46 protein-coding genes and 1 pseudogene (1 of these 47 running past the window's edge) are annotated in these 50,233 nt (G+C 71.8%); 18 read left to right on the top strand and 29 right to left on the bottom strand.

The features are described from left to right. Positions 1–9 precede the first annotated feature (9 nt). Positions 10–219, bottom strand: coding sequence for a hypothetical protein (locus ACGFIW_RS31010; RefSeq protein ID WP_393323303.1), 210 nt, complete (start codon positions 217–219; stop codon positions 10–12). A 509-nt stretch (positions 220–728) separates the two neighbouring features. Here ACGFIW_RS31010 and ACGFIW_RS31005 point away from each other — a divergent pair. Continuing rightward, positions 729–1,505 carry a GntR family transcriptional regulator gene (locus ACGFIW_RS31005; protein WP_393323300.1) on the top strand — a complete coding sequence of 259 codons (777 nt, stop codon included), beginning with the start codon at positions 729–731 and terminating at the stop codon, positions 1,503–1,505. Between the two features lie 49 nt (positions 1,506–1,554). Then, positions 1,555–2,175 (top strand): DUF402 domain-containing protein, encoded by a 621-nt coding sequence (locus ACGFIW_RS31000; protein ID WP_393323297.1) that lies wholly within the window; start codon positions 1,555–1,557, stop codon positions 2,173–2,175. An 88-nt stretch (positions 2,176–2,263) separates the two neighbouring features. Here ACGFIW_RS31000 and ACGFIW_RS30995 read toward each other — a convergent pair whose 3' ends face one another. From ACGFIW_RS30995 to ACGFIW_RS30965, 7 genes are all read right to left on the bottom strand, one after another. Continuing rightward, positions 2,264–3,325, bottom strand: a complete 1,062-nt coding sequence (locus tag ACGFIW_RS30995) for an ABC transporter permease (RefSeq protein ID WP_393323294.1) — start codon at positions 3,323–3,325, stop codon at positions 2,264–2,266. Then, entirely contained in the window at positions 3,322–4,215 is an 894-nt protein-coding gene (locus ACGFIW_RS30990) for an ABC transporter ATP-binding protein (RefSeq protein WP_393323291.1), read from the bottom strand. The genes ACGFIW_RS30995 and ACGFIW_RS30990 overlap by 4 nt, the downstream gene beginning before the upstream one ends. Before the next feature lie 80 nt (positions 4,216–4,295). Beyond that, positions 4,296–5,015, bottom strand: a complete 720-nt coding sequence (locus ACGFIW_RS30985; protein ID WP_393323288.1) for a response regulator — start codon at positions 5,013–5,015, stop codon at positions 4,296–4,298. Next, positions 5,012–6,346, bottom strand: a complete 1,335-nt coding sequence (locus ACGFIW_RS30980; protein WP_393323285.1) for a sensor histidine kinase — start codon at positions 6,344–6,346, stop codon at positions 5,012–5,014. The genes ACGFIW_RS30985 and ACGFIW_RS30980 overlap by 4 nt, the downstream gene beginning before the upstream one ends. 122 nt (positions 6,347–6,468) lie before the next feature. Beyond that, positions 6,469–7,416, bottom strand: coding sequence for a permease prefix domain 1-containing protein (locus tag ACGFIW_RS30975; protein WP_393323282.1), 948 nt, complete (start codon positions 7,414–7,416; stop codon positions 6,469–6,471). After that, positions 7,413–7,754, bottom strand: a complete 342-nt coding sequence (locus ACGFIW_RS30970) for a PadR family transcriptional regulator (protein WP_110564981.1) — start codon at positions 7,752–7,754, stop codon at positions 7,413–7,415. The genes ACGFIW_RS30975 and ACGFIW_RS30970 overlap by 4 nt, the downstream gene beginning before the upstream one ends. Positions 7,755–7,882: 128 nt before the next feature. Next, positions 7,883–8,482, bottom strand: coding sequence for a hypothetical protein (locus ACGFIW_RS30965; protein WP_393323280.1), 600 nt, complete (start codon positions 8,480–8,482; stop codon positions 7,883–7,885). Positions 8,483–8,614: 132 nt separating this feature from the next. Here ACGFIW_RS30965 and ACGFIW_RS30960 point away from each other — a divergent pair, with 132 nt between their 5' ends. Continuing rightward, a complete protein-coding gene (locus ACGFIW_RS30960) occupies positions 8,615–10,198 on the top strand; it encodes a protein kinase (RefSeq protein ID WP_393323277.1) in 1,584 nt (527 codons plus the stop codon). Positions 10,199–10,316: 118 nt separating this feature from the next. Here ACGFIW_RS30960 and ACGFIW_RS30955 read toward each other — a convergent pair whose 3' ends face one another. The 3 genes from ACGFIW_RS30955 to ribA are packed head-to-tail and all read right to left on the bottom strand — an operon-like array spanning position 10,317 to position 12,346. Then, on the bottom strand, positions 10,317–10,988 hold the full coding sequence (locus ACGFIW_RS30955; RefSeq protein WP_393323274.1) for an HAD family hydrolase: 672 nt from the start codon (positions 10,986–10,988) through the stop codon (positions 10,317–10,319). Further along, positions 10,985–11,713 (bottom strand): creatininase family protein, encoded by a 729-nt coding sequence (locus ACGFIW_RS30950; RefSeq protein ID WP_393323272.1) that lies wholly within the window; start codon positions 11,711–11,713, stop codon positions 10,985–10,987. Before ACGFIW_RS30950 ends, ACGFIW_RS30955 begins: the two co-directional genes overlap by 4 nt. 3 nt (positions 11,714–11,716) lie before the next feature. After that, positions 11,717–12,346, bottom strand: coding sequence for a GTP cyclohydrolase II RibA (gene ribA / locus ACGFIW_RS30945; RefSeq protein ID WP_393323269.1), 630 nt, complete (start codon positions 12,344–12,346; stop codon positions 11,717–11,719). A gap of 265 nt (positions 12,347–12,611) precedes the next feature. Between ribA and ACGFIW_RS30940 the strand changes: the two genes are divergently transcribed. Then, on the top strand, positions 12,612–15,245 hold the full coding sequence (locus tag ACGFIW_RS30940; protein ID WP_393323266.1) for a family 78 glycoside hydrolase catalytic domain: 2,634 nt from the start codon (positions 12,612–12,614) through the stop codon (positions 15,243–15,245). On the opposite strand, the gene ACGFIW_RS30935 is transcribed toward ACGFIW_RS30940, so the two are convergent. The 4 genes from ACGFIW_RS30935 to ACGFIW_RS30920 form a co-directional block, all read right to left on the bottom strand. After that, positions 15,227–16,678, bottom strand: a complete 1,452-nt coding sequence (locus ACGFIW_RS30935) for an FAD-dependent monooxygenase (protein WP_393323263.1) — start codon at positions 16,676–16,678, stop codon at positions 15,227–15,229. The two genes, ACGFIW_RS30940 and ACGFIW_RS30935, sit on opposite strands and share 19 nt — an antisense overlap. Before the next feature lie 132 nt (positions 16,679–16,810). Next, positions 16,811–17,374: a hypothetical protein gene (locus ACGFIW_RS30930; protein WP_393323260.1), complete on the bottom strand. Its 564-nt coding sequence runs from the start codon at positions 17,372–17,374 to the stop codon at positions 16,811–16,813. Then, a complete protein-coding gene (locus tag ACGFIW_RS30925; RefSeq protein ID WP_393323258.1) occupies positions 17,371–17,910 on the bottom strand; it encodes an RNA polymerase sigma factor in 540 nt (179 codons plus the stop codon). Before ACGFIW_RS30925 ends, ACGFIW_RS30930 begins: the two co-directional genes overlap by 4 nt. Positions 17,911–18,000: 90 nt before the next feature. Continuing rightward, a complete protein-coding gene (locus ACGFIW_RS30920; protein ID WP_393323255.1) occupies positions 18,001–18,621 on the bottom strand; it encodes an L-threonylcarbamoyladenylate synthase in 621 nt (206 codons plus the stop codon). A gap of 179 nt (positions 18,622–18,800) precedes the next feature. On the opposite strand from ACGFIW_RS30920, the gene dnaE reads away from it, so the two are divergent. Continuing rightward, a complete protein-coding gene (gene dnaE, locus ACGFIW_RS30915; RefSeq protein ID WP_393323251.1) occupies positions 18,801–22,331 on the top strand; it encodes a DNA polymerase III subunit alpha in 3,531 nt (1,176 codons plus the stop codon). 50 nt (positions 22,332–22,381) lie between these two features. Here the strand turns inward: dnaE and abc-f are convergent, their stop codons facing one another. The 3 genes from abc-f to ACGFIW_RS30900 all read right to left on the bottom strand — a co-directional run bounded on the left by abc-f (position 22,382) and on the right by ACGFIW_RS30900 (position 26,561). Beyond that, on the bottom strand, positions 22,382–24,019 hold the full coding sequence (abc-f, locus tag ACGFIW_RS30910) for a ribosomal protection-like ABC-F family protein (RefSeq protein WP_393323249.1): 1,638 nt from the start codon (positions 24,017–24,019) through the stop codon (positions 22,382–22,384). Between the two features lie 269 nt (positions 24,020–24,288). Beyond that, a complete protein-coding gene (locus ACGFIW_RS30905) occupies positions 24,289–24,978 on the bottom strand; it encodes a response regulator (RefSeq protein ID WP_393323247.1) in 690 nt (229 codons plus the stop codon). Next, positions 24,975–26,561, bottom strand: coding sequence for an ATP-binding protein (locus tag ACGFIW_RS30900; protein WP_393323245.1), 1,587 nt, complete (start codon positions 26,559–26,561; stop codon positions 24,975–24,977). Before ACGFIW_RS30900 ends, ACGFIW_RS30905 begins: the two co-directional genes overlap by 4 nt. Positions 26,562–26,661: 100 nt before the next feature. On the opposite strand from ACGFIW_RS30900, the gene ACGFIW_RS30895 reads away from it, so the two are divergent. Both ACGFIW_RS30895 and ACGFIW_RS30890 read left to right on the top strand, forming a co-directional pair. Beyond that, positions 26,662–28,041 (top strand): cation:dicarboxylate symporter family transporter, encoded by a 1,380-nt coding sequence (locus ACGFIW_RS30895; protein ID WP_393323242.1) that lies wholly within the window; start codon positions 26,662–26,664, stop codon positions 28,039–28,041. 9 nt (positions 28,042–28,050) lie between these two features. Then, positions 28,051–28,260: pseudogene (locus ACGFIW_RS30890) on the top strand (TilS substrate-binding domain-containing protein); the annotation flags it as partial. Between the two features lie 271 nt (positions 28,261–28,531). Here the strand turns inward: ACGFIW_RS30890 and ACGFIW_RS30885 are convergent. Further along, a complete protein-coding gene (locus tag ACGFIW_RS30885) occupies positions 28,532–28,954 on the bottom strand; it encodes a hypothetical protein (protein ID WP_393323239.1) in 423 nt (140 codons plus the stop codon). Positions 28,955–29,098: 144 nt separating this feature from the next. Here ACGFIW_RS30885 and ACGFIW_RS30880 point away from each other — a divergent pair, with 144 nt between their 5' ends. Next, on the top strand, positions 29,099–30,925 hold the full coding sequence (locus ACGFIW_RS30880; protein WP_393323237.1) for an RICIN domain-containing protein: 1,827 nt from the start codon (positions 29,099–29,101) through the stop codon (positions 30,923–30,925). A gap of 25 nt (positions 30,926–30,950) precedes the next feature. On the opposite strand, the gene ACGFIW_RS30875 is transcribed toward ACGFIW_RS30880, so the two are convergent. After that, positions 30,951–31,823: a DUF4231 domain-containing protein gene (locus ACGFIW_RS30875; RefSeq protein ID WP_393323234.1), complete on the bottom strand. Its 873-nt coding sequence runs from the start codon at positions 31,821–31,823 to the stop codon at positions 30,951–30,953. A gap of 164 nt (positions 31,824–31,987) precedes the next feature. On the opposite strand from ACGFIW_RS30875, the gene ACGFIW_RS30870 reads away from it, so the two are divergent. Beyond that, the gene (locus tag ACGFIW_RS30870; RefSeq protein ID WP_393323231.1) at positions 31,988–34,156 is read left to right on the top strand and encodes an FUSC family protein; all 2,169 of its coding nucleotides are present in this window, start codon (positions 31,988–31,990) and stop codon (positions 34,154–34,156) included. An 11-nt stretch (positions 34,157–34,167) separates the two neighbouring features. Here the strand turns inward: ACGFIW_RS30870 and ACGFIW_RS30865 are convergent, their stop codons facing one another. Beyond that, the gene (locus ACGFIW_RS30865; RefSeq protein WP_393323228.1) at positions 34,168–34,293 is read right to left on the bottom strand and encodes a hypothetical protein; all 126 of its coding nucleotides are present in this window, start codon (positions 34,291–34,293) and stop codon (positions 34,168–34,170) included. Between the two features lie 153 nt (positions 34,294–34,446). On the opposite strand from ACGFIW_RS30865, the gene ACGFIW_RS30860 reads away from it, so the two are divergent. Then, positions 34,447–35,484, top strand: a complete 1,038-nt coding sequence (locus tag ACGFIW_RS30860; RefSeq protein WP_393323225.1) for an aminotransferase class V-fold PLP-dependent enzyme — start codon at positions 34,447–34,449, stop codon at positions 35,482–35,484. Between the two features lie 38 nt (positions 35,485–35,522). On the opposite strand, the gene ACGFIW_RS30855 is transcribed toward ACGFIW_RS30860, so the two are convergent. Next, positions 35,523–36,038 (bottom strand): peptidoglycan-binding protein, encoded by a 516-nt coding sequence (locus tag ACGFIW_RS30855; protein WP_393323223.1) that lies wholly within the window; start codon positions 36,036–36,038, stop codon positions 35,523–35,525. A gap of 87 nt (positions 36,039–36,125) precedes the next feature. Next, entirely contained in the window at positions 36,126–37,298 is a 1,173-nt protein-coding gene (locus ACGFIW_RS30850; protein WP_393323220.1) for an acyl-CoA dehydrogenase family protein, read from the bottom strand. A gap of 97 nt (positions 37,299–37,395) precedes the next feature. Between ACGFIW_RS30850 and ACGFIW_RS30845 the strand changes: the two genes are divergently transcribed. The 3 genes from ACGFIW_RS30845 (at position 37,396) to ACGFIW_RS30835 (ending at position 40,747) form a co-directional block, all read left to right on the top strand. After that, entirely contained in the window at positions 37,396–38,052 is a 657-nt protein-coding gene (locus tag ACGFIW_RS30845) for a TetR/AcrR family transcriptional regulator C-terminal domain-containing protein (RefSeq protein WP_393323217.1), read from the top strand. A 104-nt stretch (positions 38,053–38,156) separates the two neighbouring features. Then, positions 38,157–39,611, top strand: a complete 1,455-nt coding sequence (locus ACGFIW_RS30840; RefSeq protein ID WP_393323215.1) for an aldehyde dehydrogenase family protein — start codon at positions 38,157–38,159, stop codon at positions 39,609–39,611. Then, positions 39,608–40,747: an alcohol dehydrogenase catalytic domain-containing protein gene (locus ACGFIW_RS30835; protein ID WP_393323212.1), complete on the top strand. Its 1,140-nt coding sequence runs from the start codon at positions 39,608–39,610 to the stop codon at positions 40,745–40,747. Before ACGFIW_RS30840 ends, ACGFIW_RS30835 begins: the two co-directional genes overlap by 4 nt. Before the next feature lie 39 nt (positions 40,748–40,786). On the opposite strand, the gene ACGFIW_RS30830 is transcribed toward ACGFIW_RS30835, so the two are convergent. Together ACGFIW_RS30830 and ACGFIW_RS30825 are read right to left on the bottom strand one after the other, a co-directional pair. Beyond that, positions 40,787–41,524, bottom strand: coding sequence for a phosphotransferase family protein (locus ACGFIW_RS30830; protein ID WP_393323209.1), 738 nt, complete (start codon positions 41,522–41,524; stop codon positions 40,787–40,789). A 121-nt stretch (positions 41,525–41,645) separates the two neighbouring features. After that, complete coding sequence (locus ACGFIW_RS30825) at positions 41,646–41,933, bottom strand: hypothetical protein (protein ID WP_393323206.1); 288 nt, start codon at positions 41,931–41,933, stop codon at positions 41,646–41,648. A gap of 142 nt (positions 41,934–42,075) precedes the next feature. On the opposite strand from ACGFIW_RS30825, the gene ACGFIW_RS30820 reads away from it, so the two are divergent. Next, a complete protein-coding gene (locus ACGFIW_RS30820; RefSeq protein WP_393323204.1) occupies positions 42,076–42,441 on the top strand; it encodes a PadR family transcriptional regulator in 366 nt (121 codons plus the stop codon). After that, positions 42,438–43,814: a permease prefix domain 1-containing protein gene (locus ACGFIW_RS30815; RefSeq protein WP_393323201.1), complete on the top strand. Its 1,377-nt coding sequence runs from the start codon at positions 42,438–42,440 to the stop codon at positions 43,812–43,814. The genes ACGFIW_RS30820 and ACGFIW_RS30815 overlap by 4 nt, the downstream gene beginning before the upstream one ends. Positions 43,815–43,903: 89 nt before the next feature. Here the strand turns inward: ACGFIW_RS30815 and ACGFIW_RS30810 are convergent, their stop codons facing one another. Further along, positions 43,904–44,341: a DUF5980 family protein gene (locus ACGFIW_RS30810; protein ID WP_393323198.1), complete on the bottom strand. Its 438-nt coding sequence runs from the start codon at positions 44,339–44,341 to the stop codon at positions 43,904–43,906. Between the two features lie 197 nt (positions 44,342–44,538). Further along, on the bottom strand, positions 44,539–44,685 hold the full coding sequence (locus tag ACGFIW_RS30805; protein WP_393323195.1) for a hypothetical protein: 147 nt from the start codon (positions 44,683–44,685) through the stop codon (positions 44,539–44,541). Between the two features lie 60 nt (positions 44,686–44,745). Between ACGFIW_RS30805 and ACGFIW_RS30800 the strand changes: the two genes are divergently transcribed. The 3 genes from ACGFIW_RS30800 (at position 44,746) to ACGFIW_RS30790 (ending at position 47,688) form a co-directional block, all read left to right on the top strand. Further along, positions 44,746–45,417 (top strand): transcriptional regulator, encoded by a 672-nt coding sequence (locus ACGFIW_RS30800; protein WP_393323193.1) that lies wholly within the window; start codon positions 44,746–44,748, stop codon positions 45,415–45,417. A gap of 82 nt (positions 45,418–45,499) precedes the next feature. Further along, entirely contained in the window at positions 45,500–47,068 is a 1,569-nt protein-coding gene (locus tag ACGFIW_RS30795; protein WP_393323191.1) for an MFS transporter, read from the top strand. Between the two features lie 11 nt (positions 47,069–47,079). Further along, complete coding sequence (locus tag ACGFIW_RS30790) at positions 47,080–47,688, top strand: TetR/AcrR family transcriptional regulator (protein WP_393323188.1); 609 nt, start codon at positions 47,080–47,082, stop codon at positions 47,686–47,688. A gap of 105 nt (positions 47,689–47,793) precedes the next feature. On the opposite strand, the gene ACGFIW_RS30785 is transcribed toward ACGFIW_RS30790, so the two are convergent. Next, the gene (locus ACGFIW_RS30785; protein ID WP_393323185.1) at positions 47,794–49,713 is read right to left on the bottom strand and encodes a helix-turn-helix domain-containing protein; all 1,920 of its coding nucleotides are present in this window, start codon (positions 49,711–49,713) and stop codon (positions 47,794–47,796) included. A 14-nt stretch (positions 49,714–49,727) separates the two neighbouring features. Then, positions 49,728–50,233, bottom strand: the 3' portion of a protein-coding gene (locus ACGFIW_RS30780) for a 3-hydroxybutyrate dehydrogenase (protein WP_393323182.1). The gene runs 277 nt beyond the window's last position; the window shows 506 of its 783 coding nt (coding positions 278–783); the start codon falls outside the window, past its right edge — the gene reads right to left on this strand; it ends in the stop codon at positions 49,728–49,730.

Below are 50,233 nucleotides of genomic sequence, written 5' to 3'. Positions count from 1 at the left end.
AGACTGCCCTCAGCTTCGATGCCCTACCACGACAGGACATCGGTGCAGGTCTCCCACCTCCACTCGATCGAATAGCGCCTCGTGGCGCACGTAGCAGTCAATCCAGCACCAACCGTCATAGGTGATCCAGTCGAGTTTCCTGATCACTCGGACGGTGATGGGGATCATGAACTGAATGCTTGCAGCCCGGTCGAGCCGTAGCAGGTCACCGGCCTTCATCCGCACTTCCTTGCACGCCAGACCTTCAAAGTCCTGCCTGCTTCGCTCAGCCTGGGGCAGAAGCCGACGGGCAGGCAGCTCGGACAACGTCTGCGGTGGTGAAGGTCAATGATGAACCCCGCCATGATCACGGTGAAAGGCGGTTCGGGCCGATACTCCTCAAGCATCGTGCCGCCCGTCTCGCTGGTTGTGACGCTTGAGCGCTTGTCGTCTGGTGCTGGCCTCATCCGGCTTCTCTGGTGGCGCGGGAGAAACGCACGCTACGGGCTGGTAGGCGGAGCGTTCGACAACGTCGATCGGCTCATCAGGTCTCTGAAACCACTTCCAACGGCGCACGGTTCTGCCTCCCGAGAGTCCTTGGGTGGCCGACACGGAGTGCCTACCCCTAGATCACTCTGCGTGCCGGCCACACCCGCAACCGTAAGCCTGTCTATGCAACCTGTCTAGACGGGTAGTGTTCGTGTCGTGGCAAGCGAGCACTCAAGAAGATCGGGAGTACGGTGACGGGCGTGCCTACCCCGCACGTACCACCCCGCCGATACCGGTTTGTTGCCGACGAGCTGCGCCGCCGCATCGAGGCTGGCGTGATCCCACCTGGCTCTTTGCTGCCCAGTGAATCGACCCTGATGGCTGAGTTCTCAGTCGCACGGGGAACCGTTCGTGAAGCCCTGGCGCTGCTGCGGTCTGAGGGCTTGGTCCTGACCGAGGTGGGACGTGGAACCTACGCCAGGCCGGTGATGCCTGTGCGGAGACTCGCCTCTGAGCGGTACCGCAGGGAGCTTGAGCAGGTTCGTAGTGGTGAGCTCGGTACGTCCTTCACCGCCGATCAGCAGGTCGACTGGGCTGCGTACAGCCTGGACAAGGACTTCCGCGAGGTGCCGGCTACTGAGGCGGTAGCAGAGTTGTTCGGCATAGAGCCAGGCACGATGCTTCTCGAACGTCACCTCCTCTTCCGCACTCATGGTGCGCCGCAACAGATGTCCGTCTCATGCCTGCTGCTCGACATGGTCGCTGGCACCCCGGTTGCCGATCCTGATAACGAGCCATGGCCGGGCGGCAACACGTCGCAGCTCTACAGCCTCGGGCACACCATCACTGGCGTCCGTGAACGTCCACGATGGAGGCTGCCTTCGCCTGATGAGGCCGAAGCCCTACGCATTCCTGCCGGGGTTCACGTAGTAGTGATCACTCGACAGACGTACGTCGGTGAGCGGGTGGTGGAGGTGGCACACATTGTGAGGCGTGCCGACCTGGTCGACTTGGACTACTGGATTGATCTTACTTAAGCTGCCGCGGAGTCGACCAGGCGATCGCGTCGAACGTGGAGGTGGGGAAGTGGCGGCAGACCGGTTCGCACCGGGTGACGTGGTCGTTCGGCGCGAGATCCTGCGCGGCGAGGTGTGGTTCGCCTGCCCGACGATCTGCGTCGAGGACTCGGCCGACCTGCTCGCCCTCTATCTTCCACCGGGGGCCGAGTTCGGCTTCCCGACCTCCGGGGCCTTTCCGTGCGGGCGGCACCCGTGGGAGACCGCCGGGCACCGCTCCTGGTCGGGGCACGGCAAGCTGATGCTGCACCGCCCCGGTGAGGCGCACTCGGTCGACGTGTTCTGGGCCGGCCCCGGGCGCGACTTCGCCGGCTGGTATTTCAACCTCCAGGACCCGTTCCGGCGTACGCCGATCGGGGTGGACACTCTCGACCACGAGCTGGACCTGTGGTGGGGCGCGGACGCCGACACCTACGTCTGGAAGGACGTGGAGATCTTCGCCGAGCGCCTCGTCGAGGGGCGCTACCCGGGCATGGGGGATGCCATCCGGGCCGAGGGTGACCGGATCGCGGCGCTGCTCGACGCGGGGGAGCGCTGGTGGGACCCGGCGTGGGCGACGTGGCAGCCCGACCCGTCCTGGTCGGCACTCGCACTGCCGGCCGGCTGGGACGAGGTGCCACCCACCCGCTGACCGAGGACCAGGTGACGTCGGCCCGCTGAGCCCCGAACGGGCGTCGGCGTCCGGTCCGGACACCGACGCCCGCGGCTGAACCGTCGGCTCAGCCGATCGTCTCCCGCTCCCGCCACGCGGTCCGCAGGGAGGTCCGCCCGTTGGTGCGCAGCAGCGACCCCTCGTACACCCGGGATCCGGCGAGCAGGAACGCACCTGCGGCGAGCAGCAGGATGACAAGCGAGACGAACGGCTCCCAACCGGCCGCGTCACCGGTGAACATCCGCAGTGGCATGGCCGTGGGCGACGAGAACGGCAGGTAGGACAGCACCCGCATCGCGGTGTCGTTGTCGTTCAGGAAGATCACCGCGAAGAACGGGATCATGACGGCGAGTTGCACCGGCGTCGACACGGCGGCGATGTCCTCCTGCCGGTTGGCCAGGGCGCCGGCCGCCGCCCACATCGCCGCGAGCAGGATGAACCCGAGCAGGAAGAACGGCACGAACCAGCCGATCGCCGGGGCGAGCAGGCTGAGCAGGCCGCCGCTGTCGCCGAGTTGGAGCCCGATCACCGCCACCACCGCGATCAACGCGATCTGCGCGAACGCCAGGATGGCGCCGGCCACCACCTTCCCGGCCAGCAGCGCCCGCACCGGCACGGCGGCCACCAGGATCTCCACGATCCGGGTCTGCTTCTCCTCGATGACACTCTGCGCGATCTGCACACCGAACGTCTGCGAGGTGATGAAGAAGACGAACGCGAAGACGAACGGCACCAGGAACGCCACCACGGGGTCGACCGCGTCCGGGTCGAGCAGTTGCACCGAGGGCGCGCTGCTCAACGCCCGGACCACGTCGTCCGGGGCCTCCTCCATGGCGAGCACCTTCGGGCCGGCGACCACCGCGGCGTCCACGTCGTCGTCGCGGACGGCCCGCTCGGCGGCCCGGTCGTCTCCGACCACCCGGACCTCCAGGCCGGCGGCGCGCAGCGGACCGGCGGCGCTCTCGGTCACCGCCACGGTGGACGGCCCGCCGGAGAGCAGCGGCGGCAGGATGGTGCCCGCCGCCGCGATCAGCAGGAAGAAGAGGGTGCCGAACAGGAAGGTGCGGTCGCGCAGCTTGACCCGGATCTCCCGTTCGGCGACCAGCCTCGTGGCCTGGGTGATGTTCACTGGGTGACCTCTCGGAAGATCTCGGTGAGCGAGGGGCTGACCGGGCGGAAGGTGCGGACCGGACCCCGCGCGAGGGCCGCCCGCAGCACGGGTTGTTCGTCGGCGCCGGCCGGCAGGTCGAAGACCACACGCGGCCCGTCCAGCTCGACAAGAGTCACGCCGGGTTCGTCGCGTACCCAGCCGGCGTCGGTCGCCACCACCAGCTCGAAGCGGGGCACGGTGTACGAGTCGCGCAGCTGCTGGCGGCTGCCGGCGGCCCGGATCGCCCCGTCCGCGATGATCACCAGGTCGTCGCAGAGGCGCTCCACGACGTCGAGTTGGTGGCTGGAGAAGAGAACCGGCGCTCCGGCTGCGGCACGTTCCCGCAGTACGGTGACGACGGTGTCGACGGCGAGGGGGTCGAGGCCGGAGAACGGCTCGTCGAGCACCAGCACCTCGGGGTCGTGTACCAGCGCGGCCGCGATCTGCGCGCGTTGCTGGTTGCCCAGCGACAGCGTCTCCAGCAGGTCGTCGCCGCGTTCACCGAGCCCCACGCGGTCCAGCAGCGCGTCGGTGGCCCGCCGCGCGGCGGGGGCGTCCAGACCGTGCAGCCGTCCCAGGTAGGTCACCTGCTCCCGGGTGGTCATCTTCGGGTAGAGGCCGCGCTCCTCCGGCATGTAGCCGAAGCGCCGCCGGTCTTGTCGGGTGAGCGTGGTGCCGCCCCAGCTCACCTCGCCGGCGTCCGGGGCGAGCACACCCAGGATGATGCGCATGGTGGTGGTCTTGCCGGCGCCGTTGGCGCCCACGAAGCCGGTCATCCGACCGGCCGCCACCTCGAAGGACACGTTCTTGAGCACCTGCCGGTCGCCGAAGCTGCGGTCGACGCCGTCGAGGCGAAGCGTTCTGGTCACCCGTCCACGCTAGAACGAACGGCGTGTCCCGCCGTCCGCCCGGTGGGTGAGCGGACGGTCCGTCGCGCGGCGGATGGCGGTCAGCCGCCCGGCCGGACCACCCCGTTCTCGTACGCGAACACCACAGCCTGCACCCGGTCGCGCAGGCCGAGCTTGGCCAGCACCCTGCTCACGTGGGTCTTCACCGTCGCCTCGCCCAGGTGGATGCTCGCGGCGATCTCCGCGTTGCTCGATCCGGCGGCGAGCAGCACCAGCACCTCCCGTTCCCGTGGGGTCAGCCCGGCCAGTGCGGCGTCCGCCTCCGGTCCCCGGTGGGCGGTGCCCGCCGGGTCTCCGGGGCGGGCGAACGTGGAGATCACCCGACGGGTGATCTCCGGGGCGAGCAGGCCGTCGCCCCTGGCCAGCACCCGGATCGCCTCGATCAGTTCCTCCGGTGTGCCGTTCTTCAACAGGAAACCGCTGGCCCCGGCCCGCAGCGCGGCGAACAGGTAGTCGTCGCGGTCGAAGGTCGTGAGGATCAGCACCGCCGGCCCACCGGGCCCGTCGGCGGTGATCTGCCGGGTGGCCTCCAGGCCGTCCATCCCGGGCATCTCCACATCCATGAGTACGACGTCGGGGCGGGTGGCTCGGGTCATGCGGACGGCCCGTTCGCCGTCGGCCGCCTCGCCGACCACCTCGATGTCGTCCTCCACCTCCAGGATGACCCGGAAGCCGGTGCGGACGAGGTGCTGGTCGTCGGCGAGTAGCACCCGGACGGTCCGACCCGTGGCCGACGTCTCGTGGGCTGGCGCGGCGCTCATGCCGAGCGGTTGGTGTAGGCGGCCGGCTGTCGCTCGTCGCTCGGCTCCCGCTGCGTGCGGACCGGCGGGTCGGCCGGGGCGAGTGGAAAGCGGGCGCGGACCCGCCATCCGCCGCTGACACGCGGCCCGGCCTCCAGGTCGCCGTCGTGCGCGGTGACCCGTTCGCGCATCCCGATCAGGCCCAGTCCGACGGCGTCGGCTCGACCGCCGGTTCGTCCGTCGTCGGTCACGTCGACCTCCACCTCCCGAGCCAGGTAGCGGACCCGCACGTCCAGCAGGTCCGCCCCGGCGTGCTTCAACGTGTTGGTCACCGCCTCCTGCGTCACTCGGTAGGCCGCCTGCGAGACGGATTCGGGCAGCGTGACCGGGTCGCCGTACACCCCGAGGGTTGCCGTCAGGCCCGCGGCCCGGGCCCGTTCGACCAGCTCGCCGATCCGGTCGATGTCGCCGGCGGCCGGCGGCGCGGCGTCGGCCGTGCCGGAGGTCCGCAGCACGCCCAGCATCCGGCGTAGCTCGTCGACAGCGGTGCGGGCGCTGTGCTCGATGGCGGTGAGCGCGGCGCGGGCCTTGCCGGGGTCGCGGTCGAACACCCGGCGGCAGGCCGACGCCTGGACCCCCATCACCGACACGTGGTGGGCGACGACGTCGTGCAGCTCCCGGGCGATCCGGACCCGTTCGCCGAGCACCGCCCGTTCCCGGGACTCGGCCTGCGACCGACGCAGGTCCTCGGCCTGGGCACGCAGCTCGTGTTCGCGGCGCGCGGCCACCCAGGCGGTCTCGCCGAAGAAGTAGGCGAAGCCGAGCGTCAGCACGTTGACCAGCACACCGTTGACCATCGCGGCGAGCACGGGTGGCACCGGACCGACCGCGTCGTCGAACGCGTCGGGAGGAATGTGGTCGATCGTCACGGCGTAGTAGACCCCCAGCCAGGCGAACATCGCGACGATCACGCCGATCCGCAGCCGCTGCGCCAGCCGATGATCCTGCCCCCAGGCGCCCGCGGTGTAGAGGACGCAGAACAACGCCCAGGCGGAGAACTGGGTCTCCGGCGCCGATCGTGCCTGCGCGGCGACGAACACCACCGCGACGATCAGCAGGGTCGCGGCCGGCCAGCGCCGCCGCCAGATCAGCGGCAGCGTCACCGCGACGGTCCAGAAGAGCTGCTCGGGCCCGGACGGCGGCGGGCCCAGCAGGAACGCCCCGGCGCTGCGGGCCAGGGTGAGGCTCACCAGTGCCAGCCCGGTCACCCCCAGGCCGATCCACAGGTCGTTGCGGCGCTGCTCCGCCGTCGGACCCGGACGGCGCCACTCCTCCGGCTGCCCCACGGTCATCCCCGAACGATGCCACGCCACCCGGCACGGCCGTCGGGCGGGCGGACCGGTGCCGGCCGGATCCGGCCCACGGGCGGCGGCCCGACGCGGGACACGCGTCGGGCCGCCGGGTGGGTTCTCGCTCACGCCGGCTGACGGCGGGTCTTGATCGCGGTGTCGATCAGGTCCCAGACCACGACCACGGCCGCGCCCAGCGCGATGGCCAGGCCGAGGGCGTCGCGGTTGTCCGCCTCGGCCAGCCAGTTCAGGCGCACGCCCAGGGCCGGGTTGAGCAGCCGGTCGGTGAGCGCCAGCCACACCAGCGGCACCGCGAACGCCAGGTTGAGCAGCGCCTTGGTGCCGAACAGGGCCCAGGTCCAGCGCCCGATCCGGTACTTGACGACCTCGAAGATCACGCTGGCGACCAGCACGACGATCAGCGCCGGCAGCCAGAAACCCCACAGGGCCGGGTCGAGGATCGGGATGTTGTCGCCGTCGGTGGCGTGCACCCAGGACTGGAAGTGCTGTAGGACGAGGTATCCGATGGTCGCCACCGACATGACCACCGACGCGATGGTGTCGGCGAGCGGAATGCCCCGGCGCACCGGAGCGTCGGGCAGATCGTCGAGGCTCCACTCCGGCACGTCCACACCTGACTGGGAGCGCTCGATGAGGACGAAGACCAGGGTGAGCCAGAAGCAGATGTGCACCGTCACGTGCAGGGCGACGACGAGGCCGGGCCCGATGGCGCCGAAACCCTTGCCGCTGGCGGCTTCGACGACGGTGACGATCGTGCCGGCGAGCGCGGGGATGAAGCTGAGCAGCAGCTTCAACAGCCGCAGCCAGAGCAGGTAGTAGGTCGGCCCGATGAGCTGTAGCTGGCGGTCGGCGTACCGGGCGGCCAGCACGTCCGGGTTGCCCAGCTCGGTGAGCACCTCCCGCTCGGCGGTGGCGGGGTCCGCGCCACCGTCGGTCCGGCCCTCGATCATGTCGTCGATGGAGGCCCTCAGCTCGGTGGCGATCTCGTCGCGACGCGGGGCGGGCACCGAGCGCAGGGTGGCGGCGAGGTAGCGGTTGGTCAGGGTGTTCATCGGTCCACTCCTTGGATCAGCCCGGTGATGGAGGTCTGCACGGCGGCGAGGTCGTCGAGAAGCCGGCTCAGCATCGACTCGCCCTCGTCGCTGGTCCGGTAGAACTTGCGCGGCCGGCTCTCCTCGGTGTTCCACTCGCTGGTCAGCAGCCCCTGGTCCTCCAGGCGGCGCAGCAGCGGGTAGAGCGTGTTGGCGTCCACCGGAAAGCCGTGGTCGGTGAGCCGTTGCAGCAGTGCGTAGCCGTAGTCCGGTCGACGCAGCGCGACCAGGCTGGCCACCACGACGGTGCCTCGACGCAACTCCTGTAGGTGCGTCCGTAGAACGTCCTCGCTAACCATGTGTCACACCATAGTGTGTGCCACACAGTGTTGTCGAGCGCGACATCATCGTGCCGCTCACAGATCCGTGCGCCGGACAGCATGCGGGGCGCCCGGCACGAACCGGACGCCCCGCCGCCTGACCCCGATCAGCAGGCCGAACCCTGGCGGAAGTTCCGCTCGACGAAGTCGGCCGGCCCGACCTGGAAGTAGCCCACGCCCGGACGGATCGGATGCCCGGTGAACAGCTCGACCCGCGAGCCGACCCGCACGAGGTACGCCTCGGCGTCCCCCGCGTCGTTGCGGACCAGCGAGCCCCGCCGGCCGTAGATCGCCTCCAACTCGTCGAACGACATCCCGACCGTGGCACCGGCGGGGGAGCGCGGCGGTGCGGTGGCCGTACCGACCTCCACCAGTCGCCCGTCGCGGAAGGCCAGCAGGAGCACGCCGGCCCAGGAACCGGTCACGCCCGCGTGCACCACCCCGCCGCAGCCCGGCGCGGTCCAGTCGATGTGTCCGTTCGTGGTGAGCGTGCGCAGGCTGGCGCCGATCCGGTAGACGCCGGCGCCGGCGACGCTGAGCACCTGCGGGTGGCTGTGCCCGAACGCGGCGGCGAGCGGGCCGCGCGCCGAGGCAGGTGCCGTGCCGCCGGCCCGGGGTGCCGCCGCCGCCGGACCGGCGACGGCCACCGGGGCCAGCGTGCCGAACGCCAACGCGGCGGTGGTGAGGAGGATCGTGGGACGGTTCATGGTGGCTCCTTCGGTGATGGGTCTCCTGCCCTGTTAGTCACCGCGCCGGGGCCAACGGTTCGTCGGGTTCCCGACCGACCGGTCTACTGTGCAGAGAGACGCCGACCGACCGTGCCCGCCGGGGGTGACACGGTGACCGCTCCGCTGCGAATCGGGCCGTACACCATCGAACGTCTGCTGGGCGTCGGCTCGTTCGCGACCGTCTGGCTGGGCTACGACCCGGCGCTCGACGCGCACGTGGCGATCAAGGTGCTGGCCGAGAACTGGAGCCACGACCTGCGGGTCCGGGAACGCTTCCGCGACGAGGCCCGCCTGCTGCGGCGGCTGGAGCACGAGCGGTTGGTGCGGGTACACGCCGTCGGTGAGCTGCCCGACGGCCGACCGTACGCGGTCCTGGCCTGGGCGGACGGGGGGAGCCTGCGGGACCGCCTGGCCACCGGTGAGATTCCCGTGCCGGTGGCGTTGCGGCTGCTCGGCGAGATCTGCGCCGGGGTCGCCGTGCTGCACCGGCACGGCGTCGTGCACCGTGACCTCACCCCGGGCAACATCCTGTTCCGCTCCGCCGGGCCGGACGACCCGGACGCCGAACGGGTGCTGATCGCCGACCTCGGTCTCGCCAAGGCGCTCGCCGCCGCCTCCGGGCTGACCGCCCGAGCGGGTACCCCGGGCTACATGGCCCCCGAGCAGGACGACCCGGGCGCGGTGGTGGACACCCGCGCCGACGTGTACGGGCTCGGCCGGCTCGGCCTCCGGCTGCTCGCCGCCGACCCGCTGGGCGCGGGTCCGGCCCGGCCCGACCGGCTGGGTGCGGGTCCGGCCCGGCCCGACCGGCTGGGTGCGGGTCCGGCCCGGCCTGACCCGCTGGGTGCGGGTCCGGCCCGCCCGGACCCGCCGCGGCACGTCCCGGAGGTCCGCCTGCGGGAGGACGTGCCACCGGCGGTCGCGGCGGTGCTCGTCCGAGCCACCGCCCACCACCCGGCCGACCGCTACGCCGACGCCGCGACCCTGCACGCCGCGTTGAGGCGCGCGAGCCGTGCGGCGGGGCGACCGGTCGCGGCGACCGACGGGAGCGGGCCGGCGCGGCGGCCGGTCGTGTCGAAACGCGCGAGCGACCCGGTCGCGGCGACCGCGCCCGCCCGGCAACCGTCACCCCGAGTGGGGGACCGCCGCCGGTGGTGGCCGGCCGGGGCCGCCGCCCTGGCCATCGCCGCGGTGGGTGCGGTGGGCGCCGAGCCGGGTGGCGGCGGGTCGGGTCGGCCGGTCGACGGCACGTACACGAGCGGGCCGCTGACCGTGGCGTTGCCACCCGGCTGGTCCGCCACGGGTGCCACCTGGGCCGGCCAGTACGGTGCCGACGGCGACCCGGAACCGGCGCTGGTGATGTCGCCGCAACCCCGCCGGTGGGCTGTCGACCCTCGTCTGCCGGGCGCGTTCGTGGGCCTGTCCGGCAGCACGGCGGCCCGCACCACGCCGGCCGGGTTCCTGGCCGAGCGTACGCACGGCGACTGCGTGCCGGCGCCGGCCCGCACCAGCCGGCCGGCGGGCGTCGAGTGGACGGTGGTGGCGTACCGCTGCGAGCAGGGGCGCCCGCAGATCATCGAGTCGGCCGCCCTGCACCCCGGCCGCCCCGCCCTGGTGTACGCACAGATCGTCCCCCCGGCAGGCAGCGGACCCGCCTTCGTGGACGACCTGCTCGCCGGCGTACGGCTGGGGTAGGTGCGCCGGGCGCGCGCCCCGGTGGTGCTCTGTTGGGTCGGCGAGAAACACTCGGACCCGCCGAGGATCGGCCCGGCCCGTCGGTCGCGGACGCCGACGGTCGGGGCGTCGTGCGGCTCTACGGCATGTCGGCCAAGGGCCCGCGGTGCCAGCTCCGGACGCAGGCGGCCAGCCGCTCCGGCGACTCCACGTGCCAGGTCGGCCGGTGCTCGTCGAGCGCCCGTGCCACCTGGTATCCGTAGCCGACCGCCACCACGTCGACCGGCACCGCCCGGCCGCAGATGATGTCAGCCGCCGTGTCACCGACGTACACGGACGGCACCGGCGACCGACGCGCCAGCAGACGCCGTACCTTCTCGACCTTGCCGCCGGTGTCCTCGGCACCCGCGATGGAGGCGACCGACGCTGGAACACCGCCGACGCACCGGGTCAGCACCTGACGCACCCGCTGCGCCCGCGCGCCGGTGACGATCGACACGCTGCCCGCCGGCAGCGCCAGCAGGAGATCGCCGATGTGCGGGAACAGCCCGAGCTCGGTGGCGAGGTCGGTCATCCGGGCCTCGTGGCAGCGCCAGAACGCGTTTGCGCGGTCGACGCCGAGCCAGGGCGCGAGCCACGTCCCCGGAGGCCCGGCGCAGACCCAGTTCAGGTCGGTCACGCTGCCGACCTCCGGCAGGTCGGGGAATTCGTCGCGGAGCTCGCGATAGATCCGGACGCTCAGCGCGGCGCTGTCACACAGCACGCCGTCGAAGTCGAACAGCACGTGCCCGTACGCGGCCCGTTCGATCACGGCGTCTCGGCGAGGTCGGCGAGGCGCTGCGGAAGCGACGCGCTCAGGCTCGCCAGGATCCGCTCGCCCTTCTGCGCCGTGGCGGCCGACGGGCGTCCGATCACCCCGTGCGGGGTGTACGCGCGCATGCCCCGGGTGAGCAGCCCGCCGCGCCACTCCTCGGTCTCCCAGTCGGTCTCCTCGTAGCCCGGCCGTACCAGCTCGGGATGGAGGTGCAGAAGCAGCGAGACCTCGTACTCGCCGCCGTGCATGTCGGTGTGGCCGGCGCGCGTCGAGAGCGCGGCATCGTCGCAGGCGGCCGCGACGTCGAGGGACGTGGGGAAGAGGACGATCCGGGGACCGTCGACGTTCAGCTCCTGCACCGCGTTCGACAGCACGTAGTTGCCGCCGTGACCGCTGACCACCACCAGCCCGGCCCAGCCGTCACGGGCGAGCGAGCGCCAGATGTCACCGATCACCGAGTGCAGGGTGACGGCGCTGATGCTCACCGTCCCCGGGAAGCCCGCGTGCTCGTGCGAACACGAGATCGTCATCGGCGGAAGCGGGAACAGTTGGTGGTCGTGGCAGATGCGGTCGCTGATCGCGGTGGCGACGATGGTGTCGGTCGCCAGCGGCAGGAACGGCCCGTGCTGCTCGAAACTGCCCACCGGCAGCACCGCCACGCCGCCGCGCCGCACGCCGGCGTCATCGGACGTGACGCCGGAGAAGAGGAATCGTGGGTCCACCGGTCACTTCCGAATCAGGTACGAGTAGCCCCGCGACAGCTTCGACATGACCTCGCTGGCCGCCTCCGCCGAGCAGGGAGGGGCGATCTCCGGGTCGACCGAGACCGTGATTCCCGCGTCGGACAACGCTTTTGCCTTGTCGGGGTTGCCCGACAGCAGACACACGTCGTCGACGCCGATGTGGTGGAGAACGTGCGCGGCGAGGCCGTAGCCTCGGGCGTCCTCCTTGGCGCCGATCGCGACGTTGCGCTGGTAGGTGTCGCCGTCCTGGAGGAGGCTGCGGACCTTGTCGTACAGCCCGATGCCGCGCCCCTCCTGCCGGAGGTAGACGATGACACCGTAGCCGCGGGCGACGATCTGGTGCCGGGCCGCGCGGAGTTGGGCGCCGCAGTCACACCGGTCGCCGCCGAACACGTCGCCGAACAGGCACTCGGAGTGCACGCGCACCGGCACCGGCCGGGCCGGCAGGGTCGGGAACGCGCCCTTCGGCGGAGCGGTTCCGGCCGCGTACACCAGAATCAGATGGTCGGCCCCGGTGTGGCCCTGCGCGGGGTCGTACGCGCGCACACAGGCCGCATGCCAGTCGCGGTCGTCGATCCGAATTGTGGCCACCGTGGAACGTTGAATGGTCATGTGTGCTGTCCTCGACGGTGAGGGCCGGCCCCTGTTGAGCGTGGCGGGCCGACGGAGTGACGGTCGGCGTGACCAGGATCTTGACTGGTCCGGGTCGTTGACAATGCAATTCCGGCGGCAGGATTGCCGGCCCGGATCATCCCGGCCGGAATCACCGGAACCCGGAGAACCGGGCCGATTTCCGCCGTCCGAAACGCGTGGCGCAGGACTGCCGGAGCGGCGAGCATGTATCGATTCGGACCCGGTTCCCTTGAGGGAGAGCATTGTGTCGCTGCAGGTCGACGACCTCCGAACAGATGCGCGTACCAACCCGCTGGGCATCGACAATCCGACGCCGGAGTTCGCCTGGCGCCTCGTGGCCGACCGACCGGGCACGCTGCAGGCGGCGTACGAGATAGAGGTGTCCACGTCGGACGGCACCTGGTGGAACAGCGGACACATCCGGGGTGACCGCCCGTTCGGGGTGGCGTACGCGGGGCCACCGCTTGAGTCGTGCCGCCGCTACCACTGGCGGGTGCGGGTGGTCGACGACGCGGGAAACAGCAGCGGGTGGAGCGAGCCGGCCTGGTTCGAGACGGCCGTGCTGGCTCCGGCCGGTTGGCGGGCGCACTGGATCAGCGGTCCGCCGCTGTTCGCACAGGACCATGCCGCGCTCTACCTGCGCACCACCGTGGAGGTGCCGGACCGGGTCGTGCGTGGCCGCGCGTACGTGTCGGCGCTGGGCTGGTACCGCTTCTTCGTCAACGGGCACGACGTCACGGGTGATGCCCTGGTGCCGCGGTGGACACCGCTCGACCACATGGTGGAGTACCAGACGTACGACGTCACCGGACTCTTCCGCCCGGGCACCAACGTCGTCGCGATGGCGGTCGGCGACGGACGGTTCCGCGGCCGGCTCGGGGCACTCGACAAACGCTCGGTCTACGGTGACCGGCTCGCCGGCCTCGTACAGGTCGACCTGGAACTGGCCGACGGCGGCGTGGCCCGACTCGACTCCGACGAGCGGTGGTGTGCCGGGCCCGGCCGCATCCTCGCGTCCGACCCGAAGTGGGGCGAGCGCGTCGACCTCCGGATCGACGACCACGCGTGGCGCACCGCCACCACAGCGCCGGCGACCCTGCGCCCGGTGGACGTGCTGCCGTGGCCGGATCGGCAGGTGGTGGCCGAGGAGGTGGAGCGGGTTCGGTGCATCCAACGACTGCCCGCCACGCGCGTGTGGCGCTCGCCCAGCGGACGGCAACTCGTCGACTTCGGCCGCAACGTCTCCGGTGTCGCGCGGCTGCTGCTTGCCGGCCCGGCCGGCAGCACGGTGAGCGTGACGTACAGCGAACTCCTCGACCCCGCGGGCGAACTCGACAGCATGTACGTGGCGAACCACGGCAGGGCCAAGCCGCAGCGGGACCACGTGACGCTGGACGGCGGCCCCACGTGGTACCAGCCCTGGTTCACCGTGCGGGGGTTCCGCTACGTCGAGATCGACGGGCCGACCGAGGACCTCACCGGCGCCGAGGCGATCGTCCTGTCCACCGACGTGGCCGCGACGGGCCGCGTCGACACCTCCGACGAGCGACTGAACCGTTTCCACGACAACGTGCTGGCAAGCGTGCGGGCCAACTTCGCCGACACGCCGACCGACTGCCCCACGCGCGAGCGCTCCGGATACACCGGCGACATCCAGACCTTCGCGCCCACGGCGGTCGTCTGTGTCGACGCGCAGGCGTTCCTGCGCCGCTACCTCCGCAATCTGGCCTGCGAGCAGCTACCGGACGGCCGCGTACCGCCGATGATCCCGAGCGAGGACTCGACGTTCTCCGGCGGCTGGAGGGCGTTCTCGAAGCTGGCGTCCGGGTCGGTCGGGTGGGGCGACGCAAGCGTCGTCCTGCCCTGGACGCTGTACCGCTACCACGGTGACGAGCGGGTGCTCGACCGCCAGTACGACAGCATGCGCCGCTGGGTCGACCACCTGGAACGGCGGGCACGTACCCGCTCGGGCTGGGCCCGCTGGTTCGGGAGGCGGGTCGGTGGCCAGGAGCGGTACATCGTCGACTCCGGGTTCCACTTCGGGGAGTGGTACCGCGCCGGGTCCGACACGGGATCGCAGTTGCGCAACCTTCTCGTGCGTCGGCCGGTGGTCGCCACCGCCTACCTCGCGCGGTCCGCCCACCTCCTGTCCCGTGCGGCGGGCGTCCTCGGCCGCGACGCCGACGCCACGACCTACGCCGATCTCGCGCACGCCGTACGCGCCGCGTGGCGCGCCGCGTTCGTGCGCCCCGACGGCCGGATCGGCGCCGACGGCCAGGACGACTACGTCCGCGCCCTCGGGTTCGACCTGCTGACCGGTGAGCAGCGGCCGGCGGCCGTCGCCCGGCTGGCGGCCCTGGTCGAAGACGCGGGAACCCGCGTCACCACGGGTCTGTTGAGCACACCGATGATCCTGCCCGTACTCGCCGACGGAGGCCGCGCCGACCTCGCCTACGCCCTGCTGATGCGCACCGCGTCACCGTCGTGGCTGGCGCAGGTGGAGCGCGGCGCGACCACGGTGTGGGAGACCTGGGACGGGTACGACGACAAGGGCCGCGGGCGCCTGTCCCACAACCACTACACGCACGGCGTCGTCGCCGGATTCCTCACCGAGTACGTCGCCGGGCTGACCCCGGCGGAACCCGGCTATCGCGTCATCGACGTGCGGCCCGTGCCCGGTGGCGGCCTCACCCACGCGTCCGCGACGGTGCGTACCCCGTACGGACCGGCGTCCAGCGCGTGGCGCGTGGACGGCGGGACGTGCACCCTCACCGTCACCGTGCCCGCCGGGACGAGCGCCAGGATCCACACCGATCGCACTGTCGACGTCGGATCGGGCGACCACGAGATCAGCTGGGGTCAGATCGCGGTGAGGTAGGCCGCCACCTCGTCGGCGGAGCGGGTGTCTACACCGATGTAGCCGTCCGGCCGCACCAGCACGTACCCCGAGTCCCCGTAGGCGGCCCGGAGGTGTCCGTCCGGATCCAGGAGATCGACGCCCACGCGGTACGCCCGCACCGCATCCGACACACCCTCTGGAACCTCTCCCGGGCGTTCGAGGCACAGCAGCGTGGGCGAGGTGCCCCGGAACACGTCGAAGAGGCTGGTCGACGTGCCGTCGGCGGTGTGGCACGGCGCGTCGGGTGCGCGGTCGCCGCCGCGTCCGCCCGCCGCCAGTGGACCGTCGCGGTACGACAGCCCGAGTTGGAGCGTCCGGTCGTCGGGCTCGGCCTGCTTGTCGTCGAGCAGTTCGGTGCTCAGCCCGATTGCCTGCTCGGCGACCGGCCGCCGCTCCGCCTCGTACGTGTCCAGCAGCGCGTCCGGCGCTCCGGCGAGCACACGGGCGAGCTTCCAGCCGAGGTTGTAGGCGTCCTGGACCCCGGTGTTCAGCCCCTGGCTGCCGGCCGGCGAGTGGACGTGGGCGGCGTCGCCGGCGAGGAACACCCGGCCGACGCGGTAGCGGTCGGCGAGCCGCATGCTGACCCGGTAGTCCGTCGGCGCCGCGAGCGTCGTGACGGTCAGGTCGCGCCGATGCGTGCGCTCGGTCAGGAGCCGCTGGAATCCCTCCAGCGTCAGATCGGGTGTGTCGTCGGCGGTGATCGGTGCCGACATCCGGAAGTAGTCGGTGCCGGCGACCGGCCAGATGCTGGCCCGGACCCGCTTGTCTACCGGATCGAGCCAGACCTGCCACACGTCGCGGCGCATACCCGGCACGGTGACGTCGCCAAGCAGAAGGCGTTCGGCGGGCCGGGTGGTCCCGGTGAAGCCGACGCCCAGCGCCTTGCGCACGCCACTGCGGCCGCCGTCGGCACCGACCATGAACCGTGCCCGGATCGACGAACCGGCCGCGGTGGAAACGGTGACCCCGTCGTCGTCCTGGTCGAACCCGACCATCTCGGCGTCGTGCTCCACCGCCACGCCGAGTCCGGCCAGCCGCTCGCGCAGGATCCGCTCGGTGCGCCACTGCGGCTGCACGATCGGCACCGGGTACGGCACGTCGGGCGTGGGCTCGCTACGCCGTTGGGTGTGCCCCTGGTACACCGGGGACCCTCCGAAGTACACCTGGACCGGCGGGTACTCCTGGCCGGTCGCGAGGATCGGGTCGATGATGCCGAGGTCGTGGAATACCTCCAGCGTGCGCGGCTGTAGCCCGTTGCCGCGTGTGCCGGGGTAGAAGTCGGCCGGGTTCCGGTCGAGGATCCGCACCCCCACCCGGCGCCGGGCCAGCTCGATGGCGAGGGTGAGCCCGGTCGGACCGGCCCCCACGACGACGACGTCGGTGTCTACCTCGGCGTTCGCATGAGAGACCATCGCCACAGTATTGAGGGGCGAACCCGGGAAAGGCCGCCCACCGGCAGTTTCATCGCAGTTCCGCCGCCGGAAACGCGTGCGTTAGCGCGTGTTGCGGACGCGGCGGTGAATCGAGGAGCGGGATCGAGTGAGCTAGCGGACGACCACGGTGATGGTGTGCTCGCGGCCCTCCTCGGGGATCGTCACGGCGACGGTGCCGGGGCGGACGAAGCGGATGTCCACCACGCCCGCCTCGTACTGCTGCGAGACCAACTCCGGGCGGTCCACGGTGACGAGCCCCGGCCCGATGCCCTGGATCCGCAGCACCGCCCCGGTGGCGAAGCAGAGCGATCTCAGCAGTTCGACCTCGGTCTCGGCGAGCGGCAGGTCGTAGCGGACCGCGCCCTGGCAGGCCGGCGTCGTGTCGGTCGGCGGGGGAGTCGTCCGGGGCGTACCCCTGGTCCTGGCGGGTGTGGGCGGTGCCGGGGCCGGGCGCGCGCCGGTCGGCGGTGGCCGGGACGGCGACCCGGCGGGCGCGGTGGTCGCGGTGGTCGCGGTGGTCGTGGCGGGCCCGGTGGTCGCGGTGGGCGTCGGTGTCGACGGGCTCGGGCCGGGCGGTTGGACGGGCAGTGGCGAGACGGCGTCGGTGCCGCAGGCGGCGACCCCCACGGCGGCCACGAGGGCGACGACGAGCCGGCGCGACGACGCCGGGCTCATTGGGCGCCGAGTCGTTGCCGGACCTGCCGGCGGGCCAGGTGCAACCGGGACTTCACGGTGCCCACCGGCACGTCGAGCAGGGCGGCGATCTCGGGGTAGCTCAGCCCGAGGACATCGCGCAGGGCCACCACCTCGGCGAGGTCGGGATGGACCGAGTCCAGGGCGTCCAGCAGGTCGAGGCGGGTGCCCGCGACCACGCTCGTCCGCCGCGCGTCGGCCCGGTCGGGCAGCGGTACGCCGCCGGCCTCCAGCCGCCAGCGGCGGCGCAGCGTGCGGTAGGTCGAGCGGGCCCGGTTGGCGGTCAGCCGGTGCAGCCAGGTGCGGAACGAGGAGCGTCCCTCGAACCGGGTGATGCCGTTGGCCAACGCCAGCAGCGTGTCCTGGCAGGCATCCTCGGCGTCCTCCCGATTGGGCAGGAATCGGGCACACAGCCGCAGCACCTCCGGGCGCACCGCGCCCAGCAGGGCGTCCAGCGCCGCCGGGTCGCCCTGTGCGGCGGACCGGGCCAGGGCGTCGACGTCGTCCGCGTCGGGCATGCCGGGTGTCCAATGCTCGCCGGTGCCGATCCCCGATCGTACGACCGTCGACGCTGTTTGACCCTGCTCCGGTCCGCCACCCGACCCGCCCTACTCGAAGCGGGACACGTCCCCGGCGCCCCGGCGCAGGATCTCCGGCTCGGGCCCGGACAGGTCGATCACGGTGGTCGGGTCCCTGCCGCAGTCGCCCGCGTCGAGCACCGCGTCGAGCTGGTGGTCGAGCCGTTCCTTGATCTCCCACCCCTGGGTCATCGGCTCGTCGTCGCCGGGCAGGACCAGGGTGCTCGACACCAGGGGCTCGCCCAGCTCGGCCAGCAGCGCCTGGGTGACGGTGTGCCGGGGCACCCGCACCCCGACGGTGCGCTTCTTCGGGTGCAGCATCCGGCGGGGCACCTCCCTGGTGGCCGGCAGGATGAAGGTGTAGCTGCCCGGGGTGGACGCCTTCACCAGGCGGAAGACCGAGTTGCTGATCTGGACGAACTGGCCGAGCTGCGCGAAGTCCCGGCAGACAAGCGTGAAGTGGTGCCGGTCGTCGAGGTGGCGGATCTGGCGGATCCGGTCCAGCCCGTCCGGGTTGCCGAGCTGGACGCCGAGCGCGTAGCAGGAGTCCGTGGGATAGGCGACCAGCCCACCACCACGGATCAGGTCGGCCACCTGGCCGATGATCCGGGGCTGCGGGTTCTCCGGGTGCACGTCGTAGTACCTCGCCATGCCGATGAGCCTAGGCTCGTTTTCCGCGACGGGGGGACGCGGGCCCGGTGGACCGTCCGGCGGGGGAGACGCGGGCCACGACCGTCGGCGCGGACGGTGGAGCCGTCGAGATCACCTCGGTAGGGTAGGTCCCGGTCGGCTCCGACCACCAAGATCCACACCGCCGGGGGGCGCCAGGCATGGCCGATTCGTTCGCGCATCTGCACGTGCACACCGAATACTCGATGCTCGACGGAGCGGCCCGACTCAAGGACCTGTTCACCGAGGCCAACCGGCTCGGCATGTCGGCGGTGGCGATCACCGACCACGGCAACATGCACGGCGCGAACGACTTCTACAAGCAGGCGATGGCCGCCGGGATCACCCCGATCCTGGGCGTCGAGGCGTACGTGGCGCCGGAGTCGCGCTACCACAAGGCGCGGGTCAAGTGGGGTCGGCCGGAGCAGAAGAGCGACGACGTCTCCGGTAACGGTGCGATCACCCACAAGACCATGTGGGCGAAGAACGCGCAGGGCCTGAAGAACCTGTTCACCCTCAACTCGCGGGCCTCCATGGAGGGCCACTACATCAAGTGGCCCCGGATGGACATGGAGCTGATCGCCGAGTATGCCGAGGGCATCATGGCCACCACCGGCTGCCCGTCCGGCGCGGTGCAGACCCGCCTGCGGCTCGGCCAGTTCGACGAGGCGCTCAAGGTCGCCGCCACCTACCAGGACATCTTCGGCAAGGACAACTACTTCGTCGAGATCATGGATCATGGCCTCTCCATCGAGAGCCGGGTCCGCGAGGGTCTCACCGAGATCTCCCGCAAGCTCAACATCCCGCCGGTGGTCACCAACGACTCGCACTACACGGTCGAGGAGCAGGCCACCGCGCACGACGTGCTGCTCTGCGTGCAGACGGCCAGCAACATCGACGACCCCAACCGGTTCCGCCTGGAGGGCGGCGGCTACTTCATCAAGAGCGCCGACCAGATGCGCGCGGTCGACACCTCCGAGCTGTGGCAGCAGGGGTGCCGCAACACCCTGCTGGTGGCCGAGAAGGTCGACCCGAAGGGCATGTTCGAGTTCCACAACCTGATGCCGCGCTTCCCGGTGCCCGACGGCGAGACCGAGGAGTCCTGGTTCCGCAAGGAGACGTTCGCCGGTCTGGGCCGCCGCTACCCGAACGGCATCCCGGAGGGGCACGTCGTCCAGGCCGAGTACGAGCTGGGCGTCATCAACCAGATGGGCTTCCCGTCGTACTTCCTCGTGGTCGCCGACTTCATCCAGTGGGCCAAGAACCAGGGCATCTCGGTGGGTCCGGGTCGTGGTTCGGCCGCCGGCTCGCTCGTCGCGTACGCGCTGGGCATCACCGACCTGGACCCGATCCAGCACGGGCTGATCTTCGAGCGGTTCCTCAATCCCGAGCGGGTCTCGATGCCGGATGTCGACATCGACTTCGACGAGCGTCGGCGCGGTGAGGTGATCAAGTACGTCACCGACAAGTGGGGTGAGGACAAGGTCGCCCAGATCGCCACGTTCGGCACGATCAAGGCGAAGGCCGCGATCAAGGACTCGGCCCGGGTGTTGGGCTTCCCGTACGCGGTCGGCGACCGGATCACCAAGGCGATGCCGCCGGCCGTGATGGGCAAGGACATCCCGCTCACCGGCATCTTCGACCCGAAGCACCCGCGCTACGCCGAGGCCGGCGAGATCCGCGGCCTGTACGACTCCGACCCGGACGTGCGCAAGGTGATCGACACGGCCAAGGGCATCGAGGGCCTGATCCGGCAGACCGGTGTGCACGCCGCCGGCGTCATCATGTCCGCCGAGCCGATCATCGAGCACATCCCGTTGATGCGCCGCGACGCCGACGGGGCGATCATCACGCAGTTCGACTATCCGACCTGCGAGTCGCTCGGGCTGCTGAAGATGGACTTCCTCGGCCTGCGCAACCTGACGATCATCGACGACGCGGTCAAGAACATCGAGCTCAACCACGGCCTCAAGCTCGACCTGCTGGCCCTGCCGCTGGACGACAAGGCCGCGTACGAGTTGCTGGCCCGCGGTGACACCCTGGGCGTGTTCCAGCTCGACGGTGGGCCGATGCGGTCGCTGCTGCGGTTGATGAAGCCGGACAACTTCGAGGACATCTCCGCCGTCCTGGCGCTCTACCGGCCCGGCCCGATGGGCGTCGACTCGCACACCAACTACGCGCTGCGCAAGAACGGCCTCCAGGAGATCACCCCGATCCACCCGGAGCTGGAGGAGCCGCTTCGGGAGATCCTGGCGCCCACCCACGGCCTGATCGTCTACCAGGAGCAGGTGCAGCGCGCCGCGCAGATCCTCGCCGGCTACACCCTCGGTCAGGCGGACCTGCTGCGCCGGGCGATGGGTAAGAAGAAGAAGGAGATCCTCGACAAGGAGTTCATCCCGTTCCGGGACGGCTGCCGCGAGCGCGGTTACTCCGACGAGGCGATCCAGGCGGTGTGGGACGTCCTAGTGCCGTTCGCCGGGTACGCCTTCAACAAGGCGCACTCCGCCGCGTACGGCCTGGTCTCCTACTGGACCGCGTACCTGAAGGCGCACTACCCGGCGGAGTACATGGCCGGGCTGCTCACGTCGGTCGGTGACGACAAGGACAAGATGGCGCTGTACCTGTCCGAGTGTCGCCGGATGCGTATCCAGGTGCTTCCACCGGACGTGAACACCTCGGCCGGTCCGTTCACCCCGGTCGGCAAGGACATCCGCTTCGGCCTGGCCGCGGTGCGCAACGTGGGCGCGAACGTGGTCGCCTCGATCATGCGCTGCCGCCAGGAGAAGGGCGACTACACCGACTTCTACGACTTCCTGTCCAAGGTGGACGCGGTGGTCTGCAACAAGAAGACAATCGAATCACTGATCAAGGCCGGTGCGTTCGACTCCCTGGAACACCCCCGCAAGGGTCTGCTCGCGGTGCACGCCGACGCCATCGACGCGTACGCCGACGTGAAGCGCAAGGAGGCGGTCGGCCAGTACGACCTCTTCGGCGCCGGCTTCGGTGACGTCGACGCCGGCAGCACGACGGTGATGCCGACGATCGGTGACAGCGAGTGGGACAAGCGCGACAAACTGGCATTCGAACGCGAGATGCTCGGCCTGTACGTCTCCGACCACCCGCTGTTCGGCCTGGAGCACATCCTCGGCGCGGCGGCCGACACCACGATCGCGTCCCTCGCCGAGGACGGCGCGGTGCCCGACGGGGCGGTGGTCACCCTCGCCGGCATCCTGTCCGGGGTGCAGCGCCGGGTCACCAAGCAGGGCCGCGCCTGGGCCTCGGCCACCCTGGAGGACCTGGCCGGTGGGGTGGAGGCGCTGTTCTTCCCCAACACCTACGAGGTGATCGGCCAGTACATCGCCGAGGACGCCATCGTGGTGGTCAAGGGCCGGGTGGACCGCCGCGACGACACTCCCCGGATCATGGCGATGGACATGTCCATGCCGGACGTCAGCACCAGCGCCACCAACAAGCCGGTCACCCTCACCATCCCGGTGCACCGCTGCACACCACCGCTTGTGGAGCGCCTCAAGGAGACCCTGGTCCTGCACCCCGGCGACACCGAGGTGCACGTCAAGCTGCAAAACGGCGGGCGCACCACCACCCTGCGGCTGGGCCCGTTCCGGGTGGCGGCGACGACCGCGCTGATGGGTGACCTGAAGAGCGTCCTCGGCCCGGCAAACGTGAGCTGACCGTCCGCGGCCCGGCCGGCACGCGCCGGGCGGGCCGCGGACGGCCGGGCTCAGGCCCCGTCGGGCGCCCCGATCTCCCGTAGTTGCCCGTCGGCCAGCCGCAACCAGCGCCGCACGCCGATCTCGGCCAGGAACCGTTCGTCGTGGCTGACCACGACAAACGCACCCTGGTACGCGGACAGCGCGCTCTCCAGTTGGGCGACGCTGACCAGGTCCAGGTTGTTTGTCGGCTCGTCGAGCAGCAGCAGTTGCGGGGCCGGTTCGGCGCAGAGCACACACGCCAGGGTGGCGCGCAGCCGCTCGCCGCCGGAGAGCACCCCGACGGGCAGGTTCACCCGGTTGCCCCGGAACAGGAACCGGGCGAGCAGGTTCATCCGTTTGGCGTCGGGCAGGCTCGGCGCGTACGCGGCGAAGTTCTCCGCCACCGTGCGGTCGAGGTCCAGCAGGTCCAGCCGCTGCGACAGGTACGCGATCCGCCCGTCGCCGCGCTTCAGCTCGCCGCCGGACGGTTGCAGGTCGCCGTTGACCAGGCGCAGCAGGGTCGACTTGCCGACGCCGTTCGCCCCGGTGAGCGCGATCCGCTCCGGCCCCCGGATCACCAGGTCGGCACCGTCGCCGCCGAACAACTCCCGGTCGTCGAAGCGGGCCCGCATGCCCTGGCCGGAGAAGACCGTGCGCCCACCGGGGACTGTGGTGTCCGGCAGGTCCACGACGATCCGGTCCTCCTCACGGACCGCCCGGCCGGCCTCGTCGAGCCGGGCCCTGGCCTGGCCGAGCCGGTTGGAGTGCGTCTCCTGCGCCCGGCCCGCCGACTCCTGCGCGCTGCGCTTCAGCCCACCGGCGACGATCCGGGCCAGGCCGGCGTTCTTCAGGTTCTTCGAGGCGTTGCTGGCCCGCCGGTCGGCACGCTCCCGGGCCTGCTGCATCTCCCGCTTCTCCCGCTTGACCTCCTGCTCGGCGTTGCGCAGGTTGCTCTCGGCCACGTCCCGTGCCGCCTGCACCGCCTCGGTGTACGCGGTGAAGTTGCCCCCGTACCAGCGGATCTCGCCCTGCTCCAGCTCGGCGATGCGGTCCATCCGGTCCAACAGTTCCCGGTCGTGGCTGACCAGCAGCAGGCACCCGGACCAGTCGGTCAGCACGTCGTACAGCTTGTGCCGGGCCTCCAGGTCCAGGTTGTTCGTCGGCTCGTCGAGCAGCAGCACGTCCGGGCGGCGCAGCAGTTGCGCCGCCAGGCCGAGGGACACCACCTGGCCGCCGCTGAGGGTGTGCAGCCGCCGGTCGAGCGACAGCTCACCCAGGCCGAGGCGGTCCAGCTCGGAGCGGGTGCGCTCCTCGATGTCCCAGTCGTCGCCGATGGTGGCGAAGTGCTCCTCGCCGGCGTCGCCCGCCTCGATGGCGTGCAGCGCCGCGATCCGCTCGGCGACGCCCAGCACCTGCGCCACGGTCAGGTCGCCGACCAGCGGCAGGGTCTGCGGGAGGTAGCCGAGCAGGCCGTCGACGGTGACGCTGCCACCGCTGGGCGTCAGCTCCCCGGCGATCAACCGCAGCAGGGTGCTCTTACCGGCCCCGTTGGGCGCGACCAGGCCGGTGCGACCGCCCGGGACGGTGAGGGACAGCTCCGAGAAGACCGGGGTGTCATCCGGCCAGGAGAAGGACAGGTTCGAGCAGACGATGAAAGCGTCAGACATGCGAGTGACCTCAGAGGGTGGGGTGGGCGCGCCTCAGCCGCCCGACGACACGGGACCGGTGGAACGACGGCATGGCCACGGCGGCTGCGCGGACGCGCGCCGAACCGCTGGCCGAACATGTCCGGTCTCACCCGGAGATGTCGTCGTCACCCGCCATGTCTGGTCTCCCCAGTCGTACCGCTAACCCAACCCGGTGAGTCTAACAACGGATCTCCGCCCCGCCACCGGGTTCCCGTCCCCCGCCACCGCTGCTGCGATGGGCGTCCCGTTCAGCGGGGGCGGTATTCGACTTCCGGGCGGCCGGGGGTGCCGTAGCGGGGGCTGCGGGCGGCCCGGTCGACGGTGACCAGATACTCCAGGTAGCGGCGGGCGGTCACCCGGGAGATGCCGGTCGCCGCGCTCACCTCGGTCGCGGACAGTCCCACCTGTGGGTCGGTCCGGTCGGCCAGCGCCACGCGTACCCGATCGAGGGTCTGCGCGTCGAGGCCCTTGGGCAGGCTGTGCCCGGCGGTGCCGCGCAGGGTGGCGAACATCTGGTCCACCTCGTGCTGGGCGGCCACCTCGCCGTCGGCGCGGGCCTGCGCGCGGTAGTCGGCGTAGCGTTCCAGCTTGTCGCGGAACGCCGCGAACGTGAACGGTTTGAGCAGGTAGTGGGTCACCCCGAGGGACACCGCGGTGCGCACCACCGCCAGGTCCCGGGCGCTCGTCACCGCCAGCACGTCGACGTCGCTGCCGGCGGCCCGCAGCGCCCGGCACACGTCCAGGCCGTGCAGGTCGGGCAGCCGAAAATCCAGGAGTACGAGGTCCACGTCGCCGCCCGCGCGCAGCGCCGCCATCGCCGCCCGCGCGGTGTGCGCCACCCCGACCACCACAAAACCGGGAACCCGTTCGGTGTACGCGCAGTGCGCCTCGGCGAGCAGCGGCTCGTCCTCCACGACCAGCACGCGGATGTTGGTCATCGGTGCTCACCTCCGTTCGGCAGGCGGACGGTGAAGAGGCTGCCGCCGTCGTCCGAGCGGCCCACCTCGTAGCTGCCGCCGTGCCGGCGGACCACCTGCCCGACAAGTGCCAGGCCGAGGCCCCGGCCGGTGCTCTTGGTGGACCAGCCGCGCCGGAACGCGTCGGCCACCCGCTCCGGGGCCAGCCCGGGGCCACTGTCGGCGACCCGGATCACCAACTCGTCCTCGATCGTGCCGACGAGGACCCGCACCCGGCGGGGCGCGGACGTGCCGGCCACCGCCTCCAGGGCGTTGTCGACCAGGTTGCCGACCACGGTGAGCAGGTCGCCGGTCGGCAGTGGGCTGTCGTCGAGGCGGCAGTCCGGCTCGACGACCAGGTCGACGCCGCGCTCGCTGGCCTGCGCCGACTTGCCGAGCAGCAGCGCGGCCAGGGCCGGTTCGGTGACCGCGCCGACCACCCGGTCGGTCAACTGTTGGGCGAGGGCCAGGTCCCGGGTGCCGAGCCGGACGGCCTCGTCGGCGCGGCCCAACTCCACGAGCGTCAGCACGGTGTGCAGCCGGTTGGCCGACTCGTGGGTCTGCGCCTGCAACGCCTCGGTCAGCGCACGCACCGAGTCCAGCTCACTGGCCAGGGTGCGCAGCTCGGTCTGGTCGCGCAGGGTCAACACGGTGCCGAGCACCGCGCCCTCGAAACGGGTGGTCCGCTGGTTGGCGACGAGCACCCGGTCACCGGCGAGGACTGGTTCGTCGCGGGCGTCGCGCCCGGAGCCGAGCAACTCGGCCACCGCGGGCGGCAGGTCGATCCCGGCGACCGGCCTGTCGATCACCGGCGCGTCCACGTCGAGCCCCACCAGCCGGCGACCCTCGTCGTTGATCAACGCGACCCGCCGGTCGGTGGTCAGCACCACGAGACCCTCACGCACCGAGTGCAGGACCGCGTCGTAGTACTCGTACATCCGGGTCATCTGTGCCGGGCCGAGACCGTGCGTCTGGCGGCGCAACCGGCGGCTGAGCAGCCAGGAGCCGGTTGCCGCGAGCGCCAGGGCCGGCGCGGCGACACCGAACAGCACCGGCAACTGGCCGAGCAGCTTGCGGTTGATCGCCCTGGTGGTGATGCCCACCGACACCAGGCCGATGATGCGCCGCCGCTCGTCGTACACCGGGACCACCGCCCGCACCGACTCGCCGAGGGTGCCGACGTTCGTGGTGGTGAACGCGTGGCCCGCGAGGGCGGGCCCGATGTCACCGACGAACGGCTCGCCGATCCGCTCCCGGGTGGGGTGGGAGAACCGGGTGCGGTCGGGGGCCATCACCACCACGAAGTCGGTGCCCGTCGCCTGCCGGGTCGATTCGGCGTACGGCTGGAGGATCCTCGCGGGGTCGGCGGTCGTGAGGGCCGCGCGGACGTCGGGGGAGCCGGCCACGGTCTGTGCCACCGCGAGCACCTCCTCCTGCGCGGCCTGGCGGGAGTCGCTGCGGGCCAGCCAGACGGCGCCGGCCGCACCGGCCAGCACGAGCAGCGTCACCACCACCGCCTGGAGGGCGAAGAGTTGCCCCGCGATGCTCCACTGACGTCGGGCCACCTCCACCACCTCCTCGTCGCGTCGCCGCCGCTGTCGGGTGCGCGGTGAACAGAATGACCGCAAGGCTGTCAACGGGTGAGACACGGTTCACATTGTCGACATGGACACCACCGCACCCACCACCTCACCGGCACCGGCGGTCCGCCGGGACCGTACCCGTTACCTGTACCTCGCCGTCATCGTGGCCGTGCTCGCCGGCATCGTGGTTGGCCTGGTGGCCCCCGATTTCGGCAAGGAACTCAAGCCGATCGGCACCGGCTTCGTCAACCTGATCAAGATGATGATCAGCCCGGTCATCTTCTGCACCATCGTGCTCGGCGTCGGGTCCGTCCGGCAGGCCGCGAAGGTCGGCAAGGTCGGCGGGCTCGCCCTCGGCTACTTCCTCACCATGTCGACAGTCGCCCTCGCCATCGGCCTGGTCGTCGGCAACCTCATCCACCCCGGCTCCGGCCTGAACCTCGGTGCGGACCTCGCGGGCGCGGGCAAGGCCGCCGCCGGCGACGAGGCCGGGAGTACGACGGAGTTCCTGCTCGGGATCATCCCGACCACGATGCTCTCCGCGCTCACCGAGGGCGAGGTGCTCCAGACACTGCTGGTGGCCCTGCTCGTCGGCTTCGCCGTGCAGGCCATGGGCCGGCGCGGCGAACCGGTGCTCGGCGCGATCACCGTCATCCAGCGGGTGGTGTTCAAGGTCCTCGCCATGATCATGTGGCTGGCGCCGATCGGTGCGTTCGGTGCCATGGCCGCCGTGGTCGGCGCGACAGGCGTGGACGCGCTCAAGAGCCTCGCCCAGATCATGCTGGGCTTCTACGCGACCTGCCTGATCTTCGTGCTGGTGTTCCTCGGCGCGCTGCTCTGGTTCGTGGCCCGGATCTCGATCTTCTCGCTGCTGCGCTACCTCGGCCGGGAGTTCCTGCTGATCCTGTCGACCTCGTCGTCGGAGTCGGCGCTGCCGCGGCTGATCGCGAAGATGGAACACTTCGGGGTGAGCAAGCCGGTCGTCGGCATCACGGTGCCGACCGGATACTCGTTCAACCTGGACGGCACGGCGATCTACCTGACCATGGCGTCGCTGTTCATCGCGGACGCCCTGGGCAACCCGCTCTCCATCGGCGAGCAGGTGTCGCTGCTGCTGTTCATGATCATCGCGTCGAAGGGTGCGGCGGGCGTGACCGGCGCGGGCATCGCGACCCTGGCCGGCGGCCTCCAGTCGCACCGGCCCGACCTGGTCGACGGGGTCGGCCTGATCGTGGGCATCGACCGGTTCATGTCGGAGGCCCGCGCGCTTACCAACTTCGCCGGCAACGCCGTGGCGACCGTGCTGGTGGGCACGTGGACAGGTGAGTTCGACCGGGACCGGGCGGTCGGCGTGCTGCGCGGCGACGACCCGTTCGACGAGGCCACCATGCTCGACGAGCACGACGACGAGTCGCCGGCACGCCCCGACGAGGCAACCACGCCGGCCGGCGTCCCCGCCTGACCGTCCACGCTGGCCGGTCCGGCCCCCGCGGTGCGTGGCCGGGTGCTGCACGCCTGGGCGCGTGAGCTGGGTGCCTCGCCGGGAGCGCTGTCGCACCGGCACGTCAACGCCCTGGACGCCCTGGTCACCGACTGGCACGGTCAGGGCCCGACCGATCTGCCCGGGGGTTTTCGGGTGCTCCGCCGCGGCGGCCGACTGTCGCCGCTGAACCCCGGCTGATTCGCCACCGGTCGACGCCTCGACCGCGTCCCGCCGAGGACCCGCCCCATCGCCCTGCGGGCCCCCTTTGCTCTGCACCCGCCGATGCGCCAGTTACGGACCGTGCGCGGTGCGCGGGCGGGTGCAGAGCAAAGGCGGCGCGGGTGGTGCATCGGTCGGCCGCCTGCCCGGGTCATCCGGCGGTACGAGCCGGTGCCGAGGGCCTCAGTCGCTGTGTGCCCGGTCCCGGAAAATGGTCCGGCGGTTGCCGCGGCCGAGGCGTCGGCCCACGTCAGTTCGTTGCTCTGAGGACCGCCGCACAGAACTCGGCTGGTGGCAGGTATTCGTGAGCGGCGACGTAGTGGAGCAGGAGCTGAGGTGCGGCGTACGCGACGCCTTCGCCCTCGACCTGGAACTCGGCGCTCCCGCGGGCGATCAGGCCCTGCCGAATGGCGTCCATGGCGTCCTCGCCCATGTCCCGGACGCAGATCTCGCAGTAGTGGTAGCCACGTGTCTGGCGGACCGGCACCGTGGCCAGTTTCGTCAGCGCAGGAACCAACCCGTCCGGGGGAGCGCCGGTCGGCAACGGATGCGAGGCGTCCAGCCAGCCGACGTTGAGTAGCGGCAGGTCCGGCCACGGCTCGTCGGCTAACCCTGGCTCGTCCTCATGCCGCTTCAGGTACGTGTATGGCGTCAGGTCCGCGAAATAGGTCACGAGCCATACGTACCATCATCTTTAGACCTTGAGTCGTACCGCTCGACGGCACATGACATGGCGGGCCACCCGAGCGCTGCCGCACTTGACAGGCGATGTGTGAGCGTTAACATCGACAACCACCACTGTCTTCCGGGAGGTCCGATGACGCTCGTCCTCGCGCGTTCCACCGCACGTCGGATGGCCGGGCTCACGGCTCTGGTCGTGCTGCTCGCCGTCGGCCTCACCGTCATCTCCCCGAAGCCGGCCATGGCGTGGGACAACGGCACGGCGGACACCCCGCCGATGGGGTGGAACAGCTACGACTCGTTCAACTGGCGGGTCACCGAGGCGGACGTACGGGCCAACGCCGACTACATGCGCGACAACCTGCGCCAGCACGGCTGGCAGTACGTCGTCATCGACTGGGCCTGGTACTACCCGGGCCAGCACAACAACAGCCCCAACCAGGACGCCAACCTGAATCCCCGGCTGCGGATGGACGCCAACGGGCGGCTGCTGCCGGACACCACGCGGTTCCCCTCGGCGGCGGGCGGCAACGGGTTCAAGCCTCTCGCCGACTACGTGCACGCGCAGGGGCTGAAGTTCGGCGTCCACCTGATGCGCGGCATCCCCCGGCAGGCGGTCGCCGACAACGTGCCGATCCTCGGCACCAACTGCCGAGCCAACCAGATCAACAACACCACCACCGCGGCCTGGCTCAACCTGATGTGGGGCCTGAACATGTCCAACGCCTGCGCGCAGGCGTACCTGGACTCGGTCTTCCAGCTCCTGGCCGGCTGGGGTGTCGACTACGTGAAGGTCGACGACATCGCGGCCCCGACGTACCGGCAGGCCGAGGTCGAGGGTTACCGGACCGCGATCCAGCACAGCGGCCGGCCGATGGTGCTGAGCCTGTCGCCGGGCGCGACACCGCTGGCCAGCGGCCCGCACGTGCGGGACAACGCGCACATGTGGCGCATCGTCAACGACCTGTGGGACAACTGGTCGTCGCTCGACGCGCTCTTCGACCAGTTGCGCAACTGGACGCCGTACCGGACGACGGGTGCCTGGCCCGATCCGGACATGATCCCGATCGGGCGGCTGTCGAAGTACGGGCCGGTCGGCGCACCCCGCTACTCCGCGCTCACCGCCGACGAGCAGCGCACGCTCATGACCCTGTGGGCGATCAACCGGGCGCCGCTGATGTGGGGCGGCAACCTGGTCGAGAACCGCGCCGCCGAGCTGGCGTTGATGACCAACGCGGCGGTGCTCGCCGTCGACCAGAACAGCGCCAACAACCGCCAGCTCGTCGGCGGCACCCGGCAGGTGTGGACCGCCGACGTCCCAAGCAGCGACCACCGGTACGTGGCGCTGTTCAACCGGGAGAGCGCCACCGCCAACGTCTCGGTGAACCTGGCCGACCTGGGCATCGGCTCGGCCATCGTGACCGACCTGTGGTCCGGCGCCAACCTCGGCACCGTCACCGGCACGCTCACCCGCTCCCTCCCCGCCCACGGGAGTGGCCTGTATCGGCTGGCGCCGCAGACCACCGTCCCCACGCCGACCACCGACACGGTGGCCGCGCGGCACAGCGGCAAGCTTCTCGACGTCTCCAACGCGTCCACGGCGGACGGTGCCAACATCGTGCAGTGGGCCGCGAACGGGCAGGCCAACCAGCGGTGGCGGATCCAGGACGCCGGCGGCGGCTACTCCACGGTGACAAGCGTCAGCAGCGGCAAGTGCCTCGACGTGAATGGCGGCGCGAGTGCCACCGGCGACGGCGTCCGGGTCATCCAGTGGGCCTGCAACGGCGGCACCAACCAACAGTGGCGTGTCGAGGACCTCGGCACCGGCTATGTCCGGTTCGTCGCCCGCCACAGCGGAAAGTGCCTGAGCGTGCTGAACGCCGCCACCGCGGACGGTGCGCAGGCCGTGCAGTGGACCTGCGGCACCGGCACCAACCAGCAGTGGCGACGCACCAGCGTGTAGGCAGCCGCATGCCGCCGTGGGACATTCAGCGGCGGCGCGCCCGCCACATCGTGTGCTCGCGGGAGATCGCGGTCTCCGTATCGTTGACGAACTGCGACAACTGGGCCTCCGAGGTGATCCGGCTGGCGAGTGACCCCATGGCGGCGAGCTCCTGGCTGGCCAGGGCGTAGGCGGTCGCCACCGCGGAGTGTTGCCGCGTCTGCGTCCAGGCCGCGCCGGCCGCGACCGCGGCGGCGGCCACTCCGAGCAGGTCGACGTCGGTGAACCCGGCGACCCTCGACATCGCCAGGGCCAGCCCCACCAACTCCAGGACCAGCATGGTGACCGCCCACCGCGTCGCCCGGGCGCGGTTCGACAACGACCGCTCGGCGTACCAGACCCGCTGGGTCTCCAGGCGACCGTTCACGTACGACTCCCGGCGCTCGGCGAGGGAGGTGGCCCGTACGGTTCGCATCCCCTCCGTGATCTGCTGCCCGGCCAGGGCGGGCGCCGCCAGCCCGGCCCCGGACATGTCCCTGGTCAGGCCCAACAGCCGGCCGGTGAATTCCTCGACGCACTCGGAGTCGCCGCGGGAGCGGGGAAACGGATCGGCTGCCGTCGCGAATCGCCACGTCAGCGACTTGATGGACTCGGAGAGCGCCCTCCCGACGTACCACCGCTCGTCGGGACGGTTGGTGAGCAGGAAGACCTCCACGATCGAGGTGGCGGCGAAGGCGCCCACCGCGATGGCCGGGCCCAGCGCCAAGCTGTCGAGCTTCCAGGTGCCGACCCCCGCCAACGCGGCCAGCAGGAGCAGCGACAGCCGCAGGGCGATGAGGGACGTGAACACGCGTTGCCCGCGTAGCGACTCAGTGGACACGGCCCGCTGGAAGGGCGGAAAGTCCTCGGCATTCAGCATGGCGTCGACCTCCCGAGGAGAACCTTCCCCAAACATAGAGGGTGGTGTCTACGGCGGGATGGCCCTCGTGGCGGTGATTCGCCGCGAAACCCGCCACCACCGGCCCGCCGGGGGCGAGAATGGTTGGTCGGGGAGGGGTGCCGCGACGATCCGGGGGAGCAGGCGTGCCCGCAACCAGCCTGCTTGGCCGGCTCCGCCGCCGTGACCCGGGGGGTGCCGCCCTGCGGCGGGCGGCACGGCTGACCCTCGTCGCCTCCGTCGTCTTCTACGGCTGCCGCTACGGCGCGGGCAGCTCGGTCCTGGCCACCTACGGCCTGTTCGGCACGATCGCCGCCGGGTCGTTCGCGCAGTTGCCCGGTCCGGCGCCGCAACGGGCACGGGTCCTCGTCACGGCACTGCCGGCGATCTGGGCGCTGATCGCCGCGGGCTCGTTGTTGGCGTGGAGCACCTGGTCGGCCGCCAGCGGGATGCTGGTCATCGGGTTCGTCGTGGCGTTCGCCGGGGTGGGCAACCCACGCCTGGTGGGGTTGGCCAGCGCGTTCCAACTCTTCTACATCCTGGCGTCCTTTCCGCCCTACCAGCCGGGCACCCTGCCGGAGCGACTCGGCGGCGTCACGCTCGCCATCGTGCTGCTCGCCGCGGCGGAGGTACTGCTCTGGCCCGATCCGGTGCCGGTCTCCTACCGCCAGTTGCTCACCCGGGCGGCGGACGGCGTCGGGGCCTTCCTCGACGCCACCGCCGACGCCCTGACCGACAGGAACGCCGGTCACGGTGCTCCGGAGCGGCGGCGCACGCGGGCGTACGACATGGTGGCCCCGCTCGGGCTGGGCCGCAACCCACCGGAACTGTCGCCCACCGCGGCGGGCGCCCAGGACCGGGCGCTGCGGATCTCGGCGGCGGCGCTGCGGGAGGTGCTCGCCGGGGCGGACCGGCTCGCGAGGGACGCCCCGCCGGAACCGATCCCGGATCTGGCGGCGGCGCGGCTGCTGCGTGTCTGCGCCGACACGACCCGGGCCGCCGGCCACAGCCTGGCACCGGGGGCACCTCCGGTCGACCTCGGGAGCCTGGACGCCGCGATCCGCACGGCCGAGGCCGCGTACCCGGTGGGGCGCGGCGGCGGCGCGGCGGACGTGCCCCGGATGTGCCGGGACGCGACCGCGCTGGCCCTCGCCGACCAGGTGCGGGTCTTCGCCGTCGGCGCCCGGGTCGCCGCCGGGGCACGGCCCGCCGTGGGCGATGCCTACCCCACGCTCTTCGAGTACGCGCGACACCGCCCGTGGACGCTGTACTGGCGACAGTTCCGCGCTCACCTGGCACCGCGCTCCGCCCACCTGCACAGCGCGCTGCGACTGGCCGTGGCGCTGTCGGTCGCCCGGGTGGGCGCCGGGCTGCTGCAACTCCACCACGGTTTCTGGGTGCTCCTGGCGACGCTCACGGTCCTGCGGACCTCGGCCGCCGACACGCGTACCGCGTTGCGGCCCGCCGTGCTGGGCACCATCGCGGGCGTCGTCGTCAGTGGCCTGCCGGTGCTCCTCGTCGAGGAGCCCGTCGTGTACGCCGTCGTGCTGCCGGTCACGCTGCTGCTGGCGTTCGGTGTCGGTCGGCTGCTGGGCCCGGTGTGGCAGCAGGCGCTGTTCACCCTGCTGCTGACTGTCGTCTTCAGCCAGCTCAGCCCCGAGGGTTGGCGGCTCGCCGCGGCACGTCTGGTCGACGTCGGACTCGGCGCGGTGATCGGCGTGCTCGCCGGCGTCGCCATGTGGCCGCGCGGCGCGAGCCACGACCTGCGCCACAACGCCGCCCGCTACCTGACGGCCAGCGGCGACGCGGTCCAGCAGACCGTGGAGGCGGTCCTCGGCGACGCGCCGCCGCCCGAGGACGACCTCGACCGCGTCCGCCGGCGGATGGTCCTTGTCGACTCGTCGTACTGCCAGTACCACTCCGAGCGCCACGACCCCCGACACGCGGGCGTGAACTGGGATGCCACCCTGGTCGCTGGGCAGCACGTGGTGCCCGGCGCCGAGTCGCTGCTGCGCCGCAACCCGCCCGGCTGCCTCGCCGGCTGGCCGGCTGCGGCGGTCCTGCTGCGCGACGCGGCCGGGCAACTGCGGTCGGCGTACGACGACCTGGCCGGCGAGGTGGCGCACGGCCGGGCCTCCGGCCCGGTGCCCGCTGCGACCGACTGTGTCGACGAGGTGGACCGGATCCGTCCGTTGCTCGGCACGGTCGACGCGGCGGCGGTGCGGCACCTGGTGGAGGTCGACAGGTGGCTCGCCGGCCTCGCCGACAGCCTGGCCCGGATCCACCCGCCTCCCGGCTCCGCGGGGCGGCCGTGAGCCGGCCCTGGTCAGGGGATGACGGGTAGGCCGCTGTGGTCGAGGTGCTCGAACTGGCTGTGGACCCAGAGGATGCGGCCGTCGGGGCGTACCACCTTGCGGAGGTCGGCGATGGTGACGTCCTGGGATCGCAGCACGACGTGCGGCGTCCGGAGGACGGCGCCCTCGGCGTGGACGGGAGACGCCGGTGCGTGGGGGGCCCGTTCCGCAACCGCGCACACGCAGCTCAGAGGCCGCCGATCGCCGATTGGCCGTGCCCGTTCGACGATGCCCCGCCTAGCGTCGACGGCATGGAGTTCGAGCAGGCGCAGCAGTTGTGGAAGCCGGAGCCCGGCTGGTTGAACACCGCCTCCTACGGGTTGCCGCCCGAGCCGGTCTGGACGGCGTTGCAGGAGGCCCTGGCCGACTGGCGGGTCGGCCGGACATCGTGGGAGGGCTGGGGCGAGTCGGTGCAACGGTCCCGTGCGGCGTTCGCCGACCTGATCGGGGTGCCGGCCGGTGACGTCGCGGTCGGCGCGGCCGTGTCGCAGATCCTCGCGCCGGTCGCGGCCGCCCTGCCGGACGGGGCGACGGTGGTGGTCCCCGAGGTCGAGTTCACCTCGAACCTGTTCCCCTGGCTGGTGCAGGAGGAACGCGGCGTCAAGGTGCGCACGGTGCCGCTGGACGACCTGGTCGACGCCATCGACGCCGACACCGACGTGGTCGCGTTCAGCCTGGCGCAGTCGGCCGACGGGGCGGTGGCGGCGTACGACGAGATCGTGGCCGCGGCCCGCGCACACGACGCGTTGGTGGTGGTGGACGCGACCCAGGCGTGCGGCTGGCTGCCGTTCGACGGGAGCCGGGCCGACGTGGTGGCGGTGGGCGGTTACAAGTGGCTGATGAATCCGCGCGGCACGGCGTACGCCTATCTGGCCCCGGCGTTGCGTGAGCGGCTGCGCCCGGACGCGGCCGGCTGGTACGCGGGCCGCGACCCGCACGCCTCGTACTACGGTCTGCCGTTGCGGTTGGCCGACGACGCCCGCCGGTTCGACATCTCGCCGGCCTGGTTCAGCTGGGTCGGCGCGGCGCCCGCCCTGGAGGTGGTCGCCGAGATCGGTGTGCCGGCGATCGGGGCGCACAACGTGGCGCTGGCCAACCGGTTCCTGACCGGGTTGGGCCGGCCACCGGGGGAGAGCGCCATCGTCAGCGTGGACGTGCCCGGTGCCGAGCAGCGCCTCGCGGCGGCCGGGATCCGCGCGGCGGTACGCGCCGGACGGGTCCGTGCCTCCTTCCACGTCTACTCCACCGAGGCCGACGTGGACGCCGCGTTGACCGCGTTGACCGGATAGGCCGGCCGCGCCCGTTGCGGGGCACGGCCGGCCGGTGGTCAGGAGCAGATGCTGAAGCTGGCGTCCGTGTACGAGAGGGGCTGCCACTCCAGGTCAGGCCCGAGGCTCATGTCCCACCTGCCGTCCGCGAGCCGCCCGAAGTAGACGAAGTTGCTGCCCAGCCCGTCGTAGTAGAACCAACCCTCGTACGTGGTGAGGCGGGTTGCCGCCGTGGCGAAGGTCCGGGGACCGACGACGCCGTCGCTGACGAGACCTCGGTCGGTCTGCCACCGCCTGGTCGCGGCCGTCGTCGCCGGCCCGAACCGGCAGTCGACGCCGGAGGCGGCGAGGTAGCCGTCGGCCACCAGGATCTTCTGCCACATGGCGACGACATTGCTGTACGAGCGGGTCGACGCGGAGATCGGGCCCTCGTCGCCCCAGTCGTCCGTCCAGGTGCCCGAGCCCGTGACGTAGCCCTGGCTGACGTTGGCCGACGCCGGCGCGGCCGGGATGGCGACGGCGCCGACCGTGGCGGCGACCATCGCCATCGCGACGGCCTTGATTCGTAGGTGCATGAGCATCCCCCTGTGGCTGATGGGCAGCTGTCATGGGGGTAGATGGTCGGCGGACCCACTTGGTTCACGATGGGCTGACATCCGTTCTCAGGCCAGGTGGCCGCCGATCTTCGTGTACCCGCGCAGCAGATCGCGGGAGATGATCAGCCGTTGCATCTCGTCGGTGCCCTCGAAGATCCGGTATAGCCGGACCTGCCGGTACCAGCGCTCGATGGGCAACTCCCGGGTGTAGCCCATGCCGCCGTGGATCTGGAGCACCCGGTCGACCACCCGGTTGACCATGCCGGCGCCGTAGAGCTTGCCCATCGACGACGCGTGCCGGGGGTCCATGCCCTGGTCGACGGTCCACGCCGAGCGCAGCACCAGCCAGCGGGCCGCCTCCAGCTCGGTCTCCGAGTCGGCGATCATCCACTGGATGGCCTGGTTGGTGCCGATCTTCGTACCGAAGGTCTCCCGGGTGTTGGCGTAGTCGATGGCCATCTGCAGGACCCGCTCGGCGATGCCGATGGCGTGTGACGGGATGGTGTAGCGGCCCTTGCCGATCCACTCCATGCCCAGCGTGAAGCCCTGCCCGATCTCGCCGAGGATGTTGCGGTGCGGCACGCGGACGCCGTCGAAGATGAGCGAGGCGGGCCCGCCCTCGCCCATGGTCTGGATGAACTCCGAGCGCCACCCCATCGACCGGTCCACCAGGAACGCGGTCGCCCCACCCTTGCGGGCGCCCTTCTCCCGGTCGGTCACCGCGACCACGATGGCGAAGTCGGCGTCGTGGCCGCCGGTGATGAACGTCTTCTCGCCGTCGAGGACCCAGTCGTCGCCGTCGCGCCGGGCCGAGAGCCGGATGTTCGCGGCGTCCGAGCCGGCTCCGGGCTCGGTGATCGCGAAGCAGGAGCGCCGTTCGCCCTCGATGGTCGGGATGAGGAACTCCCGCTTCTGCTCCTCGGTGGCGTGGAACAGGATGTTGTCCGCCTCGCCGCCGAAGCGGAACGGCACGAAGGTGTGCCCCAGCTCCGTCCAGATCAACGACTGGAGCACCGCGGGCAGATTCATCCCGCCGTACTCTTCGGGGGTGGCCAGGCCCCAGAAGCCGAACGTGCGCGCCTTGAGTTGCAGCTCGCGCACCTCGGAGTGGTCCAGGCCCGGCTGGTGCGCCCGCTCCCGCCGGAGCACCTCCGCCTCCAACGGCATCACCTCACGGCGGATGAACGATCGGACGGTGTCCCGTACCGCCCGCTCCTCGTCGGTCAGCGAAAAGTCCACGTGGTCCTCCTGGCGTCGGCGCGGCCGGTCACCCTTAAACTAGCGGTGCAAGTTTTGTCACGTCCAGACCTGATGGCCGAGACCCGTGAGGAGCGCAGTGCCCCGACCCCGCCAGCCCCGGCTGACCCGGCAGCTGATCGTCGAGACGGCCACCGCGCTCATCGACGCCGAGGGCCTGCCCGCCTTCTCCACCCGGCGGCTCGCCGCCCAGTTGGGCGTGCGCGGGCCGTCGCTCTACAACCACTTCGCCACCAAGGACGAGATCCTCGACGCGGTCGCCGACACCGTCACCGGCGCCGTCGACACCAGCGGCTTCGCCAGCCGGGACTGGGCCGCCGCGCTGCGCGACTGGGCCTGGTCGTACCGGCGGGCGCTCACCGCCCACCCGAACATCGTGCCGTACCTGGCGCAGGGGCCCGGTCGTCGGCCGGCCGCACTGGCCATGGCCGACGCGGTCTACGGCGGGCTGGTCCGCGCCGGCTGGCCGCCGGCCCGCGCCACCCACATCGGCGCCGCGCTGCGCTACTTCGTGGCCGGGTCGGCGCTCGGCTCGTTCGCCCGCGGCTTCGTCGAGGACCCGGAGTTGTACGCGGCGCACTACCCGCACCTGCGGCAGGCGCACCGGCTCGCCGAGCACCAGCAGAGCGTGGACGAGGGCGCCTTCGCCCTCGGCCTGGACGCGCTGCTGCACGGTCTTGCCGCCGAGTACGCCCGCACCGTCGACCCGGTGGAGTCCGCCCGGCCCAGCGGGTAGCGTCCAAACTCCCAGCGCTAGTTTCATCGTCCGCCGCGACTCCGTCGCCATCGCCCGCCGCGACCCCGTCCCCACCGCCGGTCGCCCACCCCCGAAGGGACGCCATGGACCTCGCCGCCCCGCCGTCGCAGTTGCCCGACACCCTGCGCCTCCGGCACCACCTGCACGTCGGCGGCGAGTGGACCTCTCCCGCCGGCACCGACGTGATCGACGTGGAGAATCCGAGCACCGGCGCGTCGATCGGGCAGGTGCCCGCCGGCACGGCGGCCGACGTGGACCGCGCCGTCGCCGCGGCGCGGGCCGCCTTCCCCGGCTGGGCGGCCACCGCCCCCGGCGAGCGCGCCGCCCACCTCGACCGGTTGCACGCCGCACTCTCCGCACGCGCCGACGACCTCGTCCGCACCATCGCCGTGGAGCTGGGCTCGCCGCTCAAACTCGCCACCCGCGTACAGGTCGGGCTGCCGTTGACAGTCCTGCGCGACCACGTCGCGCTCGCCGCCCGCCCACCGGCCCAGGAGAGCATCGGCAACTCCCTCGTCGTCCGCGAGCCGATCGGGGTGGTCGGCGCGATCACCCCGTGGAACTATCCGCTGCACCAGGTGCTGGCGAAGCTGGCACCCGCCCTGGCCGCCGGCTGCACGGTGGTGCTCAAACCCAGCGAGCTGACGCCGCTGACCGCGTACCTGCTCTTCGACGCGGTCGCCGAGGCCGGGTTGCCGCCCGGGGTGCTCAACCTGGTCCCCGGCACCGGGCCGGTGGCGGGCGAGGCCCTGGTCGGGCACCCCGACGTCGACCTGGTCTCGTTCACCGGCTCCACCGCCACCGGCGCACGGATCATGCGACTCGCCGCCGACCGGATCGCCCGGGTCGCCCTGGAGTTGGGTGGCAAGTCCGCAAACGTGATCCTCCCCGACGCCGACCTGGGCACCGCGGTCAAGGTGGGTGTCGGCAACGCCCTGCTCAACTCCGGGCAGACCTGCACGGCGTGGACCCGGATGCTGGTGCACCGCGACCGGTACGACGAGGCACTCGACCTGGTCGCCACCGCGGTGGCCGGCTACCGGCTCGGCGATCCGTTCGACCCGGCCACCCGGCTCGGGCCGCTGGTCTCCGCGGCTCAGGCCGACCGGGTGCGTGGCCACGTCGACCGGGCACTGGCCGACGGCGCCCGGCTGGTCGCCGGCGGCCCGGACGCCCCGGTGCCGGCCCGGGGGCACTTCGTCGCCCCGACCGTCTTCGCCGACGTGCATCCGGACAGTGCGCTCGCCCAGGAGGAGGTCTTCGGCCCGGTGCTCGCCGTTCTCCCGTTCGGCGACACCGACGAGGCGGTCGCGATCGCCAACAACTCGCGGTACGGGCTGGCCGGCGCGGTCTGGTCCGCCGACACCGACGCGGCGCTCGCGGTGGCCCGGCGGATGCGCACCGGCGCGGTCGACATCAACGGCGCCCCGTTCAATCCGCTCGCCCCGTTCGGCGGCTACAAGCAGTCCGGCCTGGGCCGGGAGTTGGGCGTGCACGGGCTCGCCGAGTTCTGCGAGCTGAAGGCGATCCAGCGATGAGCGGCACCGAGCCGGCCCCGGCGGGCGGCCGCGAGCCGGCCCCGGCCGCGCCGCCGGTCACCGTCCGCGCGCTTGTCGCGCGCGGGGTCGGTGCCGAGTTGCGAATCGAGCGGGTACGCCTGCCCGCGCCCGGCCCCGGCGAGGTGCGGGTGACGATCCGTGCCGCCGGCGTCTGCCACTCCGACCTGTCCATGGTGAACGGCACGATCGCCGCGCGGTTCCCGCTGGTGCTCGGGCACGAGGCGACCGGCGTGGTGGCCGAGGCCGGGCCGGGCAGCCGGCTGCGGGTCGGCACCGAGGTGGTGTTGAACTGGGCGCCGGCCTGCCGGGCCTGCTGGTGGTGCCGCAACGGCGAGCCGTGGCTCTGCGCCGACACCACCGCCCCGACGATGCCACGCGGCGAAACCGACGACGGCACTCCGCTGCACCTGACCCTCGGCCTCGGTGCGCTCGCCGAGGCGGTGGTGGTGCCCGAGACCGCCGTCATCCCGATCCCCGCCGGCCTGCCCTCGGAGCGGGCCGCGTTGCTCGGCTGCGCGGTGCTCACCGGTGTCGGCGCGGTCCACCACACGGCCCGGGTCGCACCCGGCCAGTCGGTTGCGGTGATCGGGCTCGGCGGGGTCGGGCTCGCCGTGCTCAGCGCAGCCCGCCGGGCCGGTGCCACGACGATCCTGGCCGTTGACGTCGCCGAGGCCAAGCGGGAGCTGGCGCTCGCCGCCGGGGCGACCGACTTCCTGCTCTCCGACGACCGGCTCTCCAAGGAGGCACGGGCACGTACCGAGAGTCGGGGTGTCGACCACGCCTTCGAGTGCGTCGGACGGGCCACCACCATCCGGGCGGCCTGGCGACTGACCCGGCGTGGGGGAACGGTGACAGTGGTCGGCATGGGCGCCAAGGACGACATGGTCAGCCTCGGCGCGCTGGACATCTTCCACTCCGCCCGCACCCTGCGGTCCTCGGTGTACGGCTCGTCCGACCCGGACCGGGAGGTGCCCGTGCTGGCCGCCGAACTGGCCGACGGTGTGCTGGACCTGGGCGTGCTGGTCAGCGGCACGGTTCCGTTGGACGAGGCGCCCACGGCGTTCGACCGGCTGGCCCGGGGTGAGGGGGCCCGCTGGGTGGTCACTCTGGACTGAGCCGAGGGGGTCGGCCGCGCTGGCGCGCCCTGACGTCCGTCACAGCCGGGATTTCAGCACGTCGACCTCGCAGCCCGGCGCGAACGGGTCGAAGCCGTGCGTGACGAGCCAGCGGACCACAACCAGGCTGCGCAGCGACCACCACCCGCGGATCACGTCGAGGTCGACGTCGGCGCGGTAACCGGCGAGGAGGTCGCCGAGGCGTTCCTCGTGTCCGAGCGTCAGGGTGGCGAGGTCGAAGTGGGCGTCGCCCCGGCCCGCCTCGGACCAGTCGAGCACCCCGGTGACCTCGTCACCGTCGACGAAGATGTGGGTGATCTGCAGGTCGCCGTGCGTGAAGACAGGTGTCCACGGCCGGAGCGCCGCCTCGGCGATCTGGCGGTTGCGGGTGACCAGGTCGGTGGGGAGCACGCCGTTGCTGACGAGCCACTCGCACTCGGCGTCGACCCGGGCGGCGACCTCGTCGAGGCTTTGACCGGGCCAGGGCGGCAGCGGCGCGTCGTGCAGCGTCCGGACGGCCGCGCCCGCCGCGGCCCAGGCCGCTGGCGACGCGGTCGAGGGTTCGCCGAGGCGACCGAGCGCCGTGCCGGGCAGGGCGGCGAGCGCGAGCACGGGCGGCCTGTGCCAGAGGACCTCGGGGGTCGGGACCGGCGCCAGCGTCATCGCCTCGACCTCGATGTCGGTACGCCCCGGGTCGGCGTCGATCTTCAGGAACACGTCGCCGACGCGCAGGGTCGCGCGTTCCCGGTGGGCGACGACGACTTCGACCTCCGACACATCGGCAATTGTCGCGCCCCGACCATCGGCAGCCCAGCGGTTTATCGGGACGACAGGCGTGGTCGGTCAGGCGCCCCGGGTCGACCCCGGACGGGGCCGACCCTGGGCGTCGTGCGGCTGGTCAGAAGGGCGGGGCGTCCTCGCCCATCAGCGCCAGCACGACGCCGCCCTTGCCGCTCTTGAGGCCCTGCACCACGACTCGGCCGGTGCTGCCGTCGGGCAGCTCCAGGGTGAAGGTCTTTCCGATCGCGTTCTTGGGGCCGTTGCCGGCGCTGTTGGCGGGTCGGAAGTCGCCTGCCCACGGCGAGGTCCCGCCCTTACGGGCCGGCTCGGCGAAGAGCGCGGCGGTCCCGGGAGTGCGGGTGCCGTCGGCGGAGAGGAGCACTGAGGCGCTGCGAAAGGTAGCCATATGCGCCAAGGCTAACCCGGACCGTGCCCGTTCGTGGCACCCCAGCTGCCCGTGCCGGCGATTCGGTGACCACCCGTTACCGGACGCGCCAATACCTAGCAGTACGATGCATCGTACTTCAGGGTTAGGGGTGGGAGGCTTCGTGAAGGTCGCCAAGGATCTGGTCGCCGCCTCGGCGACACCGATGGTGCTCGGCATCCTGGCCGAGGGTGACAGCTACGGCTACGCCATCCTCCGGCGGATCAACGAGCTGTCCGGGGGTGAGCTGGACTGGACCGAGGGGCTGCTCTACCCGTTGCTGCACCGGCTCGAGCGCCTCGCCTATCTGGAGTCGAGCTGGCAGGCGGTCGCCGGTGAGCGCAGGCGCAAGTACTACCGCATCACCGACCGGGGTCTGGCCGAGCTGGCCGAGCAACGCCGGCAGTGGGACACGGTCGTGGGCGCGCTCAGGGAGATCTGGCACGACCGCGCGCCGCTGACGGCGCACCCGCTGGAGGGCCTCGCATGACGACACACGATGGGCCGGAGGAACTGGAAGCGCAGTTCGCGCAGTGGCGTCAGTACGTGCTGCGCCGCAGGGAGCTGCAGGCGGTGGACGCCGACGAGCTGGAAGACCACCTTCGCGGCTCGGTGGACGAGCTCATCGCCGCTGGCCTGAGCCCGGACGAGGCGTTCCTGGTCGCGGTGAAACGGATGGGCAGCCTCGACGACCTCTCCCGCGAGTTCGCCCGGGAACACTCGGATCGACTGTGGAAGCAGTTGGTGCTGACCGGCGACTCCGACAGCCCGGTCGCCGGCACGCGCTCCCGCCGGACCCTGTGGGTCATGCTCGGCTGCGCGGCGGGTGCGGTGGTGTCCGTCAAGGCGCCCGCGCTGTTCGGGCTGAGCTTCGACGAGGACGGCTCGTTCTACGCGCGCAACGCCACAGTGTTCGCGCTGCCCTGGCTGGCGGCGTTCCTGGCCTGGCGCCGGCGAGCCCGACCGGCGGTGATCGCGGTGCTGGTGGCGCTGCTCGCGCTCGGCGTCGCGGCGGCCAACGTCTACCCGCTCGCGGACGACTCGCAGTCGGTGGTCGTCACCGGCGTCCACCTTCCCATCGCCCTCTGGCTCGTGGTCGGTCTTGCCTACGTGGCCGACGACTGGCGCTCGTCTCGTCGACGCATGGACTTCATCCGCTTCACCGGCGAGTGGTTCATCTACTTCGTGCTGATGGCCCTCGGCGGGGGCGTGCTCTCCGCGTTCCTGTTCAACACCTTCGCGGCCATCGGAATCGTCCCCGAGGCGTTCGTCGCGCAGTGGCTCCTGCCCTGCGGCGCCGCGGCCGCGGCCGTCGTGGCCGGGTGGCTGGTCGAGGCCAAGCAGAGCGTCGTGGAGAACATCGCGCCGGTTCTCACCCGGCTGTTCACGCCGCTCTTCACGGCCGCCCTGCTCGCCTTCCTCGTCGCCGTGGTCTGGACCAGCCACGGCATCGACGTCGAGCGCGAGGCGCTGATCCTGTTCGACCTGTTGCTGGTCGTGGTGCTGGGGCTGTTGCTCTACTCTCTCTCGGCCCGTGATCCGCTGGCCCCGGCCGGCCCGTTCGACAAACTCCAACTCGCGCTCGTGGTCAGTGCGTTGGCCATCGACGTGCTGGTGCTGCTGGAGATCACCGGGCGCATCACCGACGAGTACGGCAGCACGCCCAACCGGGCGGCCGCGCTCGGCGAGAACGTGATCCTGCTGGTCAACCTCGCGTGGTCGGCGTGGCTCCTGCTGACCTTCATCCGTCGGCGTACGCCGTTCACCACGCTCGAACGGTGGCAGACCGGCTACCTGCCGGTGTACGCGGCCTGGGCCTGGATCGTGGTCCTCGTCTTCCCGCCGTTGTTCAGCTACGCCTGAGGCCCTGTCTCACAAGAACTGGCCGGCCTGTGGGGGGCCCGGCTCGACCTCTGCGTCATCGCGTCACCGCTGGGCCGCCCCTGCCGCTCTCAGCAGGACGAGCGGATGTCCAGGACGACCGGGACGCTCTGCGTGTCGACGCCGTCGGTGGCCCGCAGTTGCGGCACGTACCGGCCGAGTGGGGCGTCGTGCAGGCGGAACGCGGCGAGGACCTGGACGATGTGGCCGTCCCCGGAACCGGGGAGGGCGGTCAGCGGGCTGTACACCTCGGTGCCGTCGGGCATGCCGGTGTAGTCGACGCTGATCGGCGTCGACCAGGTCCCGTCGAGAACGACGAAGTAGTAGAGCGTGCGCGGATCGTCGGGGGTGGTGCAGATCTGCTGCGGCAGGTCGACGAGCGTCCAGGTCGACGGGGTGGCGGTGGTCTTCGCGGCGGGCCCCGCGGAGGCCGGCGCGCCGACGACGAGGGCGAGCAGCGTTGTCACGATCGCGGCGGCGGCGATCTGTCGGGCTGTGCGGAAGTACATCACCATCGACTCCTAGGCTCTGCGACCGACATGGGTGCGGGCGCGCCGAATGACGACGTCGCGAGACGTGGAACGACGATCCCGCAACCGCCGTTCGACGGGACGCCAGGGACCGGCGCGACCCGCCGACCAGACTGGCAGAGGTATCTCAGAGGGCTCTGAGAAGAGGCCAGCAACCGACGCCGGGCGGCTTGCGGTTACTTGCCGGTGACGATGCCGGGGTTGATGCAGAGACCCGGGTTGGCGCCGTTCTTCTCGGCGATCTCCAGGCAGCGGGTCACCCTGTCGCCGCGCTGACCCGCCGGCTGGCGGCCCGTCGCCGAGGAAATCCCGCCACAACGCATCCGCCGCGCGTCGTTTCAGCGAACCCCCGGGTAGCGAACGTCTACCCGGGGGTACGTCTGGTGCTGACCGATCCGATGCCGGTGGAGGCCGTGGAGATCGCGCACAAGCAGGTGTCGCTGGCGGCCGAGGACCTGGACGGCAACGGTGTCGCCACGCTGGTGCTGGAGTTGGCCGACGCCTGGGGCGTACCGGCGCTCTGGGAGCAGGTCTGCCGTCCGTTGTTGGCCCGGCTGCGGGGGCGCGACGCCACCGAGGTCACCGTCGAGCGCGCCCTCTGCGAGGGGGTCCGGGTCGGGTTGGACGTGCACCGCCGGGAGCCGGGCCGGCCGCTGCCCGCCGGCGGGGTGCTGCTGGCCGGCGTCGAGCGGGAGACGCACTGCCTGGGTCTGCACGCGCTCGCCGCCGCGCTGCGCGAGCAGGGCCGCGGCTGCCTGCACCTCGGCCCCGCACTGCCCTGGTCCGCGCTGACCGGCGCGGTGTACCGGGCCCGCCCGCACACCGTCGTGCTCTGGTCGCAGACGCCGGTCACCGGCCGCGCGTACCGCCTGGTGCGCCTGGCCCGGGACTTTCCGCGCCTGCGGGTGTACGGCGCGGGGCCGGGCTGGATCGAGCCACTCACCGTGCGGGCGGCCCACCTCGGCACGCTGTCGGACGCGGTCGCCGCCGTCCTGGCCGTCCCACCGGGGCGTGATGCGCACCACATGCGATACGGATCGGTCCCGTATCGTTAATGGGCGTCGTAGGCTGGCTCACGTTACGAGTCTGACCCGTATCGTATTGCGTCGCGGGGAAAGCGTGGGGGGAAAACACGGCATGGAGCTGCACAACAACACGGGCCACCCGAGGAGGTGGGCGATCCTGGGGGTGCTGGTGATCAGCCTCCTCGTGGTCGTCCTCGACAACACGATCCTCAACGTCGCACTGCGCACCCTGGCCGACCCGACACACGGCCTCGGGGCCAGCCAGGGCGAGCTGGAGTGGGCCATCAACTCCTACACGCTCGTCTTCGCCGGGCTGCTGTTCACTTTCGGGGTGCTCGGCGACCGCGCCGGCCGCAAGCGTTTCCTGATGGTCGGTCTGGTGCTGTTCGGCCTGGCGTCGCTGCTCTCCGCGTACGCCCAGAGCCCCGGCCAGCTCATCGCGGCCCGCGCCCTGATGGGGGTCGGCGGCGCGGCCATCATGCCGGTGACGCTGTCGATCATCTCCAACGTCTTCGACCCGCGTGAGCGTGGTCGGGCCATCGGTGTGTGGGCCGGCGCGGTCGGTCTCGCCGTGGCGATCGGCCCGATCCTCGGCGGCGCGCTGCTGGAGCACTTCTGGTGGGGTTCGGTCTTCCTGATCAACGTGCCGGTGGTCGTCGCCGGCGTGGTCCTGGTGGCGCTGCTGGTCCCGGAGTCGCGTGACCCGCGGCCGGGCCGCGTCGACGTACTCGGCGTGCTGCTCTCCGTGGTCGGCCTGGTCGCCCTCTCCTACGGCATCATCGACGGCGGCGAGCACGGCTTCGACCGCCCGGTGGCCTGGGGTTCGATCCTGGTCGGCATCGCGGTGTTGGCCTGGTTCGTGCAGCACGAGCGGCGCAGCGACCACCCGTCGCTGGACGTCCGGCTGTTCAGGGTGCCCCGCTTCGCCGCACCGGTCGCCATCGTCGGCCTGGTGTTCTTCGCCGCGATGGGCTCGATGTTCTTCGGCTCGTTCTACCTGCAACTGGTACGCGGCTACAGCCCGCTGCAGACCGGTCTGCTCTTCCTGCCCTTCGCCGGCGCTCAGCTGGTCTTCGCACCGCGGAGCGCCGCGATGGTCCGCCGCTACGGGGGTCGGGCCGTCGCCACCGTCGGGCTGGTGCTGACCGTGGTGTCACTCGGCGCCTTCGTGTTCATCGGCGCCTCCACCCCGATCTGGGTCGTGCTGCTCGTCTTCCTCATCCAGGGCGCCGGGATGGCCAACATCATGCCGCCCGCCACCGAGTCGATCATGTCGGCGCTGCCCCGGGAGAAGGCCGGTGTGGGCTCCGCGGTCAGCAACACCATCCGCCAGGTGGCCGGCGCGCTCGGCGTGGCGATCCTCGGTTCCGTGCTCTCCGCGGTCTACCGCAGCGACATCGGTGACGCGCTGACCGGCCTGCCCACGCAGGCCCGCGACGCGGCCAACGAGTCGATCTCCGGGGCGTACGCGGCGGCGGGCCAGCTCGGCCCGGCGGCACCGTCGCTGATCTCGGCGGCCAACGACGCCTTCGTCACCGCCATGCACTGGGCGGCCGGGCTCTCCGCGGTGATCGCCGCGGTCGGGATCATCGTGGTGCTGCGCTGGATGCCGGGCCGGGAGGAGACCAGCGCCGCCCCGGCGGCTCCGGTCGCCGAACCCGAGCTGGCCGGAACGGCGTAGGGCCGGAAAAGATGTCGGACATGACGTCCACCGCCGATGCTCCGCGGTCGCCCGGGCGACCGCGGAGCCTCCGCGCCGACGAGGCGATCGTCGAGGCCACCCTCGACCTGCTCGCCGAGGGCAGCACCATCGAGGCACTCTCGATCGAGGCGATCGCCGCCCGCGCCGGGGTCGGCAAGGCCACCATCTACCGGCGCTGGGCAGGCAAGGACGCGCTGCTGCTGGATGCCCTGCGTCGGCTCAAGGGCGTCATGGCCCAGCCGGCCGGCCACTCGGTCCGTGACGACCTGGTGCTGCTCGTCGGTGCGATCGGTAAGAACATCGACCCGCGGGCGGCGAAGATCATGCCCTGCCTGGTGCCCGCGGTGAACCGCAGCCCGGACCAGTTCCAGCTCTACCAGAACATCATCTCGCCCCGGCGGCAGCTGATGCGCGAGGTGCTGCGGCGTGGCATCGACGAGGGCCTGCTGCGGCCCGACATCGACGTGGAGGTGACGATGGCTCTGCTCACCGGGCCGATGCTGATCCAGCGGGTGCTGCAGTGGAATCCGGAGCTGGACGAGCGGGCCCTGCCCGAGCAGGTCGTCGACGCCGTGCTGGAGGGCATCCGGGTCCGCTGAGGCGGGTGCCGCGGGCGTCCGGGGCGGCGGGCGTTGCTCGGTGCCGCGGGTGCCCGCGTTCGCCGAGCGTCTTGGCGTGCGGGCGTCCGCGCCGGCCGGCGTCGCTCAGCCGGCCGGGGCGCGGAGCCGGTGCAGGCGCAGCGCGAGCTGCACCTCCAGCGCCCGCTCGGGCCGTTGCCAGTCCGCGCCAAGCAACTGCCCGACCCGCTCCAACCGCTGGGTCACCGTGTTGACGTGCACGTGCAGCTGCTCGGCGGCGCGGGCCAGGCTGCCACCCACCCCGAAGTACGCCTCCAGCGTCTTCACCAGAGCCGTGCCCCGCCGGGCGTCGTAGTCGACCACCGGCCCGACGGTCGCCCCGAGAAACTGGGCCACGTCCTTCTCACCCCGGTCACCGACCGTGCCCAGCAGCAGCCCGACGAAGCCCAACTCGGCGGTGCTCGCCCCCTGACCGGCCCGGCCCAGCGCGCCCAACGCCGTCAGGCACCGGTCCGCCTCCTGGAACGTCCCGGCCAACGCCGCCGGGCCGTTCGTCGGGCCACTCGCCCCGGCGGTCACCGGACGGCCGGTCACCCGGGACAGGTCCCGGGCCACCGCACGGGCACTGCCGCCCGCGTCCAGCCCCGGCAACATCAGCACCACCCGACCGTCGCGCGCCGCCGCCAGGCCACCCCGCGCCGAGGCGTACGTGGTGGCCCAGGAGAGCACCCGCTGTCGGGCCGAGCCGGTCGCGGCGATCGCGTCGTCTCCCACCGCCACCAGCACGTGCGGCGCGTCCAGGTCCACCCCGAGGCGTCGGGCCCGGCTGCGCAGCGCGTCGGTGTCGCGCAGCGGTCGGGCGATCAGGTCGTCCAGCAACTCGCCACGTACCCGCCCCTCCGCCTCGGCGACCGTCCGGCGGAACAGCAGCAGCAGCGCGGTCACCAGCGCCGCCCGTTCCAGGATGCGCTGGTCGGCGTCGACCAACTCGTCATCCGGGCGCAGCACCAGGGCACCCAGGTTCTCCGCGCCCGCCACCACCGCCGCGAACCACAGTGGGCCGCGGCGCACGCTGCGCCCCTCGGTGCGGGACGCCGCCACCGCCTCCACGATGTCCGCCCGGTCCGGCTCGTCGATCTCACCGACCCGGGCCAGCAGGCGACCCTCGGCGTCCAGCGCCAGCAGCGCCCCGCCCAGCACCTCGGTCACCGCCGCCGCCACGTCCTCCACGCCGCCGCCGCGCAGCACCAGGGCCGTCATCCGGTCGTGTGCCGCCGCGGCCCGCTCCACCGAGCTGCTGTGCGCCCGGATGGTGGTGTTCGCCGCCGACAACTCGGCCAACGCCGAGCGCGTCTCGGTCAGCAGCCGGGCGGTGTCGATCGCCACCGCGGCGTGCGCGGCCAGCGACACCAGCAGCGCCACCTCCTCCCGCACGAACGGGCGGGCCGAACGGTTGGCCGCGTAGAGCACACCGATCGAGGTCGCACCAAGCCGCAGCGGCACCCCGAGGATCGCCACCAGGCCCTCCTCGCCGACCCCGGCGTCGATCTCACCGGTGTGGTGGAACCGCGCGTCCTCACCGTAGTTCGCGGTCACGTACGGCGCGCCGGACTGGGCCACCAGACCGCCGAGGCCGGCGCCCATCGGCAGCCGCAGCCGCTGGAAACGGGCCGAGACCGACCCGTCGGTCACCCGCATGTAGGTGTCGCCGCGCTCGTCGTCGTTGAGCGTCATGTAGGCCACGTCCGCGCCGAGCAGGTGACGGGCCCGGTGCACGATCGCCCGCAGCACGTCGTCCAGGTCGCGCAACCCGGCCAGGTCGCTCACCGTGTCGTACAGGCCGGACAGCTCGGTCTCGCGGCGACGCCGACGCTCCAACAGCGCCCGGACCCGCAACGCCACCGACCTGGCCTGCTCCAGCTCGGTCAGCCGCTCCGGCGGCAGTCCCGCGGCCCGCGCGGCCACCAGCGGTCCCTCGAACTCGACAGCCGCGGCCTCACGGGCGAGCAGTTCCAGGAACTCCACCGGCGATGACATGGTCGACATTGTGCTCAGCCCCACTAGTTGGCCGTCCAGCCCCCGTCGAGGGCGATCGACGTACCGGTGATGAACGCCGCGGGCGGCGAGCAGAGGTACGCCAGCAGTTCGGCGACCTCCTCCGGCTCGATCAGCCGCTTGATCGCGGCCCGAGCCAGCATGATCTTCTCGATCACCTCGGCCTCGTCGATGCCGTGACTCGCCGCCTGGTCGGCGATCTGGTTCTCCACCAACGCCGTACGCACGTACGCCGGATTGATGCAGTTGGCGGTCACCCCGTGCGCGGCGCCCTCCAGGGCGACCACCTTCGACAGCCCCTCCAGGGCGTGCTTGGCCGAGACGTAGGCCGCCTTGTACGGCGAGGCGCGCAGCCCGTGCACCGAGGAGATGTTGACGACGCGACCCCAGCCCCGGGCGTACATGTGTGGAAGGGCCCGGCGGATCAGCAGGAACGGCGCCTCCACCATCACCCGCTGGATGTACTCGAAACGCTCGACGGGAAAGTCCTGCAGCGGCGCGACGTGTTGGA

Source organism: Micromonospora sp. NPDC048935, assembly GCF_043197875.1.
Lineage (GTDB): Bacteria > Actinomycetota > Actinomycetes > Mycobacteriales > Micromonosporaceae > Micromonospora.
This window is presented reverse-complemented; position numbering and strand designations above follow the sequence as displayed.

What these genes read in the sequence shown, in the direction of transcription:
- ACGFIW_RS30875 (WP_393323234.1), bottom strand. Translation starts at nt 31,823, where the DNA reads ATGCTGAATGCCGAGGACTTTCCGCCCTTCCAGCGGGCCGTGTCCACT.
- ACGFIW_RS30970 (WP_110564981.1), bottom strand. Translation starts at nt 7,754, where the DNA reads ATGGTTAGCGAGGACGTTCTACGGACGCACCTACAGGAGTTGCGTCGA.
- ribA (WP_393323269.1), bottom strand. Translation starts at nt 12,346, where the DNA reads ATGACCATTCAACGTTCCACGGTGGCCACAATTCGGATCGACGACCGC.
- ACGFIW_RS30880 (WP_393323237.1), top strand. Translation starts at nt 29,099, where the DNA reads ATGACGCTCGTCCTCGCGCGTTCCACCGCACGTCGGATGGCCGGGCTC.
- ACGFIW_RS30855 (WP_393323223.1), bottom strand. Translation starts at nt 36,038, where the DNA reads ATGCACCTACGAATCAAGGCCGTCGCGATGGCGATGGTCGCCGCCACG.
- ACGFIW_RS30810 (WP_393323198.1), bottom strand. Translation starts at nt 44,341, where the DNA reads ATGTACTTCCGCACAGCCCGACAGATCGCCGCCGCCGCGATCGTGACA.
- ACGFIW_RS30785 (WP_393323185.1), bottom strand. Translation starts at nt 49,713, where the DNA reads ATGTCGACCATGTCATCGCCGGTGGAGTTCCTGGAACTGCTCGCCCGT.
- ACGFIW_RS30825 (WP_393323206.1), bottom strand. Translation starts at nt 41,933, where the DNA reads ATGGCTACCTTTCGCAGCGCCTCAGTGCTCCTCTCCGCCGACGGCACC.
- ACGFIW_RS30790 (WP_393323188.1), top strand. Translation starts at nt 47,080, where the DNA reads ATGTCGGACATGACGTCCACCGCCGATGCTCCGCGGTCGCCCGGGCGA.
- ACGFIW_RS30965 (WP_393323280.1), bottom strand. Translation starts at nt 8,482, where the DNA reads ATGAACCGTCCCACGATCCTCCTCACCACCGCCGCGTTGGCGTTCGGC.
- ACGFIW_RS30985 (WP_393323288.1), bottom strand. Translation starts at nt 5,015, where the DNA reads ATGAGCGCCGCGCCAGCCCACGAGACGTCGGCCACGGGTCGGACCGTC.
- ACGFIW_RS30980 (WP_393323285.1), bottom strand. Translation starts at nt 6,346, where the DNA reads ATGACCGTGGGGCAGCCGGAGGAGTGGCGCCGTCCGGGTCCGACGGCG.
- ACGFIW_RS30905 (WP_393323247.1), bottom strand. Translation starts at nt 24,978, where the DNA reads ATGACCAACATCCGCGTGCTGGTCGTGGAGGACGAGCCGCTGCTCGCC.
- ACGFIW_RS30795 (WP_393323191.1), top strand. Translation starts at nt 45,500, where the DNA reads ATGGAGCTGCACAACAACACGGGCCACCCGAGGAGGTGGGCGATCCTG.
- ACGFIW_RS30975 (WP_393323282.1), bottom strand. Translation starts at nt 7,416, where the DNA reads ATGAACACCCTGACCAACCGCTACCTCGCCGCCACCCTGCGCTCGGTG.
- ACGFIW_RS30935 (WP_393323263.1), bottom strand. Translation starts at nt 16,678, where the DNA reads ATGGTCTCTCATGCGAACGCCGAGGTAGACACCGACGTCGTCGTCGTG.
- ACGFIW_RS30840 (WP_393323215.1), top strand. Translation starts at nt 38,157, where the DNA reads ATGGACCTCGCCGCCCCGCCGTCGCAGTTGCCCGACACCCTGCGCCTC.
- ACGFIW_RS30930 (WP_393323260.1), bottom strand. Translation starts at nt 17,374, where the DNA reads ATGAGCCCGGCGTCGTCGCGCCGGCTCGTCGTCGCCCTCGTGGCCGCC.
- abc-f (WP_393323249.1), bottom strand. Translation starts at nt 24,019, where the DNA reads ATGTCTGACGCTTTCATCGTCTGCTCGAACCTGTCCTTCTCCTGGCCG.
- ACGFIW_RS30895 (WP_393323242.1), top strand. Translation starts at nt 26,662, where the DNA reads ATGGACACCACCGCACCCACCACCTCACCGGCACCGGCGGTCCGCCGG.
- ACGFIW_RS30860 (WP_393323225.1), top strand. Translation starts at nt 34,447, where the DNA reads ATGGAGTTCGAGCAGGCGCAGCAGTTGTGGAAGCCGGAGCCCGGCTGG.
- ACGFIW_RS30920 (WP_393323255.1), bottom strand. Translation starts at nt 18,621, where the DNA reads ATGGCGAGGTACTACGACGTGCACCCGGAGAACCCGCAGCCCCGGATC.
- ACGFIW_RS30835 (WP_393323212.1), top strand. Translation starts at nt 39,608, where the DNA reads ATGAGCGGCACCGAGCCGGCCCCGGCGGGCGGCCGCGAGCCGGCCCCG.
- ACGFIW_RS30815 (WP_393323201.1), top strand. Translation starts at nt 42,438, where the DNA reads ATGACGACACACGATGGGCCGGAGGAACTGGAAGCGCAGTTCGCGCAG.
- ACGFIW_RS30925 (WP_393323258.1), bottom strand. Translation starts at nt 17,910, where the DNA reads ATGCCCGACGCGGACGACGTCGACGCCCTGGCCCGGTCCGCCGCACAG.
- ACGFIW_RS30805 (WP_393323195.1), bottom strand. Translation starts at nt 44,685, where the DNA reads ATGCGTTGTGGCGGGATTTCCTCGGCGACGGGCCGCCAGCCGGCGGGT.
- ACGFIW_RS31010 (WP_393323303.1), bottom strand. Translation starts at nt 219, where the DNA reads ATGAAGGCCGGTGACCTGCTACGGCTCGACCGGGCTGCAAGCATTCAG.
- dnaE (WP_393323251.1), top strand. Translation starts at nt 18,801, where the DNA reads ATGGCCGATTCGTTCGCGCATCTGCACGTGCACACCGAATACTCGATG.